The organism is Erysipelatoclostridium sp. DFI.2.3 (assembly GCF_019132535.1).
Taxonomy (GTDB): Bacteria; Bacillota_I; Bacilli_A; order Erysipelotrichales; family Erysipelotrichaceae; genus Clostridium_AQ; species Clostridium_AQ innocuum.
This window is the reverse complement of the sequence record NZ_JAHOOJ010000001.1, coordinates 230,687-287,278: the sequence shown is the minus strand read 5'-3', so window position 1 is coordinate 287,278 and position 56,592 is coordinate 230,687. Positions and strand designations below refer to the sequence as shown.

The 56,592-nt window shown below is 47.9% G+C and carries 59 protein-coding genes, 2 pseudogenes and 2 riboswitches (2 of these 63 only partly in view); of the genes and pseudogenes, 12 read left to right on the top strand and 49 right to left on the bottom strand.

What is annotated here, in order from left to right:
- The 4 genes from KSZ58_RS01500 to KSZ58_RS01485 all read left to right on the top strand — a co-directional run.
- Nucleotides 1-57 carry the 3' portion of a hypothetical protein gene (locus KSZ58_RS01500; RefSeq protein ID WP_008818325.1) on the top strand. Its footprint begins 93 nt before the window's first position, so 57 of the gene's 150 nt are visible here — the last part of the coding sequence; its start codon lies beyond the left edge, outside the window; it ends in the stop codon at nt 55-57.
- Nucleotides 58-286: 229 nt separating this feature from the next.
- On the top strand, nt 287-463 hold the full coding sequence (locus KSZ58_RS01495; protein ID WP_002607077.1) for a hypothetical protein: 177 nt from the start codon (nt 287-289) through the stop codon (nt 461-463).
- 454 nt (nt 464-917) lie between these two features.
- Entirely contained in the window at nt 918-1,484 is a 567-nt protein-coding gene (locus tag KSZ58_RS01490) for a helix-turn-helix domain-containing protein (protein WP_009588116.1), read from the top strand.
- A 36-nt stretch (nt 1,485-1,520) separates the two neighbouring features.
- Nucleotides 1,521-2,108, top strand: coding sequence for an ATP-binding protein (locus KSZ58_RS01485; RefSeq protein ID WP_022300155.1), 588 nt, complete (start codon nt 1,521-1,523; stop codon nt 2,106-2,108).
- Between the two features lie 428 nt (nt 2,109-2,536).
- On the opposite strand, the gene KSZ58_RS01480 is transcribed toward KSZ58_RS01485, so the two are convergent.
- Complete coding sequence (locus KSZ58_RS01480) at nt 2,537-3,409, bottom strand: YitT family protein (RefSeq protein ID WP_008818322.1); 873 nt, start codon at nt 3,407-3,409, stop codon at nt 2,537-2,539.
- Between the two features lie 669 nt (nt 3,410-4,078).
- On the opposite strand from KSZ58_RS01480, the gene KSZ58_RS01475 reads away from it, so the two are divergent.
- Together KSZ58_RS01475 and KSZ58_RS01470 are read left to right on the top strand one after the other, a co-directional pair.
- Nucleotides 4,079-5,992, top strand: a complete 1,914-nt coding sequence (locus KSZ58_RS01475) for a transcription antiterminator (RefSeq protein WP_009270249.1) — start codon at nt 4,079-4,081, stop codon at nt 5,990-5,992.
- An 11-nt stretch (nt 5,993-6,003) separates the two neighbouring features.
- Entirely contained in the window at nt 6,004-6,696 is a 693-nt protein-coding gene (locus KSZ58_RS01470) for an RDD family protein (protein ID WP_008818320.1), read from the top strand.
- 518 nt (nt 6,697-7,214) lie between these two features.
- Here KSZ58_RS01470 and KSZ58_RS01465 read toward each other — a convergent pair.
- The 12 genes from KSZ58_RS01465 to KSZ58_RS01410 form a co-directional block, all read right to left on the bottom strand.
- A complete protein-coding gene (locus tag KSZ58_RS01465) occupies nt 7,215-8,492 on the bottom strand; it encodes a tyrosine-type recombinase/integrase (protein ID WP_217752590.1) in 1,278 nt (425 codons plus the stop codon).
- 79 nt (nt 8,493-8,571) lie between these two features.
- Nucleotides 8,572-8,775, bottom strand: coding sequence for an excisionase (locus KSZ58_RS01460; protein ID WP_009296579.1), 204 nt, complete (start codon nt 8,773-8,775; stop codon nt 8,572-8,574).
- 434 nt (nt 8,776-9,209) lie between these two features.
- The gene (locus KSZ58_RS01455; protein WP_004611627.1) at nt 9,210-9,452 is read right to left on the bottom strand and encodes a helix-turn-helix domain-containing protein; all 243 of its coding nucleotides are present in this window, start codon (nt 9,450-9,452) and stop codon (nt 9,210-9,212) included.
- A gap of 6 nt (nt 9,453-9,458) precedes the next feature.
- Nucleotides 9,459-9,890, bottom strand: coding sequence for a sigma-70 family RNA polymerase sigma factor (locus tag KSZ58_RS01450; RefSeq protein ID WP_004611626.1), 432 nt, complete (start codon nt 9,888-9,890; stop codon nt 9,459-9,461).
- 561 nt (nt 9,891-10,451) lie between these two features.
- Nucleotides 10,452-10,709 (bottom strand): hypothetical protein, encoded by a 258-nt coding sequence (locus KSZ58_RS01445; protein ID WP_008689645.1) that lies wholly within the window; start codon nt 10,707-10,709, stop codon nt 10,452-10,454.
- A 280-nt stretch (nt 10,710-10,989) separates the two neighbouring features.
- Entirely contained in the window at nt 10,990-11,250 is a 261-nt protein-coding gene (locus KSZ58_RS01440) for a hypothetical protein (protein ID WP_217752589.1), read from the bottom strand.
- 19 nt (nt 11,251-11,269) lie between these two features.
- Nucleotides 11,270-13,486 (bottom strand): FtsX-like permease family protein, encoded by a 2,217-nt coding sequence (locus KSZ58_RS01435; RefSeq protein WP_217752588.1) that lies wholly within the window; start codon nt 13,484-13,486, stop codon nt 11,270-11,272.
- Nucleotides 13,473-14,237 carry an ABC transporter ATP-binding protein gene (locus KSZ58_RS01430; RefSeq protein ID WP_217752587.1) on the bottom strand — a complete coding sequence of 255 codons (765 nt, stop codon included), beginning with the start codon at nt 14,235-14,237 and terminating at the stop codon, nt 13,473-13,475. The genes KSZ58_RS01435 and KSZ58_RS01430 overlap by 14 nt, the downstream gene beginning before the upstream one ends.
- A gap of 78 nt (nt 14,238-14,315) precedes the next feature.
- Entirely contained in the window at nt 14,316-14,504 is a 189-nt protein-coding gene (locus KSZ58_RS01425; RefSeq protein WP_006861335.1) for a cysteine-rich KTR domain-containing protein, read from the bottom strand.
- Nucleotides 14,505-14,632: 128 nt separating this feature from the next.
- A complete protein-coding gene (locus KSZ58_RS01420; protein WP_217752586.1) occupies nt 14,633-15,283 on the bottom strand; it encodes an ABC-2 transporter permease in 651 nt (216 codons plus the stop codon).
- Nucleotides 15,276-16,136 (bottom strand): ABC transporter ATP-binding protein, encoded by an 861-nt coding sequence (locus KSZ58_RS01415; protein WP_217752585.1) that lies wholly within the window; start codon nt 16,134-16,136, stop codon nt 15,276-15,278. Before KSZ58_RS01415 ends, KSZ58_RS01420 begins: the two co-directional genes overlap by 8 nt.
- Nucleotides 16,129-16,512, bottom strand: a complete 384-nt coding sequence (locus tag KSZ58_RS01410) for a GntR family transcriptional regulator (protein ID WP_002578893.1) — start codon at nt 16,510-16,512, stop codon at nt 16,129-16,131. The genes KSZ58_RS01415 and KSZ58_RS01410 overlap by 8 nt, the downstream gene beginning before the upstream one ends.
- Nucleotides 16,513-16,717: 205 nt before the next feature.
- On the opposite strand from KSZ58_RS01410, the gene KSZ58_RS01405 reads away from it, so the two are divergent.
- From KSZ58_RS01405 to KSZ58_RS01390, 4 genes are all read left to right on the top strand, one after another.
- Nucleotides 16,718-17,086, top strand: a complete 369-nt coding sequence (locus KSZ58_RS01405) for a helix-turn-helix transcriptional regulator (RefSeq protein ID WP_004070797.1) — start codon at nt 16,718-16,720, stop codon at nt 17,084-17,086.
- Nucleotides 17,087-17,314: 228 nt separating this feature from the next.
- Nucleotides 17,315-17,644, top strand: coding sequence for a plasmid mobilization relaxosome protein MobC (gene mobC, locus KSZ58_RS01400; RefSeq protein WP_002566656.1), 330 nt, complete (start codon nt 17,315-17,317; stop codon nt 17,642-17,644).
- A complete protein-coding gene (locus KSZ58_RS01395; protein WP_217752584.1) occupies nt 17,605-18,939 on the top strand; it encodes a relaxase/mobilization nuclease domain-containing protein in 1,335 nt (444 codons plus the stop codon). Before mobC ends, KSZ58_RS01395 begins: the two co-directional genes overlap by 40 nt.
- Nucleotides 18,936-19,307, top strand: a complete 372-nt coding sequence (locus KSZ58_RS01390; protein WP_217752583.1) for a cysteine-rich VLP domain-containing protein — start codon at nt 18,936-18,938, stop codon at nt 19,305-19,307. The genes KSZ58_RS01395 and KSZ58_RS01390 overlap by 4 nt, the downstream gene beginning before the upstream one ends.
- Nucleotides 19,308-19,461: 154 nt before the next feature.
- Here the strand turns inward: KSZ58_RS01390 and KSZ58_RS01385 are convergent, their stop codons facing one another.
- The 34 genes and pseudogenes from KSZ58_RS01385 to KSZ58_RS01220 form a co-directional block, all read right to left on the bottom strand.
- On the bottom strand, nt 19,462-19,947 hold the full coding sequence (locus tag KSZ58_RS01385) for an NUDIX domain-containing protein (RefSeq protein ID WP_233104350.1): 486 nt from the start codon (nt 19,945-19,947) through the stop codon (nt 19,462-19,464).
- Nucleotides 19,948-19,949: 2 nt separating this feature from the next.
- A complete protein-coding gene (locus KSZ58_RS01380; protein ID WP_005361145.1) occupies nt 19,950-20,606 on the bottom strand; it encodes an HAD family phosphatase in 657 nt (218 codons plus the stop codon).
- Nucleotides 20,596-21,237, bottom strand: a complete 642-nt coding sequence (gene thiE, locus KSZ58_RS01375) for a thiamine phosphate synthase (RefSeq protein WP_118761183.1) — start codon at nt 21,235-21,237, stop codon at nt 20,596-20,598. Before thiE ends, KSZ58_RS01380 begins: the two co-directional genes overlap by 11 nt.
- Nucleotides 21,238-21,248: 11 nt before the next feature.
- Nucleotides 21,249-22,052, bottom strand: a complete 804-nt coding sequence (thiD, locus tag KSZ58_RS01370; protein ID WP_004611583.1) for a bifunctional hydroxymethylpyrimidine kinase/phosphomethylpyrimidine kinase — start codon at nt 22,050-22,052, stop codon at nt 21,249-21,251.
- Entirely contained in the window at nt 22,049-22,723 is a 675-nt protein-coding gene (locus KSZ58_RS01365; RefSeq protein WP_112115377.1) for a TenA family protein, read from the bottom strand. Before KSZ58_RS01365 ends, thiD begins: the two co-directional genes overlap by 4 nt.
- A gap of 66 nt (nt 22,724-22,789) precedes the next feature.
- A riboswitch (TPP riboswitch) is annotated at nt 22,790-22,887 on the bottom strand.
- 60 nt (nt 22,888-22,947) lie between these two features.
- A riboswitch (TPP riboswitch) is annotated at nt 22,948-23,047 on the bottom strand.
- 207 nt (nt 23,048-23,254) lie between these two features.
- Nucleotides 23,255-23,455 (bottom strand): transposon-transfer assisting family protein, encoded by a 201-nt coding sequence (locus KSZ58_RS01360; protein WP_112115376.1) that lies wholly within the window; start codon nt 23,453-23,455, stop codon nt 23,255-23,257.
- Between the two features lie 3 nt (nt 23,456-23,458).
- On the bottom strand, nt 23,459-28,123 hold the full coding sequence (locus KSZ58_RS01355; RefSeq protein WP_217752582.1) for an LPD25 domain-containing protein: 4,665 nt from the start codon (nt 28,121-28,123) through the stop codon (nt 23,459-23,461).
- Nucleotides 28,124-28,264: 141 nt separating this feature from the next.
- Nucleotides 28,265-30,355, bottom strand: coding sequence for a DNA topoisomerase 3 (locus KSZ58_RS01350; protein WP_217752581.1), 2,091 nt, complete (start codon nt 30,353-30,355; stop codon nt 28,265-28,267).
- Nucleotides 30,352-31,113, bottom strand: a complete 762-nt coding sequence (locus tag KSZ58_RS01345; RefSeq protein WP_055200130.1) for a DUF4366 domain-containing protein — start codon at nt 31,111-31,113, stop codon at nt 30,352-30,354. Before KSZ58_RS01345 ends, KSZ58_RS01350 begins: the two co-directional genes overlap by 4 nt.
- The gene (locus KSZ58_RS01340) at nt 31,100-31,357 is read right to left on the bottom strand and encodes a DUF4315 family protein (protein WP_003509287.1); all 258 of its coding nucleotides are present in this window, start codon (nt 31,355-31,357) and stop codon (nt 31,100-31,102) included. The genes KSZ58_RS01345 and KSZ58_RS01340 overlap by 14 nt, the downstream gene beginning before the upstream one ends.
- Before the next feature lie 23 nt (nt 31,358-31,380).
- Nucleotides 31,381-33,336, bottom strand: coding sequence for a C40 family peptidase (locus tag KSZ58_RS01335; RefSeq protein ID WP_217752580.1), 1,956 nt, complete (start codon nt 33,334-33,336; stop codon nt 31,381-31,383).
- A complete protein-coding gene (locus KSZ58_RS01330) occupies nt 33,324-34,244 on the bottom strand; it encodes a DNA cytosine methyltransferase (RefSeq protein ID WP_117485244.1) in 921 nt (306 codons plus the stop codon). The genes KSZ58_RS01335 and KSZ58_RS01330 overlap by 13 nt, the downstream gene beginning before the upstream one ends.
- Nucleotides 34,241-36,646 (bottom strand): VirB4-like conjugal transfer ATPase, CD1110 family, encoded by a 2,406-nt coding sequence (locus KSZ58_RS01325; protein WP_006060478.1) that lies wholly within the window; start codon nt 36,644-36,646, stop codon nt 34,241-34,243. The genes KSZ58_RS01330 and KSZ58_RS01325 overlap by 4 nt, the downstream gene beginning before the upstream one ends.
- Nucleotides 36,549-36,998, bottom strand: a complete 450-nt coding sequence (locus tag KSZ58_RS01320) for a PrgI family protein (protein ID WP_003509300.1) — start codon at nt 36,996-36,998, stop codon at nt 36,549-36,551. Before KSZ58_RS01320 ends, KSZ58_RS01325 begins: the two co-directional genes overlap by 98 nt.
- A 6-nt stretch (nt 36,999-37,004) precedes the next feature.
- Nucleotides 37,005-37,568 carry an MT-A70 family methyltransferase gene (locus KSZ58_RS01315; RefSeq protein WP_117485246.1) on the bottom strand — a complete coding sequence of 188 codons (564 nt, stop codon included), beginning with the start codon at nt 37,566-37,568 and terminating at the stop codon, nt 37,005-37,007.
- 21 nt (nt 37,569-37,589) lie between these two features.
- Complete coding sequence (locus tag KSZ58_RS01310) at nt 37,590-38,453, bottom strand: VirB6/TrbL-like conjugal transfer protein, CD1112 family (protein ID WP_005946756.1); 864 nt, start codon at nt 38,451-38,453, stop codon at nt 37,590-37,592.
- 71 nt (nt 38,454-38,524) lie between these two features.
- A complete protein-coding gene (locus KSZ58_RS01305) occupies nt 38,525-38,740 on the bottom strand; it encodes a Maff2 family mobile element protein (RefSeq protein WP_002566673.1) in 216 nt (71 codons plus the stop codon).
- 96 nt (nt 38,741-38,836) lie between these two features.
- Complete coding sequence (locus tag KSZ58_RS01300; protein WP_005946702.1) at nt 38,837-39,064, bottom strand: hypothetical protein; 228 nt, start codon at nt 39,062-39,064, stop codon at nt 38,837-38,839.
- A gap of 28 nt (nt 39,065-39,092) precedes the next feature.
- Nucleotides 39,093-39,368: pseudogene (locus KSZ58_RS01295) on the bottom strand (type IV secretory system conjugative DNA transfer family protein); the annotation flags it as partial.
- Nucleotides 39,369-39,580: 212 nt separating this feature from the next.
- Complete coding sequence (locus KSZ58_RS01290; RefSeq protein ID WP_004613369.1) at nt 39,581-40,054, bottom strand: GNAT family N-acetyltransferase; 474 nt, start codon at nt 40,052-40,054, stop codon at nt 39,581-39,583.
- A 30-nt stretch (nt 40,055-40,084) separates the two neighbouring features.
- Nucleotides 40,085-40,630 carry a hypothetical protein gene (locus tag KSZ58_RS01285; RefSeq protein ID WP_015540992.1) on the bottom strand — a complete coding sequence of 182 codons (546 nt, stop codon included), beginning with the start codon at nt 40,628-40,630 and terminating at the stop codon, nt 40,085-40,087.
- 69 nt (nt 40,631-40,699) lie between these two features.
- Nucleotides 40,700-41,905 carry a hypothetical protein gene (locus KSZ58_RS01280; RefSeq protein ID WP_195384492.1) on the bottom strand — a complete coding sequence of 402 codons (1,206 nt, stop codon included), beginning with the start codon at nt 41,903-41,905 and terminating at the stop codon, nt 40,700-40,702.
- A gap of 40 nt (nt 41,906-41,945) precedes the next feature.
- The gene (locus KSZ58_RS01275) at nt 41,946-42,533 is read right to left on the bottom strand and encodes a hypothetical protein (protein ID WP_195384493.1); all 588 of its coding nucleotides are present in this window, start codon (nt 42,531-42,533) and stop codon (nt 41,946-41,948) included.
- A gap of 30 nt (nt 42,534-42,563) precedes the next feature.
- The gene (locus tag KSZ58_RS01270) at nt 42,564-43,022 is read right to left on the bottom strand and encodes a hypothetical protein (RefSeq protein WP_195384494.1); all 459 of its coding nucleotides are present in this window, start codon (nt 43,020-43,022) and stop codon (nt 42,564-42,566) included.
- An 83-nt stretch (nt 43,023-43,105) separates the two neighbouring features.
- Nucleotides 43,106-44,218: a hypothetical protein gene (locus tag KSZ58_RS01265; protein ID WP_117505369.1), complete on the bottom strand. Its 1,113-nt coding sequence runs from the start codon at nt 44,216-44,218 to the stop codon at nt 43,106-43,108.
- Between the two features lie 74 nt (nt 44,219-44,292).
- Nucleotides 44,293-44,880 (bottom strand): hypothetical protein, encoded by a 588-nt coding sequence (locus KSZ58_RS01260; protein WP_004613375.1) that lies wholly within the window; start codon nt 44,878-44,880, stop codon nt 44,293-44,295.
- Complete coding sequence (locus KSZ58_RS01255) at nt 44,877-45,716, bottom strand: ribonuclease III (RefSeq protein WP_118437747.1); 840 nt, start codon at nt 45,714-45,716, stop codon at nt 44,877-44,879. The genes KSZ58_RS01260 and KSZ58_RS01255 overlap by 4 nt, the downstream gene beginning before the upstream one ends.
- 113 nt (nt 45,717-45,829) lie before the next feature.
- Nucleotides 45,830-47,482 carry a recombinase family protein gene (locus KSZ58_RS01250; RefSeq protein ID WP_118263090.1) on the bottom strand — a complete coding sequence of 551 codons (1,653 nt, stop codon included), beginning with the start codon at nt 47,480-47,482 and terminating at the stop codon, nt 45,830-45,832.
- 71 nt (nt 47,483-47,553) lie between these two features.
- Nucleotides 47,554-47,721, bottom strand: coding sequence for a hypothetical protein (locus KSZ58_RS01245; protein ID WP_004612784.1), 168 nt, complete (start codon nt 47,719-47,721; stop codon nt 47,554-47,556).
- Between the two features lie 266 nt (nt 47,722-47,987).
- Nucleotides 47,988-49,346: a virulence-associated E family protein gene (locus KSZ58_RS01240; RefSeq protein WP_118359278.1), complete on the bottom strand. Its 1,359-nt coding sequence runs from the start codon at nt 49,344-49,346 to the stop codon at nt 47,988-47,990.
- Nucleotides 49,306-49,992, bottom strand: a complete 687-nt coding sequence (locus KSZ58_RS01235; RefSeq protein WP_004612786.1) for a CHC2 zinc finger domain-containing protein — start codon at nt 49,990-49,992, stop codon at nt 49,306-49,308. The genes KSZ58_RS01240 and KSZ58_RS01235 overlap by 41 nt, the downstream gene beginning before the upstream one ends.
- Nucleotides 49,993-50,007: 15 nt before the next feature.
- On the bottom strand, nt 50,008-51,252 hold the full coding sequence (locus KSZ58_RS01230) for a serine/arginine repetitive matrix protein 2 (RefSeq protein ID WP_118437749.1): 1,245 nt from the start codon (nt 51,250-51,252) through the stop codon (nt 50,008-50,010).
- A 425-nt stretch (nt 51,253-51,677) separates the two neighbouring features.
- Complete coding sequence (locus KSZ58_RS01225) at nt 51,678-51,983, bottom strand: hypothetical protein (RefSeq protein ID WP_055271589.1); 306 nt, start codon at nt 51,981-51,983, stop codon at nt 51,678-51,680.
- Nucleotides 51,967-52,260, bottom strand: a complete 294-nt coding sequence (locus KSZ58_RS01220) for a hypothetical protein (protein ID WP_002594258.1) — start codon at nt 52,258-52,260, stop codon at nt 51,967-51,969. Before KSZ58_RS01220 ends, KSZ58_RS01225 begins: the two co-directional genes overlap by 17 nt.
- A 341-nt stretch (nt 52,261-52,601) precedes the next feature.
- Between KSZ58_RS01220 and KSZ58_RS01215 the strand changes: the two genes are divergently transcribed.
- Complete coding sequence (locus KSZ58_RS01215) at nt 52,602-53,450, top strand: helix-turn-helix domain-containing protein (protein ID WP_055271594.1); 849 nt, start codon at nt 52,602-52,604, stop codon at nt 53,448-53,450.
- A gap of 129 nt (nt 53,451-53,579) precedes the next feature.
- Complete coding sequence (locus KSZ58_RS01210; protein WP_227160599.1) at nt 53,580-55,154, top strand: IS1182 family transposase; 1,575 nt, start codon at nt 53,580-53,582, stop codon at nt 55,152-55,154.
- Here the strand turns inward: KSZ58_RS01210 and KSZ58_RS01205 are convergent.
- On the bottom strand, nt 55,126-55,509 hold the full coding sequence (locus KSZ58_RS01205; protein WP_119251489.1) for a TnpV protein: 384 nt from the start codon (nt 55,507-55,509) through the stop codon (nt 55,126-55,128). The two genes, KSZ58_RS01210 and KSZ58_RS01205, sit on opposite strands and share 29 nt — an antisense overlap.
- A 95-nt stretch (nt 55,510-55,604) precedes the next feature.
- A pseudogene (locus KSZ58_RS01200) lies at nt 55,605-56,592 on the bottom strand (VirD4-like conjugal transfer protein, CD1115 family); its annotated part runs 554 nt beyond the window's last position; the annotation flags it as partial.

Here is a 56,592-nt window from a genome sequence, read left to right as displayed (position 1 = left end):
ATTCTAATTATGGCGGGAATCATGCTGGCATTTATTTTCAGTACCTATCTGTTCTGATCCTGTTGATTTCCTGCATAAATCGTGGTAAACTTTTCCGTATCCAAACTGTAAGATTCTCTGCTGGTGCTGCTCATCCGGGCATCACGGTGGAGATTTCTTCTTTTGGACAAAAATTCTTAACGTTTCTTACGATTTTATGAGTTTTAATACAAAAGCAGTCACTTATGCTATAATGTGATTGCAGGAACAAAAGGAAAGAGATTTTGCATGTAAGGGGTGAGATACCATGAATGAGGAGAAGCTTTCACCGCCAAATGGCGTTGAAGAACATAATTTGAGGGAAAAGAAAGAAATGGAACAGGATACAGGAAACTATACGTATGACTTCTTTACATTCCGCAATGTACTGATCAGTGCGGTTGTGCTGGGTGTCATAATCCTCGTAATTTCACTGGTTCGCTGAACTATCTGAATGCAAAGTCCCTTAGAGGAAGCCGTGTGCTTCCTTTTTTCTTTTGTGAATGGAAAAAGAGCATTGCACGCTTCCTTTACTAGAATATTTTGCTACCTCTATCGTAACCATGATAAGCAGCTTGTATATGATTTCACAGTCCGCCAGACCTTATATAAGCGAAAGGACTAAGACGCTTTGCCTCAAACTATATCCCTAAATCAAACTGTAACACCCCTAATATGTAAAAAACGAAGATAAGCTTTCAACATGTTCCCAACGCATGGATAAATCATGTTACAATATATAAAACCAAGAGGAGGTCCTGACATGAACATACATCATATTTCAATTTATCAGAAAGGACCTCATTTAAAAAGCCGGCACAGCTTTCATCTGTATATTATTTAGTTTTTTTATCATATGAAAGTGAGGTCTATTATGACGATAGAAGAAACTATGCAAGGTGAATCTAAACATATATAAAGCAGCTCTGCCGAAGCGCAGTGAAACATACATAAAAACTATGACTGCCTTCGCAAATACGAGTGGTGGAACACTCATTATCGGAATTGACGACTCCACCCGTTCTGTAATTGGTATGGATAAGGATTCCGTGTTTCAGATTATGGATTCCATAGCGAATGCTGTTTCGGATAGCTGTGAACCACAAATAGTGCCGGATATCAGCTTCCAGACTATAGAGGGTAAATGCATTGTTATAGTTGAAATATATGCTGGTACCAACCGTCCTTACTACCTTAAACATACAGGCAAGGAAAACGGCACTTATATCCGTGTGGCAGGAACTTCACGCCAAGCAGATGCTGTCAAGCTCAAAGAGCTGGAGCTGGAAGGAACACATGCTTCATGGGATGAACAAATCTGCATTGGCTATGAAGTAAAAGAAGATGCCATAGATAAGCTTTGTCAGGATATACATAGATATATGAAGTCCGCTATAGATTCATCAGAAGAAAAAAGAAGTATTGCAGTAATTACAGTGGAACACCTTCTGAACGAAAGCTTCTGAAGAAAAGCGGAAATCAGCTGCTGGCCGCCAATTCCTTTGTTTTGCTTACAAGCGATTATTTTTAGATTTGCAAAAATACAATGTGCGTTATTCAAGGGTAATGATCGTGATGAATTTCTTGATAAAAAGGAATATTCCGGACCCCTGTATGAACAGATCGAAGAGGCTTATCGCTTTGTACTCAGACATATTAATCGAAGCGCTGAAATTAACGGACTGTTGCGTAAAGAAAGATACGAACTACCGGTTGGGGCTATCCGCGAAATGATTATTAACGCACAGTGTCATCGCAGCTTTATGGATTCCTCCTGCGTTCAAGTCGCTCTGTTTGACGATCGCTTAGAAATCACTTCCCCCGGTATGCTGTATGGCGGATTAACTCTGAAGGAAGCTGTGAACGGTCGTTCAAAAATAAGAAATAAAGCGATTGCGGAAGTATTCAGCCGCATGGAGCTTATAGAAGGATGGGGTACGGGAATTCGTCGCATCATCAAAAGAGCAGAAGAATATCAGCTGCGTACTCCCGAATTTACAGAAATAGGAGATACCTTTCGTGTAAATTTATTTCGTAAAGAAGAAAAAAAGCCGATAAAAAACCATTATCTGAAGAACGACGGCAGCTAATTAAAGAGTATATCCGCGAGCATGGCTGTATTTCCAACCGGGAAGCCAGAAAGCTGCTAAATCTCGCTGAATCTACAACCAAAAGACTCCTGAAACAGATGGTCCTTGATGGCTGCCTGATTGAACAAGGAGAAAAGAAAAGCCGTATTTACCGCCTATGTGCATAAGGGTCAGAGAATACAGTCTTGTCCTATGTGATATTTAGCTGAAAAATGATTAATGAGCTGTTTCTTGAAATATGAATATAGTCGTAGAACCGCTCTTTTCTCTATTTAAGTTATTTTATATTATGTTTGATTTCTTCTATTTTCTATGCTTGTATTTATTTCTTTTATCTATCTTTAAGGATTTTTATGTAGCTTTCATGATATTTATTCATCTTTCATGCTGTTTGCTTTTTCCTAATCATTTGATATATCCGACCATTTCTATTCCATGGGAGCCATATAAAAGCTTCCGTAAAACTCCTCCGTATTCAATACATTAATAATAATCCTCGGATCTGCCTCTCGCAACAGATTCGCAATATCCGCAACTTCATATGAGGAAACGACGGTATGCAGCAGATACATTTTCTTTTTACTAAACCCGCCATACCCTTGTATACAGGAAATTCCGTGACGATAGTGGTCAACATACATATCAATAACAAGCTCAGGTATGGTTGTCGTAATTTGCATGGTTACACGTTCATAGCGATGATGAAATGTAGAAATCGTTTTTGTTGTGATAAACTGAAAAACAATGGAGTATCCTGCGTACAGCCATCCAAACATGAATCCAAATATGCATAATATTAAAGCATTAAAGATAAAAACCTGTTCCCAAATAGACCTTCCGATTTTATTGGAAACATAAAGAGCGATGAAATCCGTCCCTCCCGTTGACGCGCTTCCCTTTAAAGCGATGACAACACAAAGACCATACAAGAACCCTCCGAAAATAACATTCAGCACCAGGTCATGAAAGAGCGGCTGAAAACGACAGAAGCTTAAAAATACAGAAGCTAAAACAAATTGAATGGTAGAAAGTATGGTGAATTTTTTACTGATGCTTTTAAAACAAATCAATGCCACCGGAATATTTAACATCAGGATTGCGACGGAGGTTGAAATATGACAGCCATATAAAGCAGCTATTTTATCAATCAAAATAGCAACGCCGGTAAAACCGCTACTCAATAGATTACTCGGTGTAATAAAAACCTGAATGACATATGCCTGCAATAATGCTGAGATAACAACTGCGATACAGCTGAATAGATAACGTATTTTTTTGTTCTTCAATGAATGTGTTAACATAAGCGATCCCCTCTTTAATTTTCTACATTATTATAATTCCTTTTCATTTGAGAGTGGCTAAAAGGGTTTCCTAGGCGGTAGGAAAAATGCATTCTTCTGCCGATTGTGACAGGCCGCTTCATCTCACACAAACCGAATCTTTTCTTGAACATGATTATTGCAGCTAATCAACAGGATCTTGATAACCTTGAATGTGAGTTACAGAAATAGATCAAATGCTTGCAGCAGAGCTCCTTCAATATTTTAATGCATGGCATACAGACCTGAGGAATAACCTCCTTCTGTTTATCGCTTATGCAGGCATGACCTTCTTTTCCATCAGAGCCGCATAAAATCCTTTATCGCAGGAGCACTTCATATCGTATTTTAGGTACTGCGGCACAGCCTATCCATTATGACACTCTTTTTTCATAGTATTGGACTTTTTAAATAAGGAAAAAAGCATATCTCCCATTCAGCTATACTGCTAAGACAGCAGTCTCAGTCCTGACTATACAGAAAGACCAGTTGTACTTAAAGAAAAGAATAACACTTCTCTTTTCCCTCTGCACCTGTTTAAAAAAGGAAATTCCAATAACCAATTCGCAAAACTTCCTAAGAGTTAGGAAAAAATGTTAATTACTTATTGAAGATAATTCTATATAATACTATTTAGAGAGGATTGACAACATGGGACTAAATAAAAGACAGGAAAAAATCATCATGATGATGAATGACTCTAACGATTGGATTACAGGTAAAGAATTATCCAAGCTTCTAAATGTATCAGATCGTACCATACGCTCAGACATTGATTCCATTAATCGTTATTATGAGAATGCATTGATTGAGTCCAATCTTCGCTATGGATATCATTTGAATCAGGAAATTCTTCGGACGCTGAACATTGAAATCGAACAGCCAATCGCACAGACACCGCAGGAACGATGTATATATATCATACAGCAGCTTCTATTTCAACGAAATGAACTAAGCATCACCAATTTACAGGATCAGGTATTTGTTAGTGAATATTCGATTGATAATGATATTAAACGTATAAAAAAAATGATTGAGCCCTATGAGCAGTTAAGATTGGTACGCTCTAAGAACTTTATCCATTTAGAAGGTGATGAAGAGAGTAAGCGCAAGCTGTATAAAGATTTATTAGCTGAGGAAACACAGGGAAATTTTCTGAATTTGAATAACCTTGCGGCATTGTATAATGATTTCGATTTACTGATTGTTAAGGATACACTTGAAGAAACGTTTAACAAATACAATTTCCATGTACGTGAAATGGCATTTCCGATGCTGATGGTTCATGTGGGAATCGCAATCGAACGAATTTTACGACATAACTATATACATACGGAACGCGATTATGAAGAATTAAAGAAAAGTCAGGAATATGAGATAGCACGTGAATTTTTTCAGAATACAGCCAAGAAGATACGTATAGAAATCGTTGAGGATGAAATCGCGCTGCTTGCATTGTTATTGATGGGAAAGAAAGGAACCAGTTACTCAAAGGATCTGGTTCATGAATTTCATGATAGCTTAACAAGTGATGATATTATCGACGGTATGTTAGAAGTTATTCATGATGATTTTGATATTGATTTCGCACAAGACAGTGATTTGCGTATCGGTTTGAAAATGCACATGCAGTCACTCATGGAGCGCCAGATAAGAAAACATGATGTATCAAATGTATATCTGCAGGAGATTAAACGTAAATATCCTCTGGTATTTGAAATGGGAATACGTGTTGCACGGTATCTGGAAGAACAATTAAATGAGGTGATCGGTGAAAACGAAATAGGTTTTCTATCGCTGCATCTCGGTGCTGCCTTCGAGCGTGCGAACCTGTCGGGAAAATACCGGGTTATTATGATTTATCCACACGATCAGGCATTAAGTAATATGTGCGTCAAAAAAGTAGAAAATCGGTTCGGTGAGCGAATGGCCATTGTGGAATGTCTGAACTTCTTCGAACAGAAAACAATTCTTAATGCGCGGCCTGATTTGATACTGACAACACTCCCCCTGCAGCATGACCTGGATATTGCCACGATTCAAATTTCATTGTTTATCAATTTAGAGGACGAAAGCCGTATTTTCCAGGCGCTGAACCTATTGGATAAGAAGCATTTTCAGAAAGAGTTTGAGGAAGGTATATCCGGTATGATAGAACCACGATTCTTCTATACAGATGTTGATATAGCGACGCATGAGGACGTAATCAATTATATGTGTGATAATTTGCAGGCATCCGGTTATATACCGGAAGGATTCAAGGAATCTGTCTTGAAAAGAGAATCCATGTCCGCAACCTCCTTTGCCTACAGCTTTGCCGTACCGCATAGCTTCAATGTAATGAGCATTAAATCCAACATATCCGTTGCTATTTTGAAGAATCCGATTCCATGGGGGCCTTTTGAAGTAAAGCTGGTCATACTGCTTGCAATCAATGATGCAGACCGCTATATGCTGAAGCTGTTCTTTGACTGGCTGAGCAATGCAGTGAGTGATGCCAATCGGTTTGCGACACTTTTAGAAAGTCATGATTATAATGATTTTATTGCACGTATCGTTGAGTAAGGAGAGATATTATGATTGCGAAAACCACTGGAAATAATAAGAAACCAACAAAGCATTACAGAGAAAAGAAGCTGGGGCTCATCGATCGTTTAAGCATTGCATTATTGAAAAAACAGGATACCCTTGTAAAAGATACAGAGCATTCTCCCGTGTCGAATATCAGAAGATTCTTCGGGTATCTGATTGATTTCATGCTTGCCAATATATTCTGCGTAATTCCCTTGGTCATCATCCAAGCCTCCCTCACCGGCTCAACGAATACTACACAAATACTGGCTGGCATTCCGTTGCATTGGGCATATATTATCACATTCTTTGTATTCTTATTCTATACGTTTTATTATGTGTATATACCATTAAAAATATGGCCGGGACAGACACCCGCAAAGCGTTTATTAAATTATAAAATCGTAATGATGGATAATTCAAAAGCTACAGCCAAAGCTTTATTTATGAGAAATGTCATTGGGATGACCTTCCTTGAGCTTGCGGCCTTCACGACCACCTATGTCGTGCAGCTGATCGTTCTGACTGCCAAAATCGATTATCCCGCTTCCTTTGGCTACATTACCTATTTCATGACATTTTTATCCTTTATCATCACTCTGACAAATTACGACCGCCGTATGCTTCATGATTATCTCGGTAAAACAAAAGTATATATGCTTCAAAAAGAAGAGGTATCCGACTACCATGCTTTATAGCCGCAGCAGCACTGTCGACAGGGATGAGAATCCCTGTTTTTTTCTTGATTTTTCACTCTAAAATCCTTTTCTATTTTTTGTCCTATACTTCGTTATCCTTCTTTTCTCCGCTTTTTTGCCCCTTCTTTGATATCCTGCTTTTCGCTGCTTTTTCAGTTCTTCATACCGATATCTCACTTATCCTTACTTTTTTAGTTCTTCATTCCGATATCATGCTGTTCTCTACAATAGATAACTTTCCTGCAATATATCTATATTTATGGGTTCCATCAACTGCAGAAAAAGTCGATTTCCTATACCTTAGGAAATCATTTTCATGTTGCGAGCAGTAAACTTTTATTATAATCATTTAATAGATTTCTAATTATCTCTTTAGATGTTCTTATATGCCGGTATAGCCCGTTATTCCGGGCTTTTCCGGCACTTTTCATATCGGAAGAACCTCACAAATCTTTTTATTACCCCTCATGTTTTCACTCTCAAAAGTAGTAAAAGCAGTAGTAAATTCTGCGTACTACTTATGCCGCCTTGGTTTCCTCGGCGCTTTCCGCCGCAGCTTCCGGCTTGGCCTCTGTGGTGGTTTTTGCCTTGGCTTGCAGCCGTTCCATTTCCTCCTGTGCGGAATGGAAAGTAGCGTGGGCGTAATAGTTCAGCGTCATTACAATGTTGGCGTGTCCCATGATGTACTGCAATGCCTTGGGGTTCATGCCCGCGTTTGCCATTCTGGTACAGAATGTATGCCGCATGGTGTGCGGCGTCATCACATCGGGCAGCGGCTCCTTGTGGCACTTGTTGTACTTCTTGGCAAGGCACTTGAACATGGCGTCATAATTGACGGCGGTTTTGGGCAGGCCGTCCCGGTTCAGGAACAGGAAGTCCTTATAACCGTCAACCTCCATGCACCTGCCGTCCCTGCGCTTCTTTAACACACGCTCAAACGCTTCATAGGCAGCTGCGCTCATAGGCACTTGACGGAATCCGCTTTCTGTTTTTGGCGCTTCGATATAGTAGCCGTCCTCGGTGCTTCTCAAAAGCTGGTGGTCTACATTCACAAAGCGCTTTTCAAAATTCAGGTCGGCGGGCGTCAGACCGCAGAGTTCGGAAATACGAAGCCCGGTTTCCAGCAGGATCACCACCTCGTCATAATACTTGGCATAGACGGGATCGTTCTGCATGAAGTCCAAAAGCTCGTTTTCCTGTGTAGGGGTAAGCGGCACCTTTGGTACGGTATCGTCGTTGATAACCTCATTGATCTGGAAGTCAAAGGGATTCTTGCGGAGGCAATCGTCCTGTACGGCCATATAAAACATGGCTTTTAAGGAACGCTTGCTGTTGCAGATGGTGTTATAGGCAACGCCCTTTTCCTGCATACGCAAGGCCCATTCTTTTGCGTCGGACAGCTTTACGCTGTCAATGCTGGCCGCGCCCAGTTTATCTTCGGACAGAAGTTTCATCAACTGCTGGCGGCTCTTTTGGGTTCCTTTCCGCACATTCCCGCGCTGCCGGGTGTACTTTTCATAAAGCTGGCACACGGTCATTTTCTTGCCGATGGTGTCTATCCCGTCGTCAAGGTCTTTCTGTATCTGCTTGATTTTCTCGCGCAGGGAAAGACAGGGCCGTTTCCCGGCAGGTATTTTGTCAGTGGGTACTAACTTCCATGAGTAAACAAACTGGGGTTCTCCAAAGGTGTCAATGTATTTGTAAGCGTATCTTCCATCTGATCGCTGGCTCTCTCCAGACTTCAAAAGGCGGCCTTTGTTGTCCCGTCTTTTTTCATCTCGTTCTTTTCTTGGCATTTCGTCATGCTCCTTTCCATGACGGAAAGAGCCTTGACACGCTTATAACCTATTATAACACGCGCAAGGCCCTTTTTCACTATATTGTGTCAAGGGAATCAATGATTTTTTCAAACTGCTTCCGTTTGATCTGGATGCGGTTACCGTTCAAGATCACCCAGCCAGCGGTGGGGTTTTCCTCGGCAAGCCGACGCAGTTTGTTTTCCCCGATCCGAAAATATTTGGACGCTTCCTCAATGGTAAGCGTGTACTTTTCCCAAATAGGCACATCGTTATTACTCATAACATGGCCCCCTTTCTTTTCAAAACAAAGGTTGTTTTTTGTGAAAGTGGGCAGAAAATAACGGACGGCTGCTGGCACAGCTCCACGGGAATCTCACCCCCGCGTGGTTCTCACGCGGCCCTGCTCGTTGCCTGCGACGCTTCAAACGCTCGGACTACGACGGCAAGGGCGTATCATTGTCCTGTCTGCGCGTCGTCGCCCGCAGGCTGCCACACCTGCTTTACGGCCCGGTAAAATCGCTCCGCTTATCCCAATGAGGGAAAGCCTCTTGGCGCACCTGCCGCCCGGCTCGGCACAGACAGAATGTATCCGTCTGCCCTATGACGCGCCGCCATTGTCCTGCGGGCGTATTTGTCAAGGAGCAAAGGGGCCGCCGGGAAAACAGGCAGGCGGGGAAAGGGAAAGCCGCCTGTCTATGGCCGGGGCCTTAACCGTCAGTCGCCAATGGGACTAACGATGGAATGGATCAGCTTGATTTGCAATCGGCGCTTCATATACTCGTCAATGCAGATATGAGGCTGGCCGCTGCCGTCATAGAGCGTCCGGGTACACAGCTTATTGATATAGCCGTCGTAATGCTGCAAGACGCGCTCCACGGCTTCGGCGTTACCGGCGCAGGCCGCGTCGATCACAAAATCAGGCAGAGGGCTTTTGCCCTTGTAACTGGATTGCTTCATCCGCGTTTAACCTCCCTCCGGCATGAACGCCATCAATTTTATACGCAGGTCTTTTAGGGTGCTTGTCCTGTGGCGCTGTACTGCGCTGCGGGACATTCCCATCAGGCGGCCGATTTCTTCGTCAGTCAAATCCAGAACAAAGCGGAGAATCAAAATACTCTGCTCGTCTTTTGGCAGGCTGGCAAACGCTTCGGCCACAAGCTCGTTGTCGATATGTAGGTCATAGCCATGCGAACTGAATGTAAAGCTGTCGCAGGAATACCGATCTACGGTCGAGAGCTTGTCCCAATCAGCCGGGGAAAGAGCGTCCAGCGACACTTCACGGTCGCGGCGGCACTTCATTTCCCGCAGATAATCTATCGCCTCATGGTACAGAACCAGCTTGCAGTAGCGGTCAAACTGGCCCCATTCACCGTATTTGCGGGGGATCGCTTCCATCTTCTCACCCCCTTTCTGTGGGGGATGTGGTGGTTCTCTCCCTTTCCGCCAATAGAGCGAATGGAATCTCTCTGGCTGCCCGCTAAACGCCTCCTTTTTTCACTTTTTTGAAATTTCTTTTTGCGCCGGGAAACAGACCGCAGGAAACAACAAAATTCGCCCGGCAGGTCAAAGACCCACAGGGCGAAACAAAAAGCAATATGTTCTTTTCCTACATGGTATAGTACATACTCGCAGCCGCTTGTCCCCGCTGCCGGGGGACGGCTTTTTTTGACAGGCTAATCCCTGTCGGATTTTGTCGAAGTAGTTTTCGTTGCATGGCGGCTCCCTCCTAAAGCCGCCATGCCAGAACACGGTGCAGGGGTCGTCGAAGCAAAAAGAAACGGCGGCCTTGATCTACTCAAAACCGCCGTATCAGTCAGTGATACAGGAAAGCGCACGAAATCCTCTGCCCGTCAGCGGTTTTTTTCTTTTCCCCGCTGTGGAGGCAGATGTTTGAATATGTAGGTATGTTTCATGCCGCAAAGGCCAAAACATACCATGTTAGTCAATCAATTTGAATTAGAGTTCAATTCTTGCTTTCGATGGCTTATCTTCACAATAGGTAACTTTAATCGTTGTTCCCTTGTCAGGGACTTTGTTTCCTGCGCCAATCCATTTTCGGCAGATGTAATCTTTTCCGTCTATCGTATATTTGACCTTGATAGTATGCGGAAAGGCTGCGCCATCCATAGCATGAGCGCGGACAGGTTTACGATTCACTTTTAACCACCATTGTTTTGTAACTGAAATTACAGTTCCCATTGTTTCTTTTTCCATAAGTTATACCTCCGATGTTAATTTAGAATGAGTAATTTTCCATTTAGATAGCTACATATTAAAGCAAACTGCCCTTTAATCCCTTTTTGAAAACCAATACAGCCCTTTCGGTTCCCCAAAATGACATTGTGACAAGGCGATAGCTTTCCTTTTCCATTTCCTCTATTTTGGCATTGATTTTCACTGTCGCATTTTCAACAGTAATTTAGTTTAACAATTCTGTCCTATACATCATATCTTTACCTCCATATTTTCTAAGTGGATGATACCTATTTTCTATTCAACCTTTTCCTTGTTTGTAGTAAAAGCGGAACGCTGCTGCGCCGGTGGCAGCCAACTGTACCAGAACCAGCACAGCGAACAGGCCGAAACTCTCATAGTAGAACAGTTCATCCCAAAACAGAAGAACATCACAGAGGGCAGTCAAGGCAACCGTCCAGCGGATGTGCCGGGCCAGCCATTGCCAGAACACCAGCACAAGGACAACGGGCGGGACGATCAGCAGCGCCAGATTCAAAATCAATGTCGGGGTCAGTTCCATTGCGTCGCCTCCTACTTTTTTAAGATAGTGCCATATGTTTTTTGAACAAGTAATAAGTCGATACAAAATAACAGATTAAGATTCCGATAAAAGCTGCGTAAACAACAGCAAAAATTGTTAACATTTCATTAAGAGAAATATAGACAGTATATTCCTCATATCCAGTAAGCGTTAAAAAGAGAATTGTCCCAATGCTAAAAATCAAAGATACCATTACTGGCAAACCAAACTTAAAGATCATTTGTTGACGAATATATCTCCCACAATCTGTCTGTTCTACTCCCAGTTTCGATATAGTCTGAAATTGCTTTTTCTGTTCAATCGTATCTGTAAGTTGCTGTACGGACAAAATTGTGAAGCAGATTATAATAAGCACCAACGCAGCGTATGTCCCTACCAGCCGCAATAACAAAGCATTAGAGATTCCCTCATTATCTTGCAGAGTTCCTAATCGTACATAAAGCTGATTTTCTGAAAAAGCTCCAAGTCCAAATTGATACTTCCACATTTCCTGATCGAATCTTTCAGCGAAATCATATGCCAGCGGTTTTTCTGTGTTGCCCGCATAAAGGGAGGTTGCCATCAAAAGATTATTGCATATTTCATCAGGTACGATATACACAGCCTGCATACGACTTGTAAATAACACCATTCCTGTCGGGTCTTGATAATCCGCACCAGCTTTTTTGTGTAATGTTGAATTTCCAGCATGAATAGAGGACACTTCTTGATTAAACTGTGTAATTGTTTCTGGCAAGGTATCAAAACTCCATGCAATTCCATATTCATCTGAATCAAGTGTAATTTCAGGTAGATCAGACAAAGCACGCATTTGATTATAACTGTCAACAGGGATTGCAAGCAGAGGCGCATTTTTAACAGTTTTATCTATATCACCAGCTTGTAAAAGATACAGTTGTCCAGTAGCAGCTTTAGAAAGTGGATAGCCGTTTTCGTTCAGATACTTTGTAATATAGTCATAGTCTAAAGTGGTTTTTGGCAATTCCTTCAAGGATGAAGCTGAATAAGTTGTAAGAACCTGAACATCAAAAGGAGAGGTGATTTTCTGATACTCACTGGCACGAATAGCGTTGACCGGGAGCCAAGCCATCAGCACAATAGAGAGAATCAAAATACAGCTAATTACCCCCATTGTCTTTGCGGAGCTTGCCATTTTGCTTTTAATCTGTCCAAGGACAAACAAGTTCTGATAGTAAAAGTCAGATGGCTTTTTTATGGTCTTTGTCAATATCCACGACATATTTGAAAATAGGGCGAGGATTGAAAACGCAAGAAGTACAATCGCTAAAACGGGTGGCATTGTATAATAGGCTTCAATAGCTAATCTTTGTCGGACAAGGCTTTCAAAAACCTGATTTAATATCAAAAGTATAATTCCTTGAATAAAGCATGGAATTGTTAAAAATAGTAATGGTATGCTGCCAGATTTTCCATGCCTACATTCTATGAAAAACCAGATCGCAGCCACTATCGAAAGCGTAGCTACTATTACCAATGCAATGAGTTGCCAAAGAATATGCGGTTGAATTGACACTTTCATTATGAGTGCAAACATCATTCCAAAGACAGCGATTGAAGCTATGACTGCTATCACAATCCATCTGGAAAGTTGATGGTATAAAGTGAATTTTTCATTTCCTCGCTGGCTATTATGGAGCATATCAATTATTTTTAATTGCCGTACTGTGCGAATGTTTCTAATCCCCATTACAATAAAAATCGCACCAAAAAACAATAGAGTAAAAAGTATCGTATCTGGAAACAAAGACAAATATAGCTGCCACTCAACCTCAAAAGACTGCACAACAATATAGCCAACAATTTGAGATAATCCGATTCCGAGCAGTATTCCCAAAATGATGGATATTGCCCCCATAATCATGGTTTCCATGAAAAAAATAAATGCAACTGTTCTTTGTTCCATCCCAATAATTGTCTGGACAGCAAACTCTTTCTGCTTTCTTCGGAGCATATAAGTATTGACATAGGAAATTAGAAAAATCACCAATAAGGCGACTATGGGAACCGCTATTCGCATGGCTTTATTTAATATTTCCAGATTGATTTTAACAGGCAATGATTCATTATAATAAGGGCTTGCAATAGACATGAAGCCATAAAAAAGCCCTACCGATAAAATCAAGGTAATAACATAGATCAAATAGTCCTTTGCAGACCGTTTCACATTCCGTAAAGCCAATTTAGCGTACATCATTCGCTCCACCTCCCATCATGGTAAGGACATCCAAGATTTTTTCAAAGAAAGCCTTACGAGAATCGCTGCCTTTAAGAATTTCCATGAAGATTGCTCCATCCCTTAAAAAGAGAATACGCTTGGCATAGCTTGCCGAGAAAGCGTCGTGTGTCACCATCAGGATCGTGGCGTCAAGGCTTTCGTTAATACTCTGGATTGTGGAGAGCAAGGCTTGTGACGAGTGACTATCTAACGCGCCGGTGGGTTCATCCGCCAAAATCAGCTTAGGCTGGTTAATAATGGCTCTGGCACAGGCGCACCGCTGCTTCTGGCCGCCGGACACCTGATAGGGGTATTTATCCAGAATATCCGTGATATTCAGCTTTCCGGCCATTTCCCGCACCCGCCCATCAATCTCGCCTGCGGGAACCTTGTTGATAGTCAGTGCCAAGGCAATGTTTTCCGAGATTGTCAGAGTGTCCAGCAGGTTAAAATCCTGAAAGATAAATCCCAGTGATTCACGCCGGAACCGCGCAATATCCCTTTCCCTGATTTCCAGAATGTCCTTGCCGTCTAAATAAATATGTCCATCTGTCGCTGTGTCGATGGTGGAAATACAATTCAAAAGAGTAGTCTTTCCAGAGCCGGAAGCTCCCATTATACCGACAAATTCTCCTTTGTCCACTTCAAATTGAATCCCATTCAGAGCATGGGTGATATTTGTTTCTTCTCCATAATCTTTTTTCAAATCTACGATTTGTAAAATGCTCATACTCAAAACTCCTTTCAAGGCTTCCTGTTGCTAATAAAAAAGCAGAGCCAATCATAAAAAGAGTGTTCTCCTTTTATGTTATCGGCTCTGCGGCTGTGCGTCTGGCGCTTTAATAACGGTTATATGGAATTGTTCAATGTCGATTAGACATTCACTTTTGCATTTTGGACAAAAGAGAGGAAAATTTTTAAGTACGGTATCTTCCCGAATTTTGTCGCGTGTTTTATTCCCGCAGACTGGGCAGCGGATGAACTCTGTTTTCTCCATATTGTTCACTCCGAATTGCGATCATTCTTTTTCTTATCCCGATATTTCCGTATGAGTTTATTACGGATAGGAACGCCAACACCAAGCAAAAGCACAACTGCCAAAATTGTGAAATCCATACAATCACCTCACATTTCTTTGTTCTTCATAATCCGAATGGACAAGAAGATCGAAACCGCATACATCACGACAATAGCAAAAACCGCAAGCAAAACAAGAAGTATCGGAGAAGATTCAACGACTGAAATAATTGAGTTCCCGATAGCTGGCATTTTAGAGAGAAGAAGTAAAGTCACCAAAAAACCGGCCACTGGAATATACATAAATACTCGTCCTTTGATTGAGCCGTACTTGTAATATCCCGGAATCTGGAACACGGTATAGAGTGCAAATAAGAATACTCCTGCAATAGCGGCAGTTACAATATCAAATACGCCAACTGTTTCACCCAGCACTTTCAAGACAAGCGGCTGTGCAATCAAAGAAATAATCAAGGAAAGAAGTCCCATTGCAAGGACAAAAACATAGCGTCCGATCACAAGCTCGCTTTTACGAACAGGTAAAATACCAAACAGACGATCCATGCTGTTTTTTTCTGTAATGGAAAAGGTATATCCCGTCGTCATGGCAATAAAGCACATAGCAAATGATACCCCTGTCAGCAAAGAACGATTGATTGCGGCAAACACAATCGGCAGAAGCAGGGTAAAGCAAATCGTCTTAAAATATGGTTTTACCAATGCAATATCTAATTTTGTGGATTTCAAAATATTACTCATAATCGTCACCTTTCTTGCTTGTAAACACTACAATTTCATCAATGGTGGCAGGCTCAACGGTCAGGTTAGGGAAACCGCTAATATCTTCGGTTTTCATCAGAGCCTCAAATCCCGTAGGGAATGTACGAATACCAGCCGCCTTATTTTTCAGATCATCGGACAGTTCCTCAATTCCACCTTTTACAATGCGGAACATATCTACAAAATCATCTTTGCTGCCAGTAAAGTACAATTCGCCATAACTGATGTAGGTAATATAATCGGCTGCACGCTCCAAATCGCCTGTGATATGGGTGGAGAACAGAACACTATGCTCGCCATCTTCAATATACTCTGAAAGAATTTTCAAAAGTTCATCTCTGGAAACCGGATCAAGTCCACTGGTCGGCTCGTCGAGGATCAGCAGTTTGGCGTCGTATGAAAACGCACAGGCAAGCATTAACTTCATCTGCATACCTTTGGAAAGTTCTTTTACCTTTTTGGTTGGTGTAATGTGAAATTTCCGTAACATATCCGCAAATTTCTGGCTGTCCCAATTTGGATAAAATACCGAAATGGATTTTTCAACCTGCGACACTTTCCAATCATCACTGAAATAATTTGTATCGAAAACAACGCCCAGCTCTGATTTTACTTTTTGTTCTTCTGTGATATTATCCAGCCCCATCACCTTGACCGTGCCGCCGGTGCGCTTGAGCATATTCAAAATCAGTTTGATTGTCGTTGTTTTGCCAGAACCATTCGGGCCGATCAAGCCCATAATATATCCCTTTGGCAAAGTAAAGCTGATATTGTGAAGCTGAAAAGAATCAAAAGATTTTGAAAGATTCGTTACCTCTAAATAATTAGTCATCTGTTTTTACCTCCGTTAAAATGTCCAAAAGGCGATGTAATTCCTCTGTGGATAGATTTGCCATTCTTGCAGCTTTTATTGCTTCGGTGAGATTGTTTTCTACTTTGCAAATAAGCTGCTCCTTAATCAGTTCTGAACCAGACCCCATTACGAAACATCCGCGCCCCTGCACATTTTTAACAAAGCCCTCTTGCTCTAATTCTGTGTATGCCTTTGTCACTGTTAAGACGCTGATCTTTAAGTCTTTGGCAAGTGTTCTAAGGGAGGGCAAAGTTTCTTCGGCTTGAAGCTCGCCAGATAAAATAGCCGCCTTGATCTGCTGCTTAATCTGCTCGTATATGGGGACGCCAGATACATTTGAAATAATCAGTTTCATTGCTGCATCCTCCATGTGTTTTAACTGTTATGCTGTTGTGTATAACAGTATAACACGAGAGGCGTATCTTGTCAATATTTCAAGGGGGGACAATGATTTCCTCTGTCTATGTTTCAATATATGAATTATAAAGTTTAATCTTACTGCATATAGCAACATTCCATTGAGAAAATATGAAATATACAATGTAGATGGGTGGTGCTATATGGCAAATATCAAAGATTGTCCCGGCTTTGAAACTTTCGGCGCAGATGTAAAAGAGGCGCGGAAAGTCAAGCAGTTATCGCGTAAGACGCTGGCAGAACAGGTCAATATCGACTGGCGCTATCTTGCCAACATCGAAAATGACGGCACGATTCCCAGCCTGCCGGTTATCATACAGCTTATCAAAATCTGCGGGCTTCCCGTGGAACGGTATTTTAACCCGGAGATCATGCGGGAGGAAAGCGCACAGCGGCAGCGGGTCAGCCACAAGCTGAAACTCTGCCCGGAAGAATTTCTGCCGATCATTGAGGGCGCGATTGACGGGGCCATTCAAATTCAACAGAAGAATGACGAAACGGAGGGTGCATGACAACCCTCTGTTTTGTTTTTGGGAGGACGCAAGCTGCGCCCTCTCTTTTTTTGTGCGGTTTTCGGAAAAACCGGGATTTTGCGGGTATTTCCTTGGGGGCAGAACGCTTTTTAGGGGAAGAAGAACAAAGACAGCAAGCATAGGGAGTGTAGCCACACTCCCGGCAAACGGCTTCCCGTTTGTATCTTGGGGAAGTCCCCAAACCCCTGAATGAATGGAGGTGAGAAAGTGGCAAACCGAAAACGGAAGTTTGTGCTGCGCGTCCCGGTGACGCCGGAGGAACGGGCGCTGATCCAGCAGAAGATGGCCCAGCTTGGCACAAAGAACTTTTCCGCCTACGCCCGGAAAATGCTGATTGACGGCTATATCGTCCATATCGACACCGGCCCCGTCCGGGCGCAGACCGCAGAGCTGCAAAAGATCGGCGTCAACATCAACCAGATTGCAAGGCGTATCAACAGTACCGGGACTGTGTACGCGCAGGACTTGGAGGACATCAAGGGGGCGCTGGCACAGATATGGCAGTTACAAAGATCCATCCTATCAAGTCAACGCTGAAAAAAGCGCTGGACTATATCGAGAACCCGGACAAGACCGATGAAAAGCTGTTCGTTTCTTCCTATGGCTGTTCCTATGAAACGGCGGATATTGAATTTCAAATGCTGTTAGATCAGGCGTACCAAAAGGGCAACAATCTGGCCCACCACCTGATACAAGCCTTTGAACCGGGGGAAACCACAGCGGAGCAGGCCCATGAGATCGGGCGGCAGCTTGCCGATGAAGTGCTGCAAGGTAAATATCCCTATGTGATTACCACCCACATAGACAAGGGCCACCTGCATAACCACATCATTTTCTGCGCCGTGGATATGGCAAACCAGCGCAAGTACATTTCCAACCGCCAAAGCTACGCCTTTATCCGGCGCACCAGTGACCGGCTGTGCAAGGAACACGGTCTGTCTGTGGTAAAGCCCGGCAAGGACAAAGGCAAGACCTACGCCGAGTGGGACGCACAGAAAAAGGGTAAGAGCTGGAAAGCAAAACTGAAAATCGCCATTGACGCGGCCATCCCGCAGGCCAAAGACTTTGACGGTTTTCTGCGGCTCATAGAGGCGCAGGGCTATGAAGTCAAACGGGGCAAGTTTATTTCATTCCGCGCCCCCGGACAGGAACGCTTCACCCGCTGCAAGACCTTGGGGGAGGATTACACCGAGGAACGGATCACCCAGCGAATCAAGGGCATTGCCATTGACCGGGGGCCGCGCAGAAGAAGCGCCGGGGAAATCTCCCTGCGGATTGCCTTGGAGGACAGTATCAAGACCCAGCAGTCGGCGGGCTATGCGCGGTGGGCAAAGCTGCACAACTTGAAGCAGGCCGCCAATTCCTTAAACTTCATCACAGAACACCAGATCGACAGCTACGAGGGTTTGGAAAGCAGGCTGGCCGAGATCAGCGCGGCAAACGACGCGGCGGCCTCCGCCCTGAAAGACGCAGAACGCCGCCTTGGGGATATGGCGCTGCTGATAAAAAACCTCTCCGCCTACAAGCAGCTCCGGCCTGTGGCGCTGGAACTGCGAAATGCCAAAGACAAGACCGCGTTCCGGCGGCAGCATGAAAGCCAACTGATCTTGTATGAGGCGGCGGCAAAGGCGCTCAAAGAGGCCGGGATCACAAAGCTCCCCAATCTGTACGCCCTCAAAACCGAGTATAAAAAGCTGGACACAGAACGGGAACGGCTATCCGCACAGTACAGCGAAGCGAAACAGAAATTGAAAGAATACGGCATTGTCAAACAGAATGTAGACAGCATTTTGCGGACAGTGCCGGGAAAGGAGCATACGCAGGAACGATGAACATACCGAGAATGAGTTACCCCCAATACCGCAAGGCCCGCAGGCTCACCCATGAGTGCTGCAACTACTGTAACGGAAACTGCCTCCTGCTGGACGATGGGGAGGAATGTGTCTGTGTGCAGAGTATTTCCTATTCGCTGCTGTGCCGGTGGTTCAAGGTGGCCGTCCTGCCGCTGGACGCGGCCCTGTGCGCCGAGATCACCAAAGGCCGGGACGAGATCAAACGCTGCGCCGTCTGCGGGGCGGCGTTTACGCCAAACTCCAACCGGGCCAAATACTGCCCGGATTGCGCGGTACAGGTACGCCGGAAGAAAGAGGCCCAACGCCAGCGGAAAAGATACCTCCTGTCTACGCATTTAGGGCGGTAAAAGTCCACGGAAATCAAGGGTTTTTCCGCATGGTCGGCAGGCAGGTGGATAAAGTTATCCTGTTCCCCTCAAAACGGGGTTCTAAATGCGGGAAAATGGACAAAAAAGAAGCGCCGGACGCAGAGGCTTTGACACCTCAGCGCCCGGCGTTTTTTCAGCCTATTAACTGATCTACATAGGTAATCAGGGGATGCAGTTGTTTCAGGCGAAACATCTCAAATAACTTATCTGAACTTACCCATTGAACATCTACAACTTCTGTTTCCTGTAAACGCATTTCTTCAATCTTTATATCCCTATGAAACAGCCAAACATCGTAAAAATCCTGCACATTTTCCCGTCTGGTCTGATAAATCAATTTTTCACTTCCGGGAGTAAGCAGTATTCCTAATTCTTCTTTTACCTCTCGGATTGCTCCTTGCAAGCTGGTTTCCCCGGAAAATACAGAACCACCCGTACATTCCCAATAAAGAGGGTATTGCTTTTTCGGATGCCGCTGTGATAAAAGATACTGCCCCTGCTGGTTGACGATCCATACACTCACAGATAAATGATACAGCCCTTTGGGTATGATTTCTCCACGGCACATTGTTATTCCAGACTTTTCCCGTTTTGCATTATATAAATCCCATTTTTCCATTTTCATACCTCTTTGTGTGGGATCGGTGCTTGCCGAAAATCAAGTAAGTAAATATCCGCAATCCTTTCTATTTCTGTACGCTGATCTGCGGAATACTTATCATAAATCCCACCTGCTAACATACGGGCTGCCTTTGCGCTTTTAATTGCTGGAAGCACATCATCAAACACAATACAGTGTTCAGGTGCAACCCCTAATTTTCTTGCGGCCAATTCAAAGACATCCGAATATTCTTTTCCCCGCTGAACCTCATCTGTTGAACATAGAGCGTCAAATAATTCTAAAATAGAATTGTTCTTTAAGCATGGAATATAGAGCTTTTCCGGCAACCCCGTAGCAACTGCAAGTTTTATTCCATGTTCTTTTAAGCGCAGAAGATAATCAAGGGCATGGGGCAGCAGACCGACATGGTTACTGTATTCCTCGACCGCCATATTATTCCATTCCTCAATAATTCCCTCTACCGTTTCCTGCAATCCAAAAAGATCAATGGTATATTGTGCGGCTTCCTCAAAACTCCTTGCACATATTTCAGTTACATAATTTTCCGGGACGGGAAGATTTCTCTTTTTCAAAAACTGAATATCTATATGCTCCCATACATCCATTGAATCCAGAATTGTTCCATCTAAATCAAAGATTGCCGCATTAAAATCCATGTTTCTTTTCCTTTCCGCAAAATAAATCTTTCAGTTCCGCAGCAGCAGCTTTTATATCAGACTGCGCTATGATGGCAGATACAACAGCCAGCCCGTCAATTCCCATGGGCTTGAAACGCCCTGCATTTCCCTTATTGATACCGCCAATAACAACTATCGGCAAAGAAACGGCTGCGCGGATTTTCTGTAATTCTTCCATTGATACAGAATCAGCGTCGGTTTTAGTTCCAGTAGGGAACATTGCGCCAACTCCCAAATAATCTGCACCATCCTGTTGTGCCTGTATTGCTTCTGCAATGGAAGATGCAGATACTCCCAACAGCATATTTTCCCCAATTACTTTGCGGACGGCAGCCGCAGGTAAATCATGCTGTCCAATATGTACCCCCGTAGCCTGCACAGCCATTGCAATATCTATCCGGTCGTTTATGATAAGGGGAATATGGTATTTATCCGTAACCTGTTTCACGGCAACAGCCTGATTGTAAAATTCTAATGAGGACAATTCTTTTTCTCGGAGTTGTATCATTGTGCAGCCTCCTAAAATTGCCTGTTCTACCGCTTCTGTCAGGCTATCGCAGCTCATTAGTTGACGATCAGTAACAAGATAAAGTGTATAATCAAAGTTCATTTTGCACCTGCCTATTCTTTAGATAAACCATGCTGATACAATTCGTAGAAATGGTGCGTCGGGCCACAGCCTTTTCCAATCGCAAGAGAGTGTTCGATTGCCATTGTGACATAAGCCTTTGCAGATTCGACTGCAAGCGGAACACTTTTTCCCTTTGCAAGCTGGGAAGCGATTGCAGAAGAAAAGGTACAGCCTGTCCCATGAGTATTTTTCGTATCAATGCGGGATGTTTCAAAATGGTAGAAATTTTCTCCATCAAATAGGACATCAACAGCATTTCCTATATGATGTCCACCCTTGACAACAATCGCCTTACAACCCATGGCATATATTTTTCTTGCGGCAGCCTCCATATCTGAAACTGTGGAAATCTGCATATCCGCTATTTTCTCTGCCTCTGGAATATTCGGAGTAAGTACATCGGCCAGTGGAATTACTGTGTCTATCAAGGTGGAAACCGCCGTAGGATTCATCAATGGGCAGCCATTTTTGGCATACATAACCGGGTCGATTACGACATTTTGGGGCTTATATTGTAATAGTTTCTTTGCCACCGCTTTCATACATTCTGGTGTAGAAAGCATACCGATTTTTACTGCGTCCACTTCAATATCTTCAAATACGGCGTCAATCTGTTTTTCAATCATATCCGGGGTAATATCTTGGATGTCGATAACACGGCTGGTGTTCTCTGCAACAACAGAAACAATAACACTCATTCCAAATACACCGTGAGCAGAAAAAGTTTTCAAATCAGCCTGAATACCTGCACCTCCGCTGCAATCTGATCCGGCAATGGACAATACTTTTTTCATTTTGCATTTTCCTCCATTCTCTCGTTCCGATAGGCCATCTTCCAAAAAGCAAGCTCTAACAAACTTGCTTTTTCAAAAATATCAGCCAGATACTTTTTATTTGCTACTGATAACCCGGCACATTTATGCTCTGCAAAAGCAGACCATTCTTTGCAGCTTTCTGCATATTGTTCATCCGCATAATCTTTGATAAAGTCCCAATATCTTGACTGTCTGCTTGTAGGAACAGCCGCCAATTTGCGGAATATATAGCTGTAACTTAGCATACAGGGAAGAACCGCCATTAAAATTTCTTCATTCTTTCCATGTGACGCAATCTCAAACATGAAATCAATGTAATTTTGATTTTCAGGCAAAGGGGCGATCAGTTCAATATCATCATCTGTTATGCAAAATTGCTTTAGATAATCCAGCCGCACTTCCGATTCCGTATCATTTACAAAGTTCAGCATGGAGTAGTAAAGCTGAATTTCTCTTAATGTAGCAGCATGAAAAATTGCCTTTCCGTATATGCGGGCATAGTTTTTCAGATAGATACTATCCTGAATCATATATCTCTTGAATTTTTCAAGAGGTAGCTTTCCAGTTTGCACTTCCTGCACAAATGGGGTAGCTGCACATTCTTCCCAAATGGGGATGTTGTGGGTTAAGATGTCTTTCATAAATGCCATGTTTGATCCTCCTAAGATAAAAAAATAGAGCCTCTAAAACAATTAGAAGCTCTTTCAGACGCAATACGAGCGTAAGAAATTGCTTCCCTACGCCGGTATTAGCCGACAGGTCCAGAGGTCAGGTCTTACCTTTTTCAACTTGTTCAGTTCCCTCGCAAACACATATCATATCTTATTCAATTAAAAAAGGACATTCCCAAAACAGAGAATGTCCAAAAAATACGAATCTGTATTCTTCAGCTCCCTGCGTTGGTATTAGCCAACAGGTTCAAAGGGTCAGGTTTTAACCTTCTCAACTACAAGGTAGTCCCCCTGCTTGAGTATTATTATAGTTAAGAAGTCCCCAAAAGTCAAGTCTACGCATTTAGGGCGATAAAAGTCCACGGAAATCAAGGGTTTTTCCGCATGGTCGGCAGGCAGGTGGATAAAGTTATCCTGTTCCCCTCAAAACGGGGTTCTAAATGCGGAAAAATGGACAAAAAAGAAGCGCCGGACGCAGAGGCTTTGACACCTCCGCGCCCGGCGTTTTGCTTATTCGTCTGTGAAGTGGAACCGCTGCGCCGCAAAGTCGGCGTCACTCATGGTGTCCAACTTATCGGCGGTCTGGCAGGCCAGCGCTGCCATTTCCTTGTCCATGTCCGGCAAAGCTGCCCGGAGATTTGCCGCCGTCCTGCGGCGGTCGGCGTTGTGGTACAGACAGATCAGGTTTTCTTCTTCCACGGTGAAATACATTCCTCATACCTCCATTTCTTTTGATTTTTCCCGCGCCGGGGGCTTCTTTTTCTGCTCCTCCTTGGCGGCGGCAAGCTGCGCCCGGATGGACGGCTTCTTTTGTTTCTGCGTTGTCTTTTGGGTCTGCTTGGGCTTTTTGGCCTCCGCCTTGGTTGCCTCGGTCACATCCAAAAGGGAAATCTGTTCCCCGGCTTTTGCCCTTGCTTCCAGTTCCTCCATAGACGGGGCGTTGTTCATCATGCCGTCGATCATGTTGTAGTTCTGCTCGGTGGACATTTCCGCCGTCTTGATATGGCTTTCTGGCTGGGCGGGGATGGCAAAGGCTCTTGTGCCGTTTGCCATAATAAGATACCTGCCGTCCTCCGACTGGTGGTGGAATCCATACCCGGCGGCCTCCATCTGTTCCCGGCTCCTGTCGGTCAGATAGAAACGGCCTCTCGGCGTCTGGATTTGTTCGCCGGTCATGCACTCGTCCGGCGTGAGCTGCTTTTCCGGCTGGGCGAAAAACTCCGGCACCTGCCGGTAGTCGGCCCCCTCGTCCACATAGTAGGCGGTCTGTTTTCCATCCTGCCGGAACACCACAATATCCCCCATCGAGAGGGAATGTCCCTTGTAATCGGCGGGATGTTCCATGTTGAAGCGGCGGTAAATCTCGTCCAGTGTGATGTCCTTGTCCAGCGGCGCGGAGTAGATAAGCTGGTAATTCTTCCTGTCCACCGAAAGCCCATCCGCCTGCAATTCCTCATAGGAACGATAGCGGAAGTCGCGCCCCTCCGGGCCGGGCGGCACTTGGTAGATGGAAAAGTTGGGCTGCGCCGGGGCCTCATAGTCAGAGGCAACATATTCCTCCACCGTCAGCCCGGCAGTGGCGGCCTCCTGTTCCAGCTCTGCCTCGATCTGTTTTTTGTAGTCCTGCAAGCTCTGGTCGAAGTCGGCAAGCTGCGGCGGCTCCGGCAAGTGGTACTGGCCCTGATTGAGAAGCGGGCGGCACTCTTTTACATAGTCCAAAACCGCGTTGAAATAAGCGGTCTGTTCCGGCGTCAGGGTTTCCCCGGATCGCAGGGGACGCCGGGCCTCCTGCTCCATAGTGGCCAGATTGCAATGCAGCTCCATATATGGGACGAACTCATGCAGCAGCATATCCCGCTGGGCCTTGTCCGCCTCCCATGCCTCCGGCCCCTCATGGTGCAGCACATGGTTTTTCCAGCTTTCATCCTGTGCGTAGTATTCGTGATAGCCCCGGATATGCTGGATCAGGGAACCGTCCCCGTCGCCAAAGTCCTGCCGTCCCTCGTAGCTGTCCGGCTGGCCCTGCATGGTAAAATCAATGCGGAACTTGGTCTTGTCGTACCAATGGCCCGTATAGCCCGGCTGCTCCCGTTCATGGCGTCTGGCGCTGTCCAGCTCCTTAAAAACGGCCTCGGCTTCATGCAGCGGCATTTGCTGGCCGTCTTTCAGATGGGGGCTTTCACTCCAAAGGATCGTGACAACTGGCTCCGCTGCCGGATTCTGGGCGATCTGCCGCTTGGCGTTTGCAACGGCAATCTCACTTTCGATCTCGCTTTTCACAAAGGAATCCATCTGGCCCTTTTGCAGCTCATAGCCCTGTTCACACAGGCGGTTGATAAGCCCGATTACCTTGTCGTTATCGCCCACGGCCTCGGCATAGGCCACGATCAACTGCCGTTCCTCGCTGCCCAAACGCGGGGCGTTTTTCTCTGCCAGTTCAATCAGAGCGGCAGCCCGGTCAGCCGGGGACGCCTCCGGCATGAACGGCTTTCCATTCAAAAGGCCGTCGATCCCATTCCACGCCTGCGGCTGGGGAATGGCGTTGGCCTGTTCGGTTGCTTCCAGAAAATCATCCAGCCCGTCGCCGGTCAGGGGTTCTATTGTCCCAGCCGGTCGCTCATGGATGGCAAGGATTTCTTTTCCGGCTTCCGCAAGGGACAGGTCGGGATTGTCAAGCTGGCCTCCGTCCAGTTCTTTGTAGTCGGGACCGTACAGCGTGTAATCGTAGCCGGTTTCTGATGTCTGGATATACAGATATTCGCCGCTTTCCAGACGGTAGGCGGCCTCCTGCGGGGCTTTGGCCTGTTCCAGCGTTCCATCCCCGGCAATGGTAAAGCCCTGCGCCTGCGCCGCCTCCTTGGTTCCCTGCGACACTTCGCCGGTGGATTTCAAATCCGCTTCAATCAGGGTTTGCAGCATGGCTTTTACGCTGGCGGTCATTTCCTGCTGTTGCTCCGGGGGCAGCTTGGAAAATACGCTGTCCGGGTCTGGCTGCTCGGCGGCCTGTTCTAACGGCGCGGCCTGCGGCTGCTCCTGCTGGGCCTGCCGTTCTTTCTGAAGCTGGGCAAGGTGGCCGTCAATGGTGGTAATCAGTTCATGGGCGGTGGCCCGGATGGTTTCAAGGGAGGCTTTCAGCTCTTTCAAGTCCTTACCTGAACTCCAACCGGCCACATAGCCAAAGGAATAGTCGGAGGTGTCCAGCCCGTAGTGCTGGCAGACGGCATAGGCCACGCTTTCGGCCTGCACCTCGCGGGTGCGGCTGTCGGGGCGATCGGCCTGCTCTATGGCCGGGGCTTCCGGGTCGATGGCGTGGAGCTTGGAATGGGCGATCTCATGGATGGCCGTCTTTAGGGTCTGTAATTCGCTCATGCCCTCCTGAATGGCGATCCGCTTTTCCGTCAGGTGGTAGTAGCCGTGGGAACCGCCCGGAATGTCCTCAAAACCAATGGGAACCGGGGAGGTCTGTTCCAGCGCCTTGAAAAATTCCCCGTAGCGTTCCACGCTGCCGGTCAGTTCTTCCACGCCGATAGAGGGCAGCGGTTCCCCTTCGGTCTGGCTCACATCAAAGACAGAAACAATCTTAAAGGCCGGAACCTGTATTTCCTGTACTTCGGTAACAGGCTTTCCGTCTTTTCCCATCACCGGCCTGCCCTGTGCGTCCAGCTTTTGCACTTCCTTTTTCGCCTTGAATGGGGCCGGGGCCAGTATCTTGATGGCCTTTTCGCCTTTCTTTACATTGCGGTGAAAATCGTCCCGCCACTTGTTGTAGCCCGCCACAAGCTGTCCGCCCTGCATGGCGATCAGGAGGGTGTTGTTGAAGCTGTAACTGTGGAACTTGGACATGGTGGTGAGATAGGCTTTGTAGCGTTCACTCTCGAAAAGCTCCTGTATGCCGGTTTCCAGCCGGTCGGTGATCTCTTTCATGCGCTCGGCGCTGTTCTGGCCGTTTAAGAGAATGGGGGTGACAGGCTGCGGGGCCTTTGCGGGAGCTGCCGCCTCCGGCTGCACCTTGCTTTCCTCTCGCAGAATTTCCGGCGCAGGATAGGCCATCACCCGGTATTGTTCCGGCACTGGCTGGCCCTCATGGACGCGCTGCCATTCGTCGCTGGTTCGCAGGATATAGCCGTAATCGGTAAAGGTTCCCTGTTCCTCGTTGGCGATAAAACTTCCCAGCCGGTCGGTGTCAATGGCCGGTTTCCACGGGTCGGGAACGACAAACAGCCCGGAATCATTCAGATAATATTCCCCCAGACTGCGGTTGTCTTTAGCGTTGATTAAGACAAAACAATCGGTGTTTTCGGCGTAGTCCAAAAGCTGCCCGATGGTCTGCATTTTCGCCGGGGACTGCATGGCGGCGTTCAGCTCCGCCAGCTCCACGGCGTCCAGCCTTTGAAGCTGGGCGGCAAGGAAGTTCAGTTCGTCCACACTGGCGGCCTTGATTAAATCCTCCGGCAGTTCCAGCGGTTTTCCCTCCGGGGCAGAAAAGCCGCCAATGAACAAGTCCTGCTGGTTGTCGGCGGTGATGTGGATTTCCTTTAGGGCTTCCTGCACCTGTTCGGCGGAAGTCGGCAGGGAAAGCCAGTACCCATGCGCCCCGCCATTCTGCGCTTCGGCGCGGTTATCAAGAAAAATAGAAAATACTTCGTTCACGGGTTCCCTCCTTTCTGGGGTGGCTGCGGTCTGCTGCGGCTGCGCGGTTTCTTCCTGTGCGGGAAGCTCTGCGGCTTTTGCCGGTTCCTCCCCCTCGATGGTGTAGCCGGGGAGCAGGCAGCCGTTGACCTTGAAATAGTCAGCGTATTCCTTGGGGATGGCCGGGGAAATTTCGGTAAAGTAATGTTCGTGGGCTTTGATCCGGCCATTCAGGTACTTGTCCAGTTCTTCCCGGCTGGCAAAGACTTTCCGATCCTGTCCGGCGATCTTGGCCTGCCGGTAGCTGCCCGGCGCGTTAGTGCGGAGGCTCCAGCGGAGTGTCCACGAGTAGGGGACGGATTTTTGGGCGGCGCTGTCATACCGGGTATTCTCGGAAATGGAGTAATCCATCTGGTAAACCATGTTGCTGCGGATATGGCGGTATTCGTCCGGGGCCTCCCACTGGTTTGCAGTGTGGGTGACGGGAAGCGTCCGGGCATATTCAAGGGCTTTGTCCAGAAACAGGGTTCTTCCGGCCTGTTCCTCCCATGCGGCGGCCTGTTCTTTCAGGCGGTCAAACACTTCCTGTTCTGCGGCGGCGCTTTCCGCCCGCAGGGAAAGAAGCTCCGCAAGGGGTAGCTTTACCGCTTCGGAAAGATCGGCCTTGCCGCTTTCAAAGTAAATCCGGCGCTCGATCCGCATGGTGCTGGCCGGTTCTAAATCGTCATGGTCGTAGGAGCTGTAAGACATTTCGGTTTCACATCCTTTCTATGGTGGTGATCTGATACAAGGGGTTTGGGGCTTCCCCAAAGAGAAAATCCCCGGCCCGGCAGGTGCGCCGGGTCAGGGATTTTGCCGGGAGTGTGGCTACACTCCCTATGCTTGCTGTTTTTAGTTTTTGCCCCTCTGTTCCACGCGGTAGTTCACATACTTGCCGCCGGTATCCGCCAAAAGCACCGTCCCGTCATAGGTCTTGCCGGTTTTCATGGAGCGCAGGCCCTTTACCTTTGCCTTTCCGTCTTTAAGGAGCGCGGCGGCGATTTTCGGGGTGAACGCCTTGCCCCGTTCCTCAAAAAATCGGTCATTCTTCCACATGACAAACTGGCAGCTTCGGTTTCCGCAGTAGTAGTTCTTTTTGCCCTCGTAGACGCTTTCCCCGCAGCGCGGACATTTGCCGATAACCACACGCTCGGTTTGAAACAACTTCTGTGCGTCCTCGCTGATCTGGGAGTAGTTTGCGATCAGGCCCCTTGTCATTTCTACAATGCCAGCCATGAAGCCCTCCGGGTCGGCCTGTCCCTTGGCAATGGCCGTCAGCTCCGTTTCCCACTGTGCCGTAAGCTGGGGAGAGGTCAGCACTTCCGGCAGCACGCAGGCAAGGTTATGGCCGTCCTTGGTGGGAAGTAGCTGTTTGCCCCTGCGCTCCACAAAGCCCATTTGCACCAGCTTTTCTAAAATGGAGGCGCGGGTGGCCGGGGTTCCCAATCCCTGCCGCTCGGCGTCCTCCGGCAGATCATCCGCACCGGCGCGCTCCATAGCAGAAAGCAGGGTATCTTCCGTGTAGGATTTTGGCGGCGCTGTGAAATGCTCGGTGACGGCGGCAGTTACCTTGTCAAAGGTCTGTCCCTCGGTAATTTGGGGAAGTTCCCGCGCAGGCTCCGGGGCGGTGTCGTCGGCGTCTGTTTTGAACGACGCCTTAAAGCGGCGGTCAAGTTCTTTCCAGCCGGAGGTCAGGATGGTTTTTCCCTTGGCGGTAAAGGTGTTCCCGGCACAGGTGAATGTGTAGGTGACGGCTTCGTACACATGGGGCGAGGCCACGGCGCACAGCAGCTTGCAGCACACAAGGGACAGCAGTTTCTTTTCCCCCTCGGTCAGCCCGTCAAAGCCTTTCTGCACAAATTCCATCGTCGGGACAATGGCGTGGTGGTCGCTTACCTTTTTGCTGTTCAACACCCGGCCAAACTGCGAGGACAGGTCAAGCCCCGCCGCAAAGGGAAGCAGAGGCCACAGGCCGGACACAAGGCTTTCCGCCGTTGGCAGCATATCATCGGTCAAATACTGGCTGTCGGTGCGGGGATAGGTCAGCAGCTTCTTTTCGTAAAGCTGCTGGGCATAGTCAAGGGTCTGCTTGGCGGTAAATCCAAACAGCCGGTTTGCCTCCCGCTGCAAGGTGGTGAGGTCATAGAGGCGGGGCGGCTGCTCCGTCTTTTTCTCCCGTGTTACCGACACACAAACGGCCTGCGCCGTTTCACAGGCGGCTTTCAGGGTCTTGGCGTCGTCTGCGTTTCCCATGCGTTCACTGGCCGCCTCCATGCCGCCCGCCGCGATCTGAACAATGTGGTATTTCTCTTTCTGAAAGCTGCTGATCTTGGCCTCCCGGTCAACCAGCATTTTGAGGGTCGGTGTCTGGACACGGCCCACGGTCAGGGTCTTATGGTAGAGGATGGAGAACAGCCGGGTCGCGTTGATCCCCACCAGCCAATCCGCCTGCGCCCGGCAAAGGGCCGACTGATACAGGTTATCATAATCGGTTCCCGGTTTCAGGTGGGCAAAGCCGTCTTTGATGGCCGCGTCCTCCATGCTGGAAATCCAAAGGCGCTGAAACGGTTTCTTGCAGCCCGCCATCCGGTAGACGAAACGGAAAATCAATTCCCCCTCGCGCCCGGCGTCGGTGGCACACACAAGGCCGGTAACATCGGGGCGCTCCATCAAAGAACGCAGGGTGTCAAACTGCTTTTTCTTATCGTCGGGAATGATGTACTGCCATTCCTGCGGCAGAATCGGCAGGTCGTCATAGCGCCATTTTTTGAAACGCTCGTCATAAGTCCCAGCGTCGGCAAGGGAAACAAGGTGGCCGATACACCAGCTCACCAGATAGCCGTTCCCCTCCATGTAGCCGTCCTGTTTCTTGTCCGCGCCGATCACGCCCGCAATGCTGCGGGCTACGCTTGGTTTCTCTGCAATTACTAACTGATAGCTCATACTTCGTCCTCCTTATTTCCATCTTCACTTGTCATATCCTCGTCCGGCTCCGGGGCTTCGTCCTCGTCGTCCTCGTCCTCGCCAAAGTCATACTCGGCCAGATCGTCATTTCCTGTGGTGTCGGCTTTTTCCTTTTTGAATTTCAGGAAGTAGAGGGCTGCGCCGCCGCCCAGCAGCACCACCACAAAGAACACCACAAGGCCGCCCATGCCGCTTGGCTTTTCCTCCTGCGGCTTTTCTTCCTCCGGCTGGGGTTTAGGCTCCGGCCCGTTGCAGGCGGTCAGGTTGTTTTTACAGACCGGGCAGGCCGTATTGACGGCCCCGGCTTGACACTTGGCCGTACAGTTGCAGACCTCCGGCTCTTTTTTCCCGTCCTCCAACAAGGCTTGCAGGTCGGCGTCGTCCACTTGGTTGAGGAAATGCACCGCCGTTTCCTTGTCCTCGTTGGCCCGGTCGATCAGGATATAAAAATAATTCCCGGCCTTGGTGGTGACGGTGATAAGCTGCTTATCCCCGAAAAAATCATCCACCAGCGTAGCGTTGCCCTGCGGGGTGACGGGTACGCCCACCGGCTCCATGCCGCCGGTGGTAGGTTCTTCGGTTTCCTCCGGCACTTCTGCGGGGGCCTCGGTGGTTTCCGGCAGCGGCACAGGGTCAGGGTCAGCGCCCCCGGCGTAGGCGGTAACGGTCGTGGTCGCCATGCAGAGCGCAGCGGCCACAGCCAGCGTCAAGGTGCGGAACAGTTTAGATTTCTTCATGGGCGCTGTCCTCCTGTTCAAAGTCCGGGATCGGGGCCGGGGCCGCCTGCAACGCGCCGCCGCGCACAAAGGCGGCGAACTCCTGCGGGGTCATGTTGAGGCCGCGCACAAGCTGGACGATCTGCAAGTTTTCCTGTTCGGTCTTGGCCGCTTCCAGCTCCCGAAGCTGCTTTTGCAGCTCCGCGATCTTGCCCTTGGTTTTCTCAATATCCTTTTCAATGCGCTCCAATTTGTTCATTGCCATAGTGATTTACTCCTTTCTGGCGTTTAAGGCAACCGCCCGTAACAATAAAAATGCTGCTGCCAGTAGCTTGAATTGAGGTTTGTGTAGGAAATGGGGTCTCCGCAGTGCAGCATGACCGAATTTCCCACATACAGCCCCACATGGGACATCCCGGCAGTGTCATAAGTGCCGACGAAAAATACAAGGTCGCCGGGCTTGGCCTGCTCCGGGGAAACGGGAGTGCAGATGTTGTAAAGCCCCTGCGCCGTCTGGCGTCCCACATTCCAGCCGGAATGATTGATAACCCAGCTAATGAAGCCGGAACAATCAAAGCTGGTGCTTGGGGAGCTGCCGCCCCACACATAGGGATAGCCCACATACTTTTCCGCCTCGGCGATCATGGCGGCAAAGGCTTCGTCCTTTAGCGTCTCCGGGGGGATTTCATAGTAGGTCGGCTCTTTCGGGGTGGAGGCGTGGGGATAGCTGCCGTTGGGGAACAGGTCTGGCCGGTTGCCCAAAGTCTGCATATAGGCAGCATAAAAGCCCATCTGTTCCTCGGTGAGAATGTAGATGGGCAGGTGGGACAGGTCAAAGTTTTCCAGCTTCACATTGCAGATGTAGTAAGTGTAGGGTACTTCCACGGTGTAGGTGTTTCCCTCGCTGTCCGTCCTCGTTTCGGTGCGGTAGCGGGTTTCCGTTTCGATGGTCTGGGTCAGGATGTACTGTTTTTCAAAGAGCATAGCAAGATCGCCCTGTACCTCCCCCAAAGTGAACACGCCGTTATGCAGCGCGGAGAGGATGGAGGTCAGCACATAGGGGTCATGCTTGATCTCGTCCAGATCGAAACGGTATTCGTCATAACCGGGGTGCAGGCTTTCGTAGTTGTCAAGTTCGTGCTGCAAGTCTGCTTCCAGCGCGCCATAGGCGGCTTCGGCTCCCAGCATATCGCTGTCCTCGGAGAGATAGGAGGTGGCGGCAAGGCCCGTCCCGGTGCTGCCAAACATGGCGGTGCAGGATTGCAAGCCGCCCATCACCAGCAGGAGCATAAGGCCTACGCCGCCGACGATCAGCGCCCCTTTCCAGTGCCGGGCGGCAAAGGACGCGGCCTGTCTGCTTTTCTCTGCGGCTTTCTTGGCTGCGGCAGCCGTGGTCTTGGCGGTGCTTGCCGCCCCCTGTGCGGTCTGGCCCGCCGCCCTTGCTGCCTTGGCATATTCCCGCTTGATGTGCTGTTTCTGCCAGAAGCGGGAAACGGGGTTCTTGGTCGCCTGCGCCAGCTCCGGGTTGTCCCGCAGGGATTTTTGATACGCAAACTCGGCGTTGGCGGCGATGGACTTTCGCTCGGCCTTGGCTGCGGCCCGGTAGGGTTTGAGCTTGTGGCGGTGGACGCCGCTGCGGATCATGCGGCCCGCCTGCCGTTCCGCCAGTTCCTCCCCCTTGTGGCCGCCCTCCACGCCCACATTTTCGTGTTCTACCTCATGGATTTTTCCGTGGAGGTAAAGCCCGGCTTCCTGTATGGGGCGGCTGGCCGGGTTTGGTTTGAGCTGGGGAGGGGATTTCTCCACCTTGTCAAAATACAGCCTGCTTTTGGCCTTGCCCTTGGCCTCGTCATAAACGGTTTCCTTGGTGACGACACGCTTTTTCGGCAAGGCTTCTTTGGCTGCTTCCAGCTGATCCGCCCGTTTTTCTGCCTTTTTGATATACGGGGCCAACTCCGGGGAGGCCCGTTCCTCGGCGGTAAACTGCAACCGGGAAACAGGGCCGGTGGCCTGCGCCACGGTTTCCCCGGCGTCCTTGGCCGCTTTCTTTGCCTTGTGGCGGTCGTGCAGTTCGTCCGCCCGTTCCAGTATTTTTTCCGCCGCGCCCTCCGGCTGGGCGGTGTATTCCTGCTCGGCCTCCCGGCTGGACACATTGACGCTTTCGCCGGTGGTCTGGTTATCCAGTGTCAGGCCGTCGCGGGTCATGTGCTGCGTTACCTTGTCGCGGGGTTTTAAGGGTTCCATATCCGATCACCTCCTTGCTGTCTGTTCCGGCAGCGCCCGGTTTCAATCTCTGCAATATAGCGCAGGATGGGGTACACCTGCGGGGGAACAACTGCGTTTCCCAAAGTCTTTAACCGCTTTGCCACATTCGCCGGTGGGTCGCTGATTAAGTACGGGATTTGCGCCGGTTCTTTGGCCCACATGGAATGTCCGTCCATCTCCGGGGGAATCCCATCAGCCATTCCACCCAGTCGGGATTCAGTTTCACATCCCCCGGCGGGCTGCCCAGCAGTTTGTAAACCGCCCATGACAGCCGCGCCGTCCATACGGTTCCGCTGGGATTGTATTTTCGGAAGCTCCCAGTCGGGGTCATCCGCACATCGACAGTTTTCCCCACATCCCCCGTGTCGCTGGCAAGGGGCGTGGGAAGCAGCATGGCCGATGATGAAAGTTCTTTTGCGCTCATGCCATGCGCCGACGGCGACAGCAGGAAGTACGAAAACCCTAACGGCGTAGCCTGCCTGCTCCAAGTCAAAAACCGTCTTGTCGAGCCCCAGATGGATGAAGCCAGCAACATTTTCTCCAAGCACCCAAGAGGGGTGCAGTTCCCGGATAACGCGGAGCATTTCGGGCCATAAATACCGTTCGTCCTCAAATCCCCGTTGTTTCCCGGCACTGGAAAAGGGCTGGCAGGGGAATCCCCCGGAAATAAGTGTGGTGGTTTCTCGTCCTGTTTTTTCAAAAAATGCCTCCTTTGTCACTGTGGTAATGTCCCGGAATTTTGGTACCTGCGGCCAGTGCTTTTTCAAAACTTCCATCGGGAAATCCGCCCATTCGCACTGGCATACGGTGGTAAACCCTGCGGCTTCCGCCGCAAGGTCGATCCCGCCGATCCCGGAAAACAGGCTGAAATGTGTTAAGGCGCTCATACCGTCGCCCCCTCGCCTAACCGGGTCGTCATGATCTGGTAGAGCTGGGTGTTTTTCGGGATGGGGTTCTTAAAGGGCAGGATCACATTTTCGTAAATGAGAAGCCCCTCGCCGGGTTCGGAATTGTCCACATACCGTAATTGCTGGGGTGAAATGTTCAGCCGTTCCGCAAGGATTTTGCGGTCGCCGCTGGCCTGATTGAGTAGGCAGATAAAGTCGCTGTTTTCCAAAATGTTCTCAATTTCCGGGGAGGAAAGCAGGTCTTTTACATTCTGCGTTGCACCTGTGGGAATCCCGCCCCACTTACGGAAACGCTTCCAAATCTCACAGGAAAAGGCCGCCGTCTGTTCCTCTCGCAAAAGTAGATGGAACTCATCACAAAAATACCATGTCGCCTTGCCCTTGCTGCGGTTTTGGGTGACGCGCCCCCAAATCTGGTCTTGGACAATGAGCATACCGATTTTCTTTAGCTGCTTGCCCAGTTCCTTGATGTCAAAGGCCACAATGCGGTTTTGAATGTCGATGTTGGTTCTGTGGTTGAACACATTTAAGCTGCCGGACACATACAGGTCAAGGGCCTGCGCCACCCGGTCGGCCTCCGGGATATGCTGGTCTAACAGGGCTTTGTGCAGGTCTGCAAGGATGGGCATATTTTCCGGCTTGGGGTCTGCCAGATAAGGTCGGTAGATCACCTGTACCGCCCGGTCGATCACCGTCTTTTCAATGGCTTCCAGCCCGTTCTTGCCGCCCATGACAAGCTCACAGAACGACAGCACAAAGTCGGATTTCAAGGCCAGCGGGTTTTCATCCTCGGAGTAGTTCAGGTTGATGTCCAGCGGGTTCACATAGTTTTTGCTGGTAGGCGACAGCTTCACCACCTGCCCATGCAGCCGCTTCACAAGGGGGTAATACTCGGCTTCCGGGTCACAGATATACACATCGTCCGGGGTGCAGAGGAACACGCTCAAAATTTCTGATTTACAGCTCATACTTTTGCCGCTTCCCGGTGTCCCCAGCTTTAGCCCGTTGGGACACCTCGCCCGTTTGCGGTCGAGCATAATCATGTTGCCGGTTTTGGCGTTGATCCCGTAATACATGGCGTCGCCGCCCTGAAAAAGCTCCTGCGTCACAAAGGGGACGAACACGGCCACGCTGGAAGTCGTCAGGGAGCGTTCAATCTGGATGTGGCTGGCCCCCAGCGGCAGGCTGCTCATAAGCCCCTGTTCCTGCTGGTAGTCCAGCCGCACAAGGGAGCAGTTGTACTTCTGGGCGATCCCGGCAGCCCAGAACACATCGTTTTCCAGCTTTTGCCGGGTGTCTGCGGTGTTCAGCACCAAAAAGGTAAGCTGGAACATCCTTTCATTCCGGCTCTGCAAGGTCTTTAGTAGCTCCTTGGCGTCCTGCCCGTAGGTGGCAAGGTCGCTGGGAAGTATATCCATGTCGTAACCACTTCTTACCGCCCGTTTCTGTTCCTGAATCTTCATGGCGTCAAGGTCGGTGATCTTGCGCTTGACCGTCTTAATGGCGTCGCTCTGGTCGATGGCCTGCACATGGAGGTTCACCACAATGCCGTTTTCTGTGTTGAGGAAGTCGGCCAGCATTTCATCCGACAGCTCCGGGGAGAGAATTTGCAGGAAGCTCACCGCCCCGTATTTGCCGCCCAGCCCGAACATCCGGGCATTGCCGAAGCGGAACGAGGACGGGGCGATAAAGTCCTTGGTGGAAAGCCCCGACGGGGCAAGCCACTTCCAGTCAAAAGAAAACGGCTCCCCGTCCGGGTGGAAAATGCTGTGCATGACTTCCAGCCGTTCCTTGGCGTCCAGTCCCCACGCGGAGGCCCCCATGCTCTTGAAATAGCCCAAAAGGTCGGTTTCGATCCGGCGCAGTCTGGCGCGGGCCATTTTCAGGCTGTCCGCCTCGATGGTGTAGGTCATAAATTTCCGCTTCATCAGGCCGTTGTTCCCGTTCACAAGCTGGTCTTGCAAAATGTCGGAATACTCGCTGCGGATGTCGTCGAAGTCGTCCCCCTGCGCCCGGATTTCAAAGCTCTTGGCGTACTGCTTGGGGTCGATCTTGCGGTTGATAAAGGAAAACTGCACATGAATGGAGGCGTCCAGATAGTTGTAGAGGTCGCACAGGTTTTCAAAGATGGCGGTCTTGGTGTCCGCCTGCGCCAGTTGGTAGCTGATGTCCGTAAACTCAATGCACTTGGAAAAGGTGCGGGGCGTTACCCGGCATACGCCGTCCTGATACATGGCCTCATAGGGAATACTGGCCTGTGCCGAATGGGGCTTGCCGTCGCCCTTATACTTTCGGATGACGGCCTGAATCTCTTTCTTTTCGGCGCGGGTGAGCTTGACCGGCGCTTTTGCGCTCGTTTCGTTCTTTTGCTTTTTGGACAATGGCGTTGACCTCCTTTTCCATTTGGGATTGCCGCACAAGGGCGGTATAAGCGTTGTTGGTCTGATAGGGCCGTTCCTTGGGCTGGATGAAGCAGCACTCGACGATCTGGCGCACCACCACTTCAAGGGGCTGGCCGTGTTTTTCGTAAAGCGCCAGCAGAAAGCCCGGCAGCATGGCAAACACCATAATGAGCGCCGCCGCGCTGGTCGGGACGCGGCCCCGGATCAAAAAGAAAAGCGGGACGCCTACCAGCAGCGCACCGCCAAAACAAATGAGCTGGCGTTTCGTCAGCCCGAATACTACCTTGGATTTGACCTTGGTTAAATCCTTGGGGACAGTTACATAAGCCATAAAAAGTCACCTCGTTTCTGGTACGGACAGGGAAAAATCGCTGTCCAATTCATTGCCCCACACATCCCAGCCGGGGGTTTTCTGTCTGGCAAACAGTTCTGCGCGGGGCAGGTCGCCCGCAAGGGCTATGATTTTCTCGCGGGTAATGTCTGGTTTCTTGCTGTGTTCCTCCACCGGGGAAATGATAAACTGATGGACGCTTTTGGAGTAACGCTTGGGATGGCCCCGCTTGGCAAGCAGGCAGATTTCCGCGTTTCCTCTCGTCCAATAGCCCAGTCCGTAAAACCATGTGGGGCTTTTGCGGTTCAATTTCAGCCAGACAAAGGCCACGGTCTTAAAGGAAAAGCCCCACGCCTTAATCAGACGCAGCGCCTCCGGGAGCTGTGGGAAAGTCGCCCACAAAAACAAGAGGCAGTCTTTTCCCGCCAGCGTTTCCACCGGCAGGGCGCACAGATCGTCAATGCTCATGGTGGGATAGTGATGTTCCGCCGCCCCTGTCCGTTTGCACTCATATCTCCACGGCGGGTCGGCGTAAAGGATGTTGTAGGTTTTCTTTTGTGTTTCCTCGATGGTTGGTATTCCTCCTGTCTGTCAATGTGCGGTAAATACGGCTTTCGATATGCTGCCGGTCTTGAACAGACAGAAGCAAAGCAAAACGGTATAGCCCATACAGCCCCAGATCGCGCCGGATATGTCGTCGGCGGTTCCGATCTGCTGGATCAGCACCGCATAAATCCCGACAACCACCATGATTAAAAAGGCTTGGAAGCCCAGCGCAAGCAGGGATTTCAAGTAGTTCTGGCCCATGCCGCGCCACTCTGCATTGCCCAGCGTGGCAAGGGGGATCGGCCCCAATGCGGTCACGGCGTAAATTTCAATCATTCTTCCATAGGTCACAAGGAAAATGCAGATGGAAAGAATGTTCATCGTCAGCCCCACAACAAGGGTCTGGAACCACAGGCCCAGCAGCGGCCCGATGTCCATTGCTTCAAGGCGGCTTTCCAGATCGGGCAGCAGCGTGTCAAAATCAATGCTGGTATCTCCGATAATCACCCCGGCGCTTTGGTTGACGACCTGCTGGGTGGCGTCAAACACGCCCATGACGATATTCCATGTGTTCGTCACAATGAGAATGGCAAAGGCGCTTTTGAAAATCCAGCGGAAGAACATGGAGCTGTCGAAGTCGTGCATATTGTTCTTTTCCACGATCATGTCGATCAGCTCATAGCACATCACAAGGGCGAGAATGGCCGCCGCAATGGGGACGATCACCGTTTCGGACAGGTTTTGCAGCATGGAGAAAATGCCGCCGTTCCAGTCCTGCGGGGTACTGCCCACATCCGACGCGATTTCCCCGACTTTGGTATTGACTGTGTTAAACAGGCCGGACAGGTTGCCCATGATACCGTCGATCAGGATTCCTTTGATCCATTCCCCGATTAAATCACCAATCATGTGGGGACACCTCCTTTCCCGCGCCCTCCCAGATCAGAGAGGGCGCGGAGGGTTTTCTAACACACATGGGGTTATCCCAGCAGCCCGGACAGCAGCGGAACAAGGGTCATGCCGATCAGGGCAACGCCTCCTCCGGCGACAAGCTGCTTGATTCCTTGGCTCTTGCTCGCCGGGTTGTCCGCCCCGTATCCCTCCAAAAGATTGACGCCGCCCCATACGCAAAGCGCTCCGCCGAGGCCCACAACGATGGTCTGCAAAGTATCAACTGCACTATTGAAAAATTCCATAAATTTACCTCCATAAATTCAGATTGTGATGGTGTTTGGGTGCAAAAAAAGCCGCCGTACACAGCGGCAGCCTCACAATCCGCAGACGGCCCGGAGTTACTGGCCGTCCCGCCATTCCAGCACAGCCAGCGAAAAAATTTCGCCCCATGCTTCACACAGTCTGCGGTCTATTTCCCTTGCAAGTTCTTCGGCTTCCCCGTCCGTGGGCGGGGTATCATGTTCTGCGATCCACTGGCACAGCACCGCAGCGGAAATGATTGCCCGGTAGATTTCTTTCTCATACTTGAAATAATCCGCAAATGTCCATTCGTCCGAGTGTCCCATCGGTCACGCTCCTTTCTCTATGGCCGCTTTATTCTGCGGAAAAATCTTCCTCCGACAGCTCAATGTCGTAGAGGTCAAAGGGTTCGTCCTCCGTTATCACGCGCCGCCTTTTCCGGCGCAGGGACGACAGGTAGCTGTCCACATCAAAGGTGTTCTTTTTGTCAGCGTCCGAGAGGTATTTATAGCGGGGGTGGCGGGTGATGTCGTATTTCTCACTGAAAAACGGCCTCACGCCGCGCACCTGCAAAATACACTTGCCTCCGTCCATCGTTGCAATTTCGTCTTGGCTCATCAGCTCTTTGCCACAATGTCAAGTGATGAATTCAAAAAAGACAAGCACTATCCAAAGAAAAACTTCTTTTATGGTATCTGCCTATTTTGTTTTCGATAGTTTTAGCTGTGATACATTTAATTTAGGGTGCAAAAAAGCAGGAGACCTTTTCGGATCTCCTGCTTAGTAGAGCTGTGAATATTTAATTGTGGTTGGGTTGCCAGTTATGCAAACTGGAATTTCTGTTATAGATTTACAATCATAATAAATTCCTCGCTATTTTCATTAACAACAGTAAATCCCACTTTCTCGTACATCTTCACTGCATAATTACTTTTCTGAACAGATAAGGATATTTTTGAATATCCAGCTAATCTTTCCACTTGTAATAATTGTTTCAATAATGAAGTTCCAATGCCTAACCCTCTATATTGGGGGCAGACAGACATGGCAAGAGATGGAGTATCATTATCAATGTGTCCATAGTCATTCATAATTCTTACCCAAATAGCTCCTACTACATTTCCCTGAATCTCTGCAACTAAGGCTTTATCATGTTTTCGATTTCCAAACTCGACGATATATTCTTGTAATTCCGGACATTCTATTACTGATTTAGGTGGAGGTTCAATACCTTCCGGAATATAAATCGCTTCGTATAAAAAATCACTTAATAAACAGTATTCTTCGCTTCTCATTTCTCGTATTATATAGTCCATAAGTTTACTCCAAATTCTAATTTCTGGTTTTTACTCAACTTTAGTGTAGCTCTCCATACTAAAAGTTTCCAAATCAAACACTACCGCAACAACATTGTCCTCATTTTCTTCAATAAGCCATAAGCGAGTCCATAATGTTTGGTCATTCATATTGGTAGCAGTTTTATCCTCACCATCGGTAATGATTTTTTCGGGATCTAATTTTGTTACAAAAATGTTTTCGGGTTTAAGTCCTGACAGGCTGCTTTGAAGTTCGTCATCGGTTAGTCCTGCCATTTCCATTGCTTCAGCACCATTATAGTACTCAACATCTCCGTACCAGTAGTTATCGTTAATATCCTCGATGGATTTTAACCACATAAATTTATCTTCAACGAATTTATAACCAGCACCAGAGCCGGTATCTATTTCCCATGTTCCTTGCATCAGTGCATTATCATCGTTATTATCTTTGCTGTCAGTAGTACCGGTGCAAGCAGTAAGGCCAAATAGTGTAAAACAGATAATCAGAATAGCTGATGCAATTCTGAAAAAGCCATTTTTGCGGTATTTAATCATATTCATATCATAGTTCATAGGTAACCTCCAAGTTACATTCTATTTATCTTTGTAACCCGTTCTCCATTGAAAAATGAAGAAAATCTTTTATTCCCGTTCCCGTCTACTCCGCTTTTTCTTCCGGGGGTCTGGCGGAGGGGAGAAGGTCTGAATATAGTCCTGCCGGATCGCTGTCACATCCTGAGAAAGAAAAGCAGCGACACGCTCCTGTTCGGAAGTTTGATCTGGGAAAAAGGACGCAAATTTCTGTGCCAGCTGTTCTTCTTTTTCATCCAGTTTAAGTGTGCCTTCGTATCCAATCAATTCTTTCAGCACAGCAGTAAACTCCTTGTACCGGTCCCCTCGAATATCCAGATCGACTTTCGCTTTGGCCGTCATACCGTTAAGGTAAAGTACCTTCAAGAACGCATCGTTTCCTGACCGATTCATTGTGCCCCATAAAGCCAGCTTTTTTGAGAGCAGCTTCCCGCCAATCAGCATCCAGTTTTGGCTTCGGTAAATTTCCAGATACTTTTTCATGGCCTCATCTTCAAACTCTATTGGTTCAAAATGTTCTCCATCCAGCAGCTGTTCCAGCTGATTTTTGCTGAGAATCTGATTAAGTACCGGTATGTTCCGGTAAGGCGTGCAGATATAGCGTCTCATTTTCTGAAACAGCGCTACAACCAGAACTGCTGTGCCAAGTAAAAACAGAAAAAGCTCTCCATCCATTTCGATTTTCCCGGTTGCCGTTACCCAGATGCCACGCAGAACCAGTACAACGCCAAAGCCCCACAACCCGAAAACCAGCAACTTTTTCAGTGGATGAAAATGAATCCACTCAATGATCCGCACTTGTTGCTTGCCGCTCATCGGTTCATTTCGTAAAAGTCGGCGGGTGATCCACTGATTCAACAGTTGTGGAGTCCATGCAACGCCAAATAGAAAAACTGCAATACCGGCATAAAGGGCAATCCCGATCCAACCAATATCCAGATAAGACTCCAAAAGCAGTAAAAGGATAATGGGCAGAATCATGGTGAGAAAAAGTGGTAAAAATGATTTTTTGCGTCCCTTCTGGAGATTTAGGTCATTGAAAGCAGAAGTAATGCACAGGGCAAAAATCATCACAGCCGATATTCCGCCGGACACCCAGTTTTTAAGGTCGCCAAAACGCATCACATGTTCGACTCTGTGCATATTCGGAAATTTCCCGGTAATACCTGCATAGAGGCAAAATCCCAAATAAGCCAAAGCCAAAAGTGCCCCTACCAGCTTCAAAATTGTTTTTCCTGAAAGTTTTCGTTTCTCCATCTTCGTCGTTTTCCTATAAAATCACGGTTCCTGTATCAATTTATCCTTCTGTATCCCAAACAAAGCTATCTACCATGTCCCTGGCGGCCTGTTCCGTGGTTTCTGATCCGCTGAAATTTGTAAGCTGGATCAGGCAGAACCCGTAATCCTTTACAATATAGTATTGCGTGGTGACAATATCGCCCTCGTCGATAGTAAAGATATAAAGCAGATCCCCCTGCTCGGTATAGGTTCCATCCCCGTTCAGTTGTGCTTCAATACCATCCAGCTGCATCAAAATCTGTTGGACGATCGCATCCCGAAACTGCTCATGCTCATCCAGACTATATTTGTTCTTTCCTACATGGATGGAGATGTTGTCCGGCTTTTCATCATTTTCGTGGCCTTCCTCTATATAGAAAATCTGCGAATTAGTAGAATGCTTCTCAGATTTCTCCCATCCATCCGGGACGATATAACTTCCGGGAATCGCATAATCTTCAGATGATATTTCGGTTTCGGAAGAAGAAGGTTCCTGCTGATCCGCCACAGATTCATCAGAGGGAGATTGTGGCGATGAAGTCCCATTTTTACCGCATCCAGCAAGGAGCAGCACCATAGCTAATAACACAATTAAGATTTTTTTCATGCTCTGATTCCTCTCGCTTTATAATACGGGTTATCCGAGTTTGGAAACAATCTGGCAGAACATCTCAACATTTTCTTTCTGCCCCTGAATATCAGAGCCAATCGCATTGTTCATCAAAGAAATTTTCATTTTCTCTTTTCCAAAATGCAGCATTACGACTTTTCTTCCGGGCAGCAACCCACCCTTGACCTCTGCCTTTGTTATGCTGTTTAGGGGCAGAGAAAGCCGGTTTTCAATTTTGGAGACATTGACGGAATTTACAATGACCATATTCAGGTGTTTCTCGGTAATTCCCATATAGCAGTAAGCATTGCTCAGTGCGCCCAATGCAGCGGCAGCACCCCCCGTCAGTGTAGAAAGTCCCCCAATTAGTGCATAGGTATCAGCCCCGGCCATGATGACTGCCCATAACTTGCACTGATAGGCTTCGCTTTCGTTCAAAATGGCTTCCAGCATTTCATTTTTATCTTTTTCATTCATTGTAAGCATAATTGTTCCTCCTGATTATTGTTTTAAGTTGAGAACGCCGGATGCAATCCTTTGATATATGCACCCGGCGTTCTTCAAAAGCATTAGTCTACTTTCAAATTTTCGTCCAGGATCACCAGTTCGCCGTTGCGTTCAATGATACCAGGCTGAACCACGACGATTTTCAGACCTTCCTGCAATTCCAGATACTGTGAAGCATAACCCCAAACCTTGACCTGATCGCCTTCCTCAAGCTCAATGGCAGTGCTTACAGTACCATCTTCATTCAAAAGCTGGTTAGAAATACAGTAGAGCTGGCCGGTTGTATCCTCTGCGATATAGAGAGACACATCCGTAGCGAGTGGCGTTCCGGCAATAGATTTATATTCACCGACTTCTTCGCCCCAAATAGTACCTTCACTGTAAAATCCAACGACCATATTTTCTTCATATCCCTCGATGATCGCATTGAAATCCTGAGCATACGGCTCCATCTCGGCTTTTGTAGTATCCTTGTAAGCGGCAATCTTTTCATTAGATGCCTGTTCTTTTACCTCTTGCGGCTGATAATCCTTGTATTCAAAAACATTGTCCGAAGCAAGCGTGATTGCTGTGTAGTCATCATCCAGAATGACTTTATAAACAGCAATTTCATCATCATCAACAGTACGATTGATGTCGATATTTCCTGCGGAATTCAGTTCATATCCGTCTACACCTTCCAGCGCCTTTTGTAAAGCTGCGTTGGACATCGCACAGTTGATCCCATTGAGCGTTACAAAGAAATCAGGATTTGGTTGATCCTTATCGGCAGAGTATTCCAGTTCTACCACCGTTCCGCCCTCAGCAGGCTTGCATGGCTCTGTCCCGGCATTTACGATTGCAACATCTATTTCCTGATCGTCTTTGGAAAGTTCCCCATAAATACGCTCGCCGGGTTGCAGAGAAACCTCTGCTGCATCATATTCTTCCGTTTCCAAACTCCAGCCGGCTTGTATCAGCTGGGAAGTTTCCAAAGGAAGCGTATAGTAAGTACCATCCAGTACGAACTCAGGTGTCCCGTCATTTTTCAGCTGAGACAGAATGGCCTCATCCGTACAGCCTTTATCGCTGCCCGCAGCTGCCGGAGCTGATGTCTGAGGTTTTGAGCCGCATCCGGCCAGCATACTGCATACCAGCACACATCCTGTCAGTAAAGCAATCCATTGTTTTTTCATAAGCGTAAATCCTTTCTGCGATTCTATCAAATTTGTTTTATGTATGAACAACTCATATCCTATATAAAGGTCGATTATGCCCCTATCAGCGTCATGACCACATAGAGTACGATAAGCAGGAGCGCAAGACACATTGCACAGAAAACGGCAATCGTCGTTTTGACCCTGTGCCGCTCCTTTAATGTCAGAACCATCATTGCAAGTACATCAAAGGAAAAGAAGAACTGGCAGATTCCAGCTAAAACCGCCAACCATTTCGGATGTATGCCGTCTTTGCATGACTTTATCAGATAAGCGATAGCATAGGGAGCTGCCCCTAATAGAATCCCGTATCCCAAAATCAAAAAAACAATGGTTACCAGTCCGAACAACGCCATCAGCGGCAATGGGAAGAATGCCATCAGCGTTACATATACAGTGATGCTCCCTCCGATCAGGTAGAACGGGATTAGTCCATACTTGATAATCAAAGTGCAGTTCAGCAATGTTTTTCTCGACCACTTTCTTCCTACGGTCAGCACAACAATCAAATTGACGATCCCCATAATAAAGGGCAGAAGGATCGATACTATCTGCAATGTGATTGCATTGCCAAAATGAACTGCCAAAAGAAAGAATGTATAAGACACAATTACATAGAGTACCGGGAGGATATAAGTCATTTAGCAGCCTCCTTTCTGCGCCGGATCAACCAGAGAATCAGCCAGATCAAGCAGACTGGGAACGAGAACAAGCCCAAAATAAAAACTCCGGCTCCAAACGATCCAAGGATTGAGTCCCCGGTGGCGATATTGCTGATGATTCCGAACAGTGCCAGACCAACGCTGAAAGAGAGCCAGCAAAAGAAAGCATATTTACTCTCTTTGGCGCTTGCGGGTATTCTTGATTCTCCCTTTTTATTTCCAAGCTGGGTTTTTAGCTGTTCGCTTAGAAGTCGTTCCTGCTTCTCTAATTCAGTGTCTCCGATCGCCCTTGCGTAATCTTCACGAAGTAGGTGATACCCCAGTTTATCCTGCGTATTTTTTGCTCGATGCAAAAACTGCTCCAAAGTTTCTTCCGCTTCTGTCCAGCGCTGTTGTTCCAGCAGAGCGGAGAACCAGTTCGCTGTAATGATGTTTTTGGAATGCTTGCTGAGTGCCCAAGGACGCCAGCGATCCAATCCATGTTTCAAATTCTCAAGGTTGTGATCGCTTTGATATGCCACCACATAGGGGTTAAGTTTCTTTGCCAGCCAGTGTTCATATTTGCAATATGCGAAAAAGCATAGAGCCAGCAGCACAAGGAACACTACAACAGCAATCCACATAGTCTCGTAAGAAAAAAAGTGATCATAAATCAAGCACGCAGCTCCGGAGAGAGCCGCAATGCTGAAAATTGGCCATGGATTTCTCATAATAGCAATATCTCCAATCATCTGTTTGAATAAAGATTCCGATATGGTCAAATTGTCATATCTATATGCAAACATTATAGCATTTGCATGATCTTTCGTCATCATTTTTCTGCTGTACGGCTAGGAATTTAATTGTAAATAAATTATGAATATATCTATTGCAATTTTACAAAAAGAAAAGCCTCATCCCTCGCTGATTGAGAGATGAGGCGAAATGATTATGCTGTAATCTCCGGGATTTCTCCGACAAAGTTATAAACGATTCTGACTTCCTGCACCTTCTGTCCGTCAATCTTCTTGACTTCGCCCACCAAAATTTTGCTGATGAGCCGGTTCAGCACCGCTTCATCCAGTTCTTCAATGGCTGCATAACGCCGGATTTCTTTGATAAAGGTGCGGACTTCATTTTCCTGTTCGTCAGAGTGGCGCATCATCAACAGCAGGTCTCGCAGGCGCTTCTGGTTAGCTTCCTGCTCCTGCTCCAGTGTTGCTGTCAGCTTCATAAAACGCTGCTCAGTCAAGATTCCTTTTGCCTTATCGGTATATAGGCTCAGAAACATCTCATCAATTTCACAATTCCTGCTTTCCAGTCGTTGACATTCCTTCTGTGTCTGGGAAGCGTCCAGAAGATACCGGCGCTCCATCCGGCTGCTCAGCCGCTGATAAAAAGCATCGGCATCTTTGAGCGCAGTCTTTGCCAGCTCCTGAATATCTTTCAGCACAAGATTGTATAAATCTCTGGCTTCGATCTTGTGGCTGGTACAGGCGTTCTTGCCCAGCCTGTTATAGGTCTGGCAGATATAATACGCCTTATCAATCGGTTCCCGCTGTTCGCCGGTAAAACGGTTCTTTCCGGTTCTGCCAACCTTTTCATACCGCACCTGCATGGACTTTCCGCAAGTCGCACAATAAATGATACCGTGGAACAGGTTATAAAAGGGGCAGGAGTTGCCCTTCATAATGGTTGGTCTGCGGTCAATGATTTCCTGCACCTGCTCCCATTCTTCCGGGGAGATGATTGCTTCATGGCAATCCTCGATAATTTCCCAGTCCTCACGAGGGATAATATCATAGGTGTTGGAGCGAATCCCTTTCTGATGTGTCCGGCAGACCAGATGTGCGCCCTTATAAAAGGGATTCCGCAGGATATGGCTGATTCTTGCACTTCCCCATGAATAGTAATTTACATCACATTCTGTGTTACTTTTTACTCTGGTGATTGGGACTTTATCATCCATGAGCTGCTTTGCAATCCGCATACATCCCCAGCCATCCAGCGCCATATCATAGATTTTTCGGATTACCGGTGCTGTCTCAGGGTCACGGATCAAATGCCCCTTATCCTCCGGGTCACGCATCAAACCGAGGGGCGGCTGCCCACCACAAAACTTCCCCTGCCGGGAACGGGTCATACGCCCTGCCAGCACCTTTTTGGAAATATCCCGGCTGTACATATCGTTCAGGATATTCTTAAACGGCGTAATGTCCATTTCCTGACGGGTCAGGCTGTCCACTCCGTCTGTAATGGCGATATAGCGTACATTGTGTTTTGGGAAAAAGATTTCGATATAGCTGCCAGCTTCGATATAATTCCTGCCCAGTCTGGACAGGTCTTTGGTGATAACGCAGCCGATCTTTCCCGCCTCAATATCGGCAATCATGCGCTGAAAAGAAGGGCGGTTGAAATTGCGGCCTGTATAACCGTCATCCACATAATACTCATACTGGAACATTCCGTTTTTTTCGGCAAAGTCCCGGAGCATAAGTTTCTGGTTGCTGATGCTCATGCTCTCATTATCGCCGCCATCCTCCAGAGAGATACGGCAATAAAGGGCTGTGATTTTCTGATTCACTTGTTTTTTCCTGCTCATAGTGTTCTCCTTCTATGAACAGGGACACGATACCATTATAATACCATGCCCCTGTCCATGATTCAACTGCTTTACGCCGCTTTTCGTGCCATTTCCTGATGCTCTAACCATTCCTCGAAGTGTTCGCAGGTCTGACGCTCGATCAGCTGCTCAAAGGCTTCCCGCATGGTTTTGTCCCCAGAAAACTCACGAACCACTACAAACTGGACTTTTTTATTCTGCTTCTTGTTTTTCTCCATAGGCTACCTCCATAGAATAGGGGATCAGACGGTAGCTGTGGCAACGAAGTCCGGCAACGGACATCAAAAAACCTGTAAACTATCGTCTGACCCTGATTTCTTACTTTTCAAATTTTCTTGTAAAATCTCGTTGCTTTCGTTGCCGGAAACATAGATAGATAATAAAAATCCTTTATTTACGGGCTTTTTCCATATCAAAACCATAAATTTATCAGCAACGAACCCGGCAACCAACTGGCAACTATCCCGGCAACAGACCGTCCTTGTCAGGCGATCCACTCCTGCGGAAGTTCCAGCTGACGGCATTCTTCTTCACTCAGTTCTACAAATCCACCTTCGTTGCTGGGTAGTTCGTTGCCGGAAGTGTCCCGTTCCCAGCCCTTTTGTCTGCCATATCCGGCAAACATCCGGGGATTGGAAAAAGGCTTCCAACCGGTCACGACCGTGTTCATGATCTCATTGATATTGTGGAGCTGCCACCGCTTCGGCTCATCAAAGGTATGTCCCAGCGCCTCCTTGAACAGCTGTTTTGAGCAGACCATGTTTCCGGTGTAGTGTTCCAGAAATCCCTGTATCTGTCCAGCTTCGGTGTCCTCCGGCATGAAGTCTTTCTGCACCTCCACCAGTTGACGCTGGATGGACTTGCTGAATTTCATGGAATACTTGCCGCTGTGGTAAATGCTCATAGCTTCTGCCCATACCTGCAACAGATACGCTCTGGAAGCGTCCTCGTCCTCCAAAATGTGAACCTCTGCCTTCTCCGGGTAAATCATGATTGGGAGAAAGCGCCGGTTCCCGGCTCGATCCAGCGGCAGAAAGTCCAGGGTATTCGAGGAACCACCGAACACGCACTGCCGAAGCCGGTCTTTAGGCTGAGATTCATAAGGTGTCCGGTAGGTTTCCTTCTGTCGGCTAATAAAGGAACGGATTTCTTCAATGCTCTTTGCGCTGCTGGTGGCAAGCATCTCTGACATCTCAATGATCCAGTGACCTTGTAGCTTTTGGAATACCCGGTCGTCATCCAACTTCTTCAGGTCATCAGAGAACCATTCGTCCCGGATCGCCAGCAGTCGGAAGAATGTGGACTTCCCGGCACCCTGACCGCCCACCAAACAAAGCATTTCTTCATATTTGGAACCGGGACGGAATACCCGGCGTATAGCACCCAGCAGGAAATGTTTCAGCATTTCTTCCACATAGTCACTTTCATCAGCACCAAGAAAATGGTGCAGACAGGATCGGATGCGTGGTGTACCGTCCCAGACAAGACTGTTCAGCACATCCTGAATTGGATGGTAACAATTTTCGTTTGCTACGATAGAAAGGGCAGCCGTGATCTTTTTCTCACTGGTCAGCTCATAGTTTCTCTCAAAATAGAGGAGAAGATATTTCACATCAGTATCCGTCAGAGCGCTGGTATTCCTGCGCCAGCCCAAGTCCTGTACAATGTCTACCCGGTCTGTCAGGAGATTAAGCCGGATGGCATCCCGCAGGAGTGGATCGCAGCAGAACACAATCCGGCAGTTGTCGATGGTGTTGGCTGTTTTTCCCTTGTCGGTAACAGAAAGGCTCTGCCGCACCTTATCAACGCTCTGTTCCGGCGCTATGGCTTCGGCTGCGCTCATCACAGCCTGCTGGGTGGCTGGCGATAAACTCTGATATTCGCTGTTCAATTTTCCTCACCTCTTTTCCATACTCCGCAACTACAAAAGCTCGTTCTTCTATGCTGTCAGACAGAAGAAGATCCAACAGATATTCGATATATGGCTGCCTGTGCAGAGCCTCCACAAACAAAGGATTCCAGTCATCCTCCGGTTGTTTGGGCGCATATTCTTCTTTCCATCGTTCCAGCAAACGCAGGTAGTCGCACAGCACCCGAAAGCATTTCTGCTCTGCCTGCCGGTATCGCATTTCCTCGCTGATTTTTCTTTTGATTACTCTCTTTTGTGGCGGATCGTGGCCTTTGCGGTCAAAGCTGATTGAGAAGTCCTCTGCCAGCTTTAAGGCAGCTTCTTTACTGCTTAGTCCAAAAAGACGGGAAGTGAAATCAATCACATCTCCATCTGCCTGACAGGCAAAACAATGGAACCGTCTGTCCACCTTCATGCTGGGATGCCTGTCATCGTGAAACGGGCAACAAGCCATCCCGTTGCGTCCTACTGAAATTCCATAAACCAAAGCAGCCTGCCTTGTGGTAACAGACTGTTTTACTGCTTCAAATACATTCGTTTCTTCCACCTCCAAACAATGCAAAAGGCATCCGGTTTCCATAGAAAATCAGATGCCTCACAATTCCATATCCTGTTTTCTTGTTGGAGCAATCCGTCCTTCACGCTCCCAGCGCTCCCGGTTCTCCCGATCAGCGTCCAGTTTGCCTTGTGCCAGCTTCTCCTTAATGGATTTTCTGGCTTTATTTTTGATCTGCTCTTTGCCAGCCTGTTTGACCTCCGGTTTTAACAGCACCGCCTGTACCTTTTTGAGAACTTTTTCAGCAGACTGCTGTAATTTTTCTCGCACCCTACTCAGCAGAGTGTTCGCTATCTTCACAACTTCTGGCGAATTTTTGGCATTGGGCGATACCACGCTCTTTCGATATTTCTCAATTACTTCCATATCTTCAAGCTGGGTTTGTTCCCGAACCTTGTCGGTCACAACCTCCACCGCCTTGTCATAGGCTGCACCGGAAACATCTTCCAGCAAGGTTTCTACATCCTCAATTTTTAGCGTCAGTTCCTCCAGCTTTTGTTCCTGTGTCGCCAGCTGCTCCTTCTGCTTCATCAGGATATAATCCTGCTTTTCCAAATAGTCACGCCCACCATAAGACGGCTCCTGTTCCAGATGCAGCCCATGCCGTTTGGCAACGTCAAATAAGATTATCCGACAGACTGCATCAAAAGTCTGTTTCCGGTTATTGTGCTTTCCTTTTGGCTGTTCCGGTTTAGGGAGAGGGATACCCAGTTCCTCCAACGCCTTTTCCTGCTGGGGGCACAGCTCTCCATACCGATTTTCACAGTCAAATACATGGCGCTCATGGATGTGCGGAGTTCCTTCATCCAGATGGAGCGCCCAGTCTAAAATGTGGATATGAGAACCGAAACGGTTTTCAAATTCCTCATAAAATTCACTGACAATGAGCGCTAAAGTCTCTGGCGGAACGGATTCTTCCATAGTGCCGATCTGGTAGATGCTTTCTTCTGGACAGGTCTTGTTATTTTTCAAAAGATCATCCACAGTGCGATTGCGCTCAATGTGCCGGGTTTTCTCGTTCCGGGCGTTCTGAGCATTGACATGGTCGGCATAATGCTCGTAGTAATACATCCGTTCAATTTCCTCAAAGCTGAAATCCGGCTGCTCTGGGTTTTCCCGAAAGTCGTGGGTGGTAAAGCCCCGGTAACAGTCCCAGTACACATTTTGTCTGGCACGCTCAGCGTCAATGTGTTCGCTATTTTCTACATCGAACCGACGGTCATTGTGCCGGGGATTGTAAGTGCCATGCTTCCCAGATCGTCCATTGTGTCTTGTTAATTTCAAACATTTTTCCTCCTTCCTGCAAAGATGTTCTGGGCTGGGGAGGGCGGCAAAGCCGCCAGACCTGCGAAGTTTTGCGTCAGGTAATACCCAGTATAAGTTGACGCAGGCATCAACTTTCCCTGGGCAAGGCGTTTCACCCTTGACCCGATGAGGCTGGCTGCCCTCAACCCGCCAATGGGCATTGCCCCTTGACCCCAGCAGTGCGCTGCCGCCCCTGCACCCCGGCACAAAGGGCTGGCTGCCCTCTGTACTCCCGCACCGGCGAAGCTGGCCTTCACCGCAGAAGCGGTTTTTGCCAGTTTCACCGGCTCCGTATCCGTACATTTACGCCCATAGGCGAGAAGTGGATACAGAATACGCCTGCGGAAATTGCCGATCAAAACAGCGGGTGCAGACCCGATATTTTTTCGTAAATCGCCCTCATTTTAAGCGATTTTTTCTTCTGTCTGTATGACCTGAAAGCCATGCTCTTTTGCGTACTCCCTTGCAGCTGCCAGCCGTTCTTCGCTGTACGGCGGCACCAGCCGGATCGAAAGTCGTGACTTGTCCATCACATAGGTCACGCTACCTTCCGGCGTACTGCGTTCCAAGCGGCACAGCAGAGGGTACTTCCGGCTGAAATCCTCCAGTCTGCGTTTCAAGCTGGCATTGAAGGTGTAGATACTGGCAATCGTCTCGCCCTCATTCCAGTTGATGATGGTTTCTTTTTCATATTTAGACAGCTTCCTCATACAGTTCCTCCTCATAATCGGTGTTTGCTTTCAGCGCACGCAGACTGCGTCTAATCCGGCGGTATTCGTCCATCTCCATACGCAGATGATGGTAAAAGGCTTCGTACCACCTTTCCTCTGTCTCTGTCTCAATTTTACGAGCAAGATGAAGCATCTGGCTTTTCGCCTCCGGGTCAACAGTCAATGCTGTCAGCCATTTCAGCCTTGTCACTGTGTTGTGATGGCTGGGGCAGGCGTAAGCGTAAAGAATTTTCTTTTCCTTCATATTCAGTTTCATAATGATCTACCTCCATTCATTTGATGCGGTATGTTCCGCATCGTTTATTTTTCTGTCTGCCGGTCTGTCTGCAAAATATTCCTGCCCGGATTCTCTCCCAGCGTATTGTCCTCTTTGGTGCGCTCTTATCGTGGCGTCACTTCCCCGGAGGTCGTCCCCCTTGCAGTCGGTCATTCATTTTTCAAGGTTCTATGTCTCCTGACAAGAACCAGTTTACCGAAAAAAGAGGGCTGCTCCCGTATGTCCAAGACGCAGGAAAAACACATGAAAACCGCATATTTCCACGCTCTCGGAAATGTGCTATAATGAAAAACAAAAACCGATGGCAAGGAGGTGCTTTGATGTACACAAAACTGTCAATCCCGGAACGGCTCAAAGACCTGCGAGTGGTGGATAAGCACCTGACGCTGGAACAGCTGGCAGAACAGACCGGCCTGTCTAAGTCGGCACTGGGGAAATATGAGAGCGATGACTACAAAGACATCAGCCCATTTGCGATTGCGACACTGGCAAAGTTTTACGGAGTGTCCACTGATTATCTGATGGGCGTGTCAGAAAATAAAAATCACCCAAACACGGAGCTTCAAGCTCTGCATCTGAGTGACGCTATGGTGGAACTTTTGAGCAGCGGAAAGATCAACAACCGCCTGCTTTGTGAACTGGCGACTCATCCAAATTTTTTGCGGCTGATGGTTGATATGGAAATCTTTATTGACCAGCTCGCTGATATGCGGGTGAACCAGATGAATCTGATTCTGGAAGCTACCCGGCAGACCATTCTTAAAGAACACGCACCTGGAGAAAATGATCTGTATATGCGGACGCTGGAATTGGGTCAGGTACAGGAGAACGATTTTTACAGCCATATCCTTCATGATGATCTGGACAGCATTGTCCGGGATATACGGGAAGCCCATTTGAAAGACAAGACCACAGCCGACCCACAGCCAACACTGGATGAGGTCAAAGAGAATTTTGAACAGGCCATACAGATGGGAACCGACACAGAAGCTATGATCCATGAGTTCTGTGATAAAATGCAGATTCCTTTTGAAAAAATTTCATCCGAGGACTTTTCGGCTTTTCTGCGGATACTGAGCCTGTCCAAACTGCTTAAAAACCCAAACAATATGCGGGGAAAAGCCAAGTCACAGCCGTATTATATGCCAAAAAAGAAAAAGCGCAGGTAGCAAAAAGGCCATCCACTATAAAAGTGAATGGCCTCAGACTGTAGACAAAGTCCCGGCAAAAGCCGGGCTTTTCTACATTTATAACCGTTTTTCTGGTATAATGGGGTTATCAGAAAGGCGGTGTTTTTTATGATGACTAAGAATGCAGATAAGAAACGAGAGCAAATGATCATGTTCTGTATGGATGACATGGTTCCACAAAACCATATGCTGCGTTTAATTGATAAAGCCATTGACTGGGATTTTATTTATGATCTTGTAGAGGAAAAATACTGCCTTGATAATGGAAGACCGAGCATGGATCCAGTTATGCTGATCAAAATCCCTTTTATCCAATACCTTTACGGAATTAAAAGTATGAGGCAGACGATTCGGGAGATCGAAGTAAATGCTGCGTATCGTTGGTTTCTGGGTCTGGATATGATGGATCCGGTTCCTCATTTTTCTACCTTCGGGAAGAATTATACTCGCCGTTTTAAAGATACCGATCTTTTTGAGCAGATCTTCGCAAAGATACTGGAAGACTGCATGAAATTCAACCTGGTAGATACGGAGCAGATTTTTGTAGATTCCACTCATGTTAAGGCATGTGCAAACAGCAAAAAAATGAGAAAACGGGTTGCCCATGAACAGGCACTCTGGTATGAAGAAGAACTCCAGAAAGAAATCACAAAAGACCGGGAAGCCCATGGGAAGAAACCGTTGAAGGAAAAAAACCGGAATGATCCACCCTCCGGCGGCGGAGGCTGTGCGGATTCTCAAGAGGAGATTGCTGAAGGAGCAAAAACACAGAAGTGCAGTACAACCGATCCGGAAAGCGGATGGTTTCGTAAAGGGGAACATAAGCATGTTTTTGCCTACGCAGTAGAAACAGCCTGCGATAAACATGGTTGGATTCTCGGTTATAGCGTTCATCCAGGAAACGAACATGACAGCCGAACCTTTAAACCTCTTTATGATAAGATAAAGGATTATTGTCCTGCGATGCTTGTAGCGGATGGAGGTTATCGAACTCCGGCGATTGCTCGTGAATTGTTGATGAATGGAATTGAACCATTGTTTCCATACAAAAGGCCCATGACCAAGGATGGCTTTTTTCGTAAATACGAGTATGTATATGACGAGAATTATGATTGTTACTTATGCCCGGAAAATCAAATATTATCTTATCGGACAACGAACCGGGATGGATATAAAGAATATCAGAGTTGCCAAGAAGTGTGTACCAAGTGTCCAAGTATCCATAAATGTACGGAAAGTAAAAATCATGTGAAAGTGGTCATGCGTCATGTTTGGGAAGAGTATATGGAAATGGCAGAAGATATCCGCCATACTCTTGGAAACAAAGAGATTTATGAACTAAGGAAAGAAACAATCGAACGGATTTTTGGAACAGCGAAGGAACAGCATGGATTTCGTTATACCCAGTATATTGGAAAAGCCCGGATGGAACTGAAAGCGGGGCTTACATTTGCCTGCATGAATCTGAAAAAACTGGCCAGAATTCTGGAAAACAGGGCATCTAAAACACCAGAATTCTTTGGTTTTTTAAGATTTTTGGTAGAAGAATCGCTATATGTAGAAAAGTGGTGCTGGAAACAATCCCAGCACCAACTTTGTCTACAGTCTGAGGCCATCCACTATAAAAGTGAATGGCCTCAGTTTTTCCACCTTCTCAGACGAAAATCATCTCAGACCGAATGACTTCCTCTGCCCGGTGGCGTATGCTGTTCATGTGACCGACCCATGCAAGCTGGTCTTTTGCTTTCAATTCCTCCGTGACTCCCTCTGTTTCTTTTATCTGGGCAATGATACAATCCAGACGGTTCTGTGCCTGCTCATCCAGATCGGCAAGATATGTCCACAGCTTTCCAGACAGAAGCAATTCATTGTACCGGTCGGGACAATACTCTTGCAGATATTCCCTGTGCATCCGTCCCCACCGTCCGATTGGGCGGCTTTCCTCCGGCAGCTGTAAGTCTGGAATATAGTAGTCTCCGACCAGAACATAGTCCAGACCGTTACTGTCATCATGGATATGCTTTTTCAATTTCTTCATAGCGACCTCCTGTTTTCGTTTTATCCGAATCCAGTTGATCGTGTCCCTGTTCATCTGTTATTCAAGGCAACTGAACTCGTCACCATGAATTATGGCATATCCTTTCCGAGTTTTTGGTAGTTCAGTCCGTGGGAGGTCTGCGCGCCCCGGTTCTCGCTCTGGTTGTAGCTGTCAATGGTTTCCTTGCCCAGCACCTCCGCGATCTCCTTGGCGTTCTTGCCCCTGCCACTAAGGAACAGCGTACAGTCGCAGTTGTCGGAAATGATTTCCGCCGCGTCCTTGTAAATGGCCTTTAGCTGCGACTGGCTCTGCAAAATAATAGAAGCCGAGATTTCCCGGCTTCGGATGGTGGCGATCAGCTTGTCAAAGTTTGGAATCTGGCCGATGTTGGCGAACTCGTCCAGAATCAGCCGCACATGGACGGGCAGCCGCCCGCCGTATTTGTCATCGGCCCGGTCACACAAAAGGTTTATGAGCTGGCTTTGCACCATTGCCAGAATGAAATTAAAGGTCGTGTCCGTGTCCGACATAATCAGGAACAGGGCTGTTTTTTTGTCCCCGATGGTGTCAAGTTCCAGTTCGTCGTCCTCCATCAGCTCCCGCACCTCCCGGATGTCAAAGGGCGCTAATCTGGCTCCGCAGCTTATCAAAATGGAGCTGCGGGTCTTGCCCGCCGACAGCAGGAATTTACGGTACTGGCGCACCGCAAAGTGTTCCGGGTCTTTTTCTTCCAGCCGTTCAAACATCTGGTCTACCGGGGATTGAAATTCCGGGTCGTCCTCGCGGGCTTCACTGGCATTTATCATTTCAAGCAGCGTAGTGAAATTCATTTCATCGTCCGGCGCTTCGTACCAGATATAGCCAATGAGGGCCGAATACAGCAGGCGTTCCGATTTGATCCAAAAATCCTCGGCGCTTTTTTCGCCCTCGCCCTTGGTGTTACAGATCAGAGTGTTTACCAGCTTCAAAATGTCCTTTTCCGAATGGATGTAGCGAAACGGGTTGTAGCGCATACTCTTGGAAAAGTTAATGGTATTCAGCACTTTTACCCGGTAGCCGCACCGCACAAGGAGCTGGCCCACC

What these genes read in the sequence shown, in the direction of transcription:
- KSZ58_RS01495 (WP_002607077.1), top strand. Translation starts at nt 287, where the DNA reads ATGAATGAGGAGAAGCTTTCACCGCCAAATGGCGTTGAAGAACATAAT.
- KSZ58_RS01480 (WP_008818322.1), bottom strand. Translation starts at nt 3,409, where the DNA reads ATGTTAACACATTCATTGAAGAACAAAAAAATACGTTATCTATTCAGC.
- KSZ58_RS01475 (WP_009270249.1), top strand. Translation starts at nt 4,079, where the DNA reads ATGGGACTAAATAAAAGACAGGAAAAAATCATCATGATGATGAATGAC.
- KSZ58_RS01470 (WP_008818320.1), top strand. Translation starts at nt 6,004, where the DNA reads ATGATTGCGAAAACCACTGGAAATAATAAGAAACCAACAAAGCATTAC.
- KSZ58_RS01465 (WP_217752590.1), bottom strand. Translation starts at nt 8,492, where the DNA reads ATGCCAAGAAAAGAACGAGATGAAAAAAGACGGGACAACAAAGGCCGC.
- KSZ58_RS01460 (WP_009296579.1), bottom strand. Translation starts at nt 8,775, where the DNA reads ATGAGTAATAACGATGTGCCTATTTGGGAAAAGTACACGCTTACCATT.
- KSZ58_RS01455 (WP_004611627.1), bottom strand. Translation starts at nt 9,452, where the DNA reads ATGAAGCAATCCAGTTACAAGGGCAAAAGCCCTCTGCCTGATTTTGTG.
- KSZ58_RS01450 (WP_004611626.1), bottom strand. Translation starts at nt 9,890, where the DNA reads ATGGAAGCGATCCCCCGCAAATACGGTGAATGGGGCCAGTTTGACCGC.
- KSZ58_RS01445 (WP_008689645.1), bottom strand. Translation starts at nt 10,709, where the DNA reads ATGGAAAAAGAAACAATGGGAACTGTAATTTCAGTTACAAAACAATGG.
- KSZ58_RS01440 (WP_217752589.1), bottom strand. Translation starts at nt 11,250, where the DNA reads ATGGAACTGACCCCGACATTGATTTTGAATCTGGCGCTGCTGATCGTC.
- KSZ58_RS01435 (WP_217752588.1), bottom strand. Translation starts at nt 13,486, where the DNA reads ATGATGTACGCTAAATTGGCTTTACGGAATGTGAAACGGTCTGCAAAG.
- KSZ58_RS01430 (WP_217752587.1), bottom strand. Translation starts at nt 14,237, where the DNA reads ATGAGCATTTTACAAATCGTAGATTTGAAAAAAGATTATGGAGAAGAA.
- KSZ58_RS01425 (WP_006861335.1), bottom strand. Translation starts at nt 14,504, where the DNA reads ATGGAGAAAACAGAGTTCATCCGCTGCCCAGTCTGCGGGAATAAAACA.
- KSZ58_RS01420 (WP_217752586.1), bottom strand. Translation starts at nt 15,283, where the DNA reads ATGAGTAATATTTTGAAATCCACAAAATTAGATATTGCATTGGTAAAA.
- KSZ58_RS01415 (WP_217752585.1), bottom strand. Translation starts at nt 16,136, where the DNA reads ATGACTAATTATTTAGAGGTAACGAATCTTTCAAAATCTTTTGATTCT.
- KSZ58_RS01410 (WP_002578893.1), bottom strand. Translation starts at nt 16,512, where the DNA reads ATGAAACTGATTATTTCAAATGTATCTGGCGTCCCCATATACGAGCAG.
- KSZ58_RS01405 (WP_004070797.1), top strand. Translation starts at nt 16,718, where the DNA reads ATGGCAAATATCAAAGATTGTCCCGGCTTTGAAACTTTCGGCGCAGAT.
- KSZ58_RS01395 (WP_217752584.1), top strand. Translation starts at nt 17,605, where the DNA reads ATGGCAGTTACAAAGATCCATCCTATCAAGTCAACGCTGAAAAAAGCG.
- KSZ58_RS01390 (WP_217752583.1), top strand. Translation starts at nt 18,936, where the DNA reads ATGAACATACCGAGAATGAGTTACCCCCAATACCGCAAGGCCCGCAGG.
- KSZ58_RS01385 (WP_233104350.1), bottom strand. Translation starts at nt 19,947, where the DNA reads ATGGAAAAATGGGATTTATATAATGCAAAACGGGAAAAGTCTGGAATA.
- KSZ58_RS01380 (WP_005361145.1), bottom strand. Translation starts at nt 20,606, where the DNA reads ATGGATTTTAATGCGGCAATCTTTGATTTAGATGGAACAATTCTGGAT.
- thiE (WP_118761183.1), bottom strand. Translation starts at nt 21,237, where the DNA reads ATGAACTTTGATTATACACTTTATCTTGTTACTGATCGTCAACTAATG.
- thiD (WP_004611583.1), bottom strand. Translation starts at nt 22,052, where the DNA reads ATGAAAAAAGTATTGTCCATTGCCGGATCAGATTGCAGCGGAGGTGCA.
- KSZ58_RS01365 (WP_112115377.1), bottom strand. Translation starts at nt 22,723, where the DNA reads ATGGCATTTATGAAAGACATCTTAACCCACAACATCCCCATTTGGGAA.
- KSZ58_RS01360 (WP_112115376.1), bottom strand. Translation starts at nt 23,455, where the DNA reads ATGTATTTCACCGTGGAAGAAGAAAACCTGATCTGTCTGTACCACAAC.
- KSZ58_RS01355 (WP_217752582.1), bottom strand. Translation starts at nt 28,123, where the DNA reads ATGTCTTACAGCTCCTACGACCATGACGATTTAGAACCGGCCAGCACC.
- KSZ58_RS01350 (WP_217752581.1), bottom strand. Translation starts at nt 30,355, where the DNA reads ATGAGCTATCAGTTAGTAATTGCAGAGAAACCAAGCGTAGCCCGCAGC.
- KSZ58_RS01345 (WP_055200130.1), bottom strand. Translation starts at nt 31,113, where the DNA reads ATGAAGAAATCTAAACTGTTCCGCACCTTGACGCTGGCTGTGGCCGCT.
- KSZ58_RS01340 (WP_003509287.1), bottom strand. Translation starts at nt 31,357, where the DNA reads ATGGCAATGAACAAATTGGAGCGCATTGAAAAGGATATTGAGAAAACC.
- KSZ58_RS01335 (WP_217752580.1), bottom strand. Translation starts at nt 33,336, where the DNA reads ATGGAACCCTTAAAACCCCGCGACAAGGTAACGCAGCACATGACCCGC.
- KSZ58_RS01330 (WP_117485244.1), bottom strand. Translation starts at nt 34,244, where the DNA reads ATGAGCGCCTTAACACATTTCAGCCTGTTTTCCGGGATCGGCGGGATC.
- KSZ58_RS01320 (WP_003509300.1), bottom strand. Translation starts at nt 36,998, where the DNA reads ATGGCTTATGTAACTGTCCCCAAGGATTTAACCAAGGTCAAATCCAAG.
- KSZ58_RS01310 (WP_005946756.1), bottom strand. Translation starts at nt 38,453, where the DNA reads ATGATTGGTGATTTAATCGGGGAATGGATCAAAGGAATCCTGATCGAC.
- KSZ58_RS01305 (WP_002566673.1), bottom strand. Translation starts at nt 38,740, where the DNA reads ATGGAATTTTTCAATAGTGCAGTTGATACTTTGCAGACCATCGTTGTG.
- KSZ58_RS01300 (WP_005946702.1), bottom strand. Translation starts at nt 39,064, where the DNA reads ATGGGACACTCGGACGAATGGACATTTGCGGATTATTTCAAGTATGAG.
- KSZ58_RS01290 (WP_004613369.1), bottom strand. Translation starts at nt 40,054, where the DNA reads ATGGACTATATAATACGAGAAATGAGAAGCGAAGAATACTGTTTATTA.
- KSZ58_RS01285 (WP_015540992.1), bottom strand. Translation starts at nt 40,630, where the DNA reads ATGAACTATGATATGAATATGATTAAATACCGCAAAAATGGCTTTTTC.
- KSZ58_RS01280 (WP_195384492.1), bottom strand. Translation starts at nt 41,905, where the DNA reads ATGGAGAAACGAAAACTTTCAGGAAAAACAATTTTGAAGCTGGTAGGG.
- KSZ58_RS01275 (WP_195384493.1), bottom strand. Translation starts at nt 42,533, where the DNA reads ATGAAAAAAATCTTAATTGTGTTATTAGCTATGGTGCTGCTCCTTGCT.
- KSZ58_RS01270 (WP_195384494.1), bottom strand. Translation starts at nt 43,022, where the DNA reads ATGCTTACAATGAATGAAAAAGATAAAAATGAAATGCTGGAAGCCATT.
- KSZ58_RS01265 (WP_117505369.1), bottom strand. Translation starts at nt 44,218, where the DNA reads ATGAAAAAACAATGGATTGCTTTACTGACAGGATGTGTGCTGGTATGC.
- KSZ58_RS01260 (WP_004613375.1), bottom strand. Translation starts at nt 44,880, where the DNA reads ATGACTTATATCCTCCCGGTACTCTATGTAATTGTGTCTTATACATTC.
- KSZ58_RS01255 (WP_118437747.1), bottom strand. Translation starts at nt 45,716, where the DNA reads ATGATGACGAAAGATCATGCAAATGCTATAATGTTTGCATATAGATAT.
- KSZ58_RS01250 (WP_118263090.1), bottom strand. Translation starts at nt 47,482, where the DNA reads ATGAGCAGGAAAAAACAAGTGAATCAGAAAATCACAGCCCTTTATTGC.
- KSZ58_RS01245 (WP_004612784.1), bottom strand. Translation starts at nt 47,721, where the DNA reads ATGGAGAAAAACAAGAAGCAGAATAAAAAAGTCCAGTTTGTAGTGGTT.
- KSZ58_RS01240 (WP_118359278.1), bottom strand. Translation starts at nt 49,346, where the DNA reads ATGAGCGCAGCCGAAGCCATAGCGCCGGAACAGAGCGTTGATAAGGTG.
- KSZ58_RS01235 (WP_004612786.1), bottom strand. Translation starts at nt 49,992, where the DNA reads ATGGAAACCGGATGCCTTTTGCATTGTTTGGAGGTGGAAGAAACGAAT.
- KSZ58_RS01225 (WP_055271589.1), bottom strand. Translation starts at nt 51,983, where the DNA reads ATGAGGAAGCTGTCTAAATATGAAAAAGAAACCATCATCAACTGGAAT.
- KSZ58_RS01220 (WP_002594258.1), bottom strand. Translation starts at nt 52,260, where the DNA reads ATGAAACTGAATATGAAGGAAAAGAAAATTCTTTACGCTTACGCCTGC.
- KSZ58_RS01215 (WP_055271594.1), top strand. Translation starts at nt 52,602, where the DNA reads ATGTACACAAAACTGTCAATCCCGGAACGGCTCAAAGACCTGCGAGTG.
- KSZ58_RS01210 (WP_227160599.1), top strand. Translation starts at nt 53,580, where the DNA reads ATGATGACTAAGAATGCAGATAAGAAACGAGAGCAAATGATCATGTTC.
- KSZ58_RS01205 (WP_119251489.1), bottom strand. Translation starts at nt 55,509, where the DNA reads ATGAAGAAATTGAAAAAGCATATCCATGATGACAGTAACGGTCTGGAC.